This is a genomic window from Pseudomonas sp. EA_15y_Pfl1_P101 (assembly GCF_963970835.1).
Classification (GTDB): Bacteria; Pseudomonadota; Gammaproteobacteria; order Pseudomonadales; family Pseudomonadaceae; genus Aquipseudomonas; species Aquipseudomonas tritici.
This window is the reverse complement of the sequence record NZ_CAXAPA010000007.1, coordinates 172,819-230,489: the sequence shown is the minus strand read 5'-3', so window position 1 is coordinate 230,489 and position 57,671 is coordinate 172,819. Positions and strand designations below refer to the sequence as shown.

Genomic DNA, 57,671 nt, shown 5'->3' with positions numbered 1-57,671 from the left:
CCAGGCGGCGGCATTGCGGCGGGTGGCATTGAGTTTCAGGCGATTGCGCACGATGCCAGGATCCTGCATCAGTACTTCGATCTCGCCATCGCTCAACTGCGCCAACCGTTGCGCATCAAACCCGAACAAGACCTTTCGATAATGCTCGCGTTTGCGTAAAACGGTGATCCAGGACAGGCCCGCCTGGAACCCTTCGAGCAAAAGCAACTCGAACAAACCCTGCGCATCGCGCAGCGGCGTTCCCCACTCCTGATCGTGATAAGCCATGTACAGCGGATCTTCAGAACACCAAAAGCAGCGTGGCATAAGGCTCCAGGGGATGGTGGCGCGGCCGAATCGGGTATACTCCCGCTCTTTAAATCGCAGCCCAAGTAACAGGTGAATTTCGTGAGCCAGCCTACGCCAGCCGTGCGTACCTTCCAAGACTTGATCCTCGCCCTCCAGCAATACTGGGCCGAGCAAGGTTGTGTGGTACTTCAGCCCTACGATATGGAAGTAGGCGCCGGCACTTTCCACACCGCTACATTCCTGCGGGCCATCGGCCCGGAAACCTGGAACGCCGCTTATGTGCAGCCCAGTCGTCGCCCGACTGACGGCCGCTACGGCGAAAACCCGAACCGTCTGCAGCACTACTACCAGTTCCAGGTGGTATTGAAGCCGAACCCGGACAACTTCCAGGAACTGTACCTGGGCTCGCTCAAACACGTCGGCCTGGACCCACTGGTGCACGACATCCGTTTCGTCGAAGACAACTGGGAATCGCCAACCCTGGGCGCCTGGGGCCTGGGTTGGGAAGTCTGGCTCAATGGCATGGAAGTGACGCAGTTCACTTACTTCCAGCAAGCGGGTGGCATCGAGTGCTACCCGGTGACCGGCGAGATCACCTACGGCCTCGAGCGCCTGGCCATGTACCTGCAGGGCGTGGACTCGGTCTACGACCTGGTGTGGGCTGACGGTCCGTTCGGCAAGGTCACCTACGGCGATGTGTTCCACCAGAACGAAGTGGAGCAGTCCACCTACAACTTCGAACACGCCAACGTCGACAAGCTGTTCGAACTGTTCGACTTCTATGAAAGCGAAGCCAAGCGCCTGATCGAGCTCGACCAGCCGCTGCCGTTGCCAAGCTATGAAATGGTGTTGAAGGCGTCCCATACCTTCAACCTGCTGGATGCGCGCCGTGCTATCTCGGTGACCGCACGCCAGCAATACATCCTGCGTGTGCGCACGCTGGCGCGTTCCGTCGCCCAAGCCTACCTGCTGGCTCGCGCCAAGCTGGGCTTCCCGATGGCAACCCCGGACCTGCGTGATGAAGTGTTGGCTAAGCTGGAGGCTGCACAATGAGTGCTCAAGATTTCCTGGTTGAACTGGGCACCGAAGAGCTGCCACCCAAGGCCCTCAACACACTGGCCGACGCGTTCCTGGCCGGTATCGAAAAAGGCCTGCAAAGCGCTGGCTTGAAGTTCGAAGCGAAGAAGGTCTACGCCGCGCCACGTCGCCTGGCGGTACTGCTGACCGCACTGGAAACCCAGCAGCCGGACCGCAGCATCAACATTGACGGCCCGCCACGCCAGGCTGCGTTCGACGCCGAAGGCAACCCGACTCAAGCCGCCCTTGGCTTCGCCAAGAAGTGTGGCGTCGAGCTGAGCGAGATCGACCAGAGCGGCCCGAAACTGCGGTTCAGCCAGGTCATCACTGGCAAACCGACCGCCAGCTTGTTGCCGACCATCGTTGAGGACTCGCTGAACGATTTGCCGATCCCGAAGCGCATGCGCTGGGGTGCGCGCAAAGAAGAGTTCGTACGTCCGACCCAGTGGCTGGTAATGCTGCTCGGTGACCAGGTCATCGACTGCACGATCCTCGCCCAAAAAGCAGGCCGTGATTCGCGTGGTCATCGCTTCCACCACCCGCAAGCCGTGCGCATCACTTCGCCGGCCAACTACGCGACAGACCTGCGTGCTGCCTACGTGCTGGCCGACGCCAATGAGCGTCGCGAATTGATCAGCAAGCGCACCGAGGAGCTGGCCCGCCTGCAGGAAGGTACCGCCATCGTGCCGCCAAGCCTGCTCGACGAAGTAACCGCGCTGGTCGAATGGCCGGTGCCGCTGGTGTGCTCGTTCGAAGAACGTTTCCTCGATGTGCCGCAAGAAGCGCTGATCACTACCATGCAGGACAACCAGAAGTATTTCTGCCTGCTGGACGTGGAGGGTAAGTTGCTGCCGCGCTTTATTACCGTGGCCAACATCGAGAGCAAAGACCCGCAGCAGATCATCGCCGGTAACGAGAAAGTCGTTCGCCCGCGCCTGACCGACGCCGAGTTCTTCTTCAAGCAAGACAAAAAGCAGAAGCTCGAAGACTTCAACCTGCGCCTGCAAAACGTGGTGTTCCAGGAAAAACTCGGCAGTGTCTACGATAAGGCCGTGCGGGTTTCCAAGCTTGCCGCTTATATTGCGCCACGCATTGGCGGCGATGCTACGTGGGCTGCGCGTGCGGGCATGCTGTCCAAGTGCGACCTGGCCACCGAGATGGTCGGCGAGTTCCCGGAGATGCAAGGTGTTGCCGGCTACTACTACGCTCTCAACGACGGCGAGCCGGATGACGTTGCCTTGGCGCTGAACGAGCAGTACATGCCGCGCGGTGCTGGCGCTGAATTGCCAAGCACCCTGACCGGTGCAGCCGTGGCCATCGCTGATAAGCTCGACACGCTCGTTGGCATCTTCGGTATCGGCATGCTGCCCACCGGCAGCAAAGACCCGTATGCCTTGCGCCGTGCGGCCCTGGGCGTGTTGCGCATCCTGATCGACAAGAAGCTGGACCTCGACCTGACCCAGGCCGTGTCGTTTGCGGTCGGCCAGTTCGGTGCCAAGGTCAAGCAAGCGGGCCTCGCCGAGCAAGTGCTGGAATTCGTGTTCGACCGCCTGCGCGCGCGCTATGAAGATGAAGGCGTGGACGTGTCCGTGTACCTGTCGGTGCGTGCCCTGCAACCAGGGTCGGCGTTGGACTTTGACCAGCGCGTACAAGCCGTGCAGGCCTTCCGCAAACTGCCGGAAGCCGACGCATTGGCCGCCGTGAACAAGCGTGTGTCGAACCTGCTGAGCAAGGCCGAAGGCCTGGGCAACGCTGACGTCGACCCTGGCCTGTTCGCCGATGCCAAGGAGTTCTCGCTGAACTCGGCCATCGCCAAGGCTGAAAACGCAGTGAAACCGCTGATCGCTGAGCGTAACTATGCCGAAGCACTGGCGCGCCTGGCGACCTTGCGCGAGCCGGTGGATGCGTTCTTTGAAGCGGTGATGATCAATGCCGAAGATGCAGGCGTGCGGAAAAACCGCTACGCCATGCTCGCGCGTCTGCGTGGATTGTTCGTCAACATCGCTGACATTTCGACGCTGAGTTGACCCTGTTGAAACTTCTGATTCTCGATCGGGACGGGGTGATCAATTACGACTCCGACGCTTACATCAAGTCGGTGGAGGAATGGGTTCCACTGCCCGGCTCGATCGAGGCCATCGCGCAGTTGAGCAAAGCCGGCTGGACGGTGGCCATCGCCACCAACCAGTCCGGCATCGCCCGTGGCTACTACGACATCGCAACCCTGGACGCCATGCACGCGCGCCTGCGCACCATGGTGGCCGAGCAGGGTGGCGAGGTGGGGTTGGTGGTGTATTGCCCCCACGGGCCGGATGAGGGCTGCGATTGCCGCAAACCCAAGCCCGGCATGTTGAAAATCATTGCAGAACATTACAAGGTGCCCTTGGCTGGGATATGGTTCGTCGGGGACAGCCTCGGTGACCTGGAGGCGGCCAAAGCCGTCGACTCTCAGCCAGTTTTGGTTAAGACCGGAAAAGGCGAAAAGACCCAGGCGAAAAACCTGCCGGTAGGCACTTTGATTTTTGACGATCTGGCGGCCGTGGCCGCAGAACTTATCAACAACTAGCCGCCCTCGACTTCCTGACCAAGGATGTTCGGGAGAGCGCTTTTAACAGGCGGGCGTTGTCCCGCAACGGTAAATGCCGCCATGTCGATTTTGCAGGCCATCAGAACCTTTTTCTTTTACCTGCTGCTGGGCACCAGTTCGTTTCTCTGGTGCACCCTGAGCTTTTTTATTGCACCGTTCCTGCCATTCAAAGCGCGTTATCGCTTTATCAATGTCTATTGGTGCCGTTGCGCGTTGTGGTTGACCAAGGTGTTCCTGGGCATTCGCTTCGAGATCAAAGGCGCGGAAAATGTCCCGGATCAGCCCTGCGTGATTCTGTCGAACCACCAGAGCACTTGGGAGACGTTCTTTCTTTCGGCGTACTTCTCGCCGTTGAGCCAGGTGCTCAAGCGTGAGCTGCTGTACGTGCCGTTCTTCGGCTGGGCGATGGCCATGTTGCGTCCGATCGCAATTGACCGTGACAACCCCAAGGCAGCGCTCAAGCATGTGGCCAAGAAGGGCGACGAGCTGCTCAAGGATGGCGTTTGGGTACTGATCTTCCCCGAAGGTACACGTGTGCCCTTCGGCACCGTAGGCAAGTTCTCACGCGGAGGTACGGCTTTGGCGGTCAACGCCAACCTGCCAGTGCTGCCGATTGCCCATAACGCTGGCAAGTTTTGGCCTAAGACTGGCTGGGCCAAACGCGCGGGGACTATCACGGTGGTCATTGGCGAACCGATGTACGCCGAAGGTGAAGGACCACGTGCAATTGCCGCGTTGAATGACCGTGCCCAGGCATGGAATCAAGCGCAGCAACGGGCGATGGGTTCGCTGCCGCCGGAGCCGATTGTGGTCGACACACCCGTGATCTGAGTATCTGTGGATAAGCTGTGCACGGATTGTTGGTGAATTGCCATTTTTTTCTTATAAGAATCTGATTTTATTAGATATTTCCAGAGCTCATAAAATCACCAAAAACGTGCATAAGTTTTTTCAGCATAAAAAAACCGGTCCTTGTGACCGGTTTTTTATGCACAGCGGTAAAGTCGAATTTTTCAGTCTTCCAGCAGCGGCAGTTGCAGGCTGAAAGTGCTGCCTTTACCCACCACGCTTTCGCAACGGATGCGCCCACCATGGCGCTCCACCACGGCTTTGACCATGGTCAGTCCCAATCCTAATCCCTCGCTGCCCTGGGCTGAATCGAAGCGACGGTATTGACTGAACAGTTCCGGCAAGTCCTGTTCGGCAATCCCTGGACCTTGGTCACTGATGCGACATTCCAACCAGCCTTGCGCACTGCTGTGCCTCAACCTCACGGTCGTACCGGAGGACGAATACTTGATGGCGTTCTCAAGCACGTTGAACAACGCACGAGTAAGCAGTGACTGGTCAGCCGAGACCATACCCTCATCGGCTTCATCCAGGTCGTGAACCAGATGGATCCCCTTCAGTTGGGCGCTCACTGCGACCTGATCAAAGGCATCCATTACCAACATGGCGAACAACGTTGGCTGGAACTGGTAACCGTCAGCTTCGGCTTTCGCCAGTTGCACGAAGGATTCGGTGAGGCTCAAGGCGCGACGAACTTGTTGTTCGATCTGAGCGAAAACCGGTGACTCGCCGTTATGCACATCCAGCAGCGCGAGGATTGCCGAATGCGGTGCGCGCAGGTCGTGGGAGAGGAACCGCAACATGGTCTCGCGGTGTTGCTGGGCTTCGCGTTCTTTACTCAAGTCCGTCAGGCTAAGCAGCCATCCAAGTGCAACATCGCCCTCGGCCGGTAGCAACGGCGCAAGCTCCATGCGCAGGCTGCGCTGGTGGATATCCCGGAACTCGACGAGCTCCAGCATTGGGAGGGCAGGGCGGACGCCATTGTGCAGCGGCGGGTAGCCGAGATCTGCCAGTTGCTCCAACAGGTTTTCATTGACCAGAACATTACCGAACACTTCCCGGGCGATGCGGTTGGCCAGCAGGATATTGCCCTTGGGATCGGTAATCAGCGTCGCTACCGGCAAACACTCCAGACCATCGGACATGAAGCGTCGTGTGTCGCGAGTGCGGCTTACGGCTTGTTCCAGGGCAAAGATACGCGCCTGTAATACGTCGCCTTTGCTGGCGGGCGCACGGCGGCGTTCGGGCAATACTTTGGGTTCGTTATCAAGGCGTGTGAATTCCCAGCCGAAGTAGGCGATGATCACGCTGAGACGACGCCAGTTCCAGATGAGGTAGCTGAGCAACAAGCCGATCAAACAGGCAGCGGGCGACCACCAATGGCCGAGGCGCAACAATGCCCAGGAACCCAGCAGTGAGGTGGCCATGCAGCCCAGGGTCATCCAGAGCGCATAGCGCGGTCGGTAGAGCAGCAGGCCTAGCAGCAATGCCACCAGGGCGGTCGCCATCAGCGCCGCGAGCCAGCACGGCAGATCAACGATGCTGCGGCCTTGCAGCAAGCCATTCAGCACGTTGGCCTGGATCTCCACGCCCGCCGTGTTGCCGACCGTGGAGGAGAGTGGCGTGACGAACCGATCGCCCATCCCGGAAGCCGTCGACCCGACAAGGATCAGGCGATTGCGCAACTGCTCAGGAGGTACTTCACCGCGCAGGACACTGACATAGGACACACGGGGAAAACGCGCATGTGACGCGATAAACGGGATACGGATTGCATGTTCACGATGCCAGTGTTGGGTGGTCGAGCGCAGAGGTTCACCCGGCATCTCTGATAACTCGCCGCTCATCTCGTAGGCCAGCCAGGCCAGTTGCGGCGCCGTGGCATCGGGTGGGCCTTCACGCATATACAACCTGCGGACTACGCCATCACTGTCCGCCTCCACATTGATATGGCCCAAGCCCTTGGCACATTTGAGCAACGGCAGCATCTGCGCGCCGGGTTGGCTGTAGCTCGCCGTACCCTCTCGCACCAGCGGCAACAAGACATTGCCGGCGTTGCAGACCGACTCGGCCAGGCGCTTGTCCTGTGTGGGATCGCCGGGTTCACTGAAGATCACATCGAACAGAATACCCATGGGCTGGGCGGCACTCAGGCGGTCGATCAGATCCGCGTGCAGGCTTCGCGGCCAGGGCCATTGGCCAAGCTTTTTCAGGCTGGGATCATTGATGGTCACCAGCAGGATACGCGGGTCGACCGGCAGGGGAGTGAGACGGCGCAGGCTGTCGTACAACGGGTTATTCAGAGCCAGGCCTGGGCTCAATGACAGGTAAGCGGTGAAGGGCAGCAGCAGCAAACCAATCCATAACCACTCACGCACCAAGCCATGGAACAGGCGTTGAGCATGGGTAGGTTGACGTTTCTCGGTCTTGTGCCAGAGCATCATTGGTTATGTGCCTGAGGGGTGGGCGGGTAGTAAAAGATGTCATAGACCCCGGTTTCTCCCTCCAGGCCGTTTTCATCGTATGCCGACAGGCGCACGTGATAAAACGACGCTTTAAGCCCAGTGAAGCTCATTTTCGGCACGCTGGAAAAATTTTCCTGCTTGATGTTCATAAAGGCTTTATCGGTGGCGACCTGGGCACGGTATCGCTGGGCACCGGGCAAAGGCCGAAGGTACAAACTCCAGACGGGAGCCTCGCCTTTCTGACCGTCCTGCCCAACAAGCTTCGGTGCGGCGAGCAGTTCCATGGGTTTCAGTTCACCCTGTGTCTTGAAAAGCAGACCTTGCCGGGCGCCCACTTTTACCTCGTTTTCCACTGTCTTGGTTTTCATCTCGCGCCTGACTGCTACCTGGCCTTCCAACACCTCAAGCACCGATTGCTCCGCATCATTGCGCACCCGAAAGTGCGTACCTCGCACGCCCAGTACACCCACCGGCGTCACGATCTGAAAGCGGTCGTGGTCACTGGCGCGCTTGATCACATAGGCCTCGGCTTGGCCCTGTTCAAGCACGACCTGGGGAATCGACAGCTTTTCATCCAGATGCAATCGCACTTGAGAGCTGGCGGGCAACACCACCCGGGAACCATCGCCGAGCAACAGGCTGACAAACGCCGTCGCCGACGTCTTTACGCCTTCCTGTTCATCAATGGTCATGCCTTCAAGCAAAGGGCTCGCGTTGCCCTTGGAATCGAGCTTCCAGGCGCCCCCGGTGAGGTGCAGCACGACTGCAGGCAACGGCTGGGCGCGGCACAGTTGGTTGTCATCAATGTAAGGCGAGCGAATCTTGGCGGCAGCATCCACAGAACCGACCGCCATGATCAACAATGAGGGGAGGGCGAGGCGCAAGCAGTTGGGGGAAAGAATCATGGTGCTCATCACGCTTGGGATTCCAGAGGGCATCTGACATCAGCACACGCAAGTTTACGACAGCGCATGCGTCGGCTGATCCTTTTCCTTACGGTCGGGAGCCGGTATCTTTCCCCATCGGATTGAAGACGTTCAATGGGTTAATCGCTCATTGATGTCAGCGTACCGAGAGATCCAAGGGGTCGACGAATCTGAGCACAATTATTCAGATTCAAAGACCGGCATCTGCGCTGTATGTGCCTGTAAATAAACTGGCCAACGGCTGCTGTACTCTTCAAGAAGAAAGGACCCACCCATGCGTGTCGCAATACTGGATGACGAGCCCGCGGAATTGCGACGGGTGGAACAGACACTGCGACAGATCCCCAGTACCGCCGAACAGCCCTGGACCCTGCATTGCTTCGAACGCGGTGAAGACCTGTTACGCCAACTGCGTCGGGAAACCTTCGACCTGTTGATACTCGACTGGCAACTGCCGGACATCACCGGTATCGCGCTGCTGCGTTGGACCCGTGAACACATGGAGTCGCCACCAGCGGTAATCATGCTCACCAGCCGTGATGCCGAGAGCGATATCGTAACCGCACTGAACAGTGGCGCCGATGATTACGTCAGCAAACCCTTTCGTCCCAATGAGTTGAAAGCACGGGTCACCGCGGTTCTACGTCGCCACGGCCTGCAGAAGTCAGCAACTCACGAAGTACAGAGCTTTAATGACCTGACCTTTGACGATGCTGAACTGACCGTGACGCGCGCGGGTAAACCGATCACCCTCACCGAACGTGAGTATCGTCTGGCTAGCTGCTTGTTTGCCAACCTGGCGCGGCCACTGTCCCGAGAGTATCTCTACGAGCGGTTCTGGACCCATGAAGAAATGGTCTCGTCGCGGCCGCTCGATACCCATATCTATCGGCTGCGCAACAAGCTGGGGTTGACCGCAGACCGAGGTTGGCAGTTGCTGACGATCTATGGGTATGGGTATCGATTGGAGAGTGTGGCAGCGGCATCTCAAGACTGAAAATGATGATGTTCCACGTGGAGCATTTGGAAAGTCACCAATCTGCACTTAATAAAAAAGGCCAACGCTTAGGGTTGGCCTTTTTTGTGTTTGCGATTATCTGTGTAGGTTCACAGAATAGATGAATCAGAAACCTCAACAAACTCTGATAGAAGATCAGCTTTTTTGTGATTCCGCCTACCGGTATTTACTTAATAAATGAGCAAAACCTACTCGTTTCACACAATAGTTGATCCCACGTAGAGCAGGACATAGCAACGCCTGCTGCGAGAGGACGTACGGCGACTGCCAGTCCAGTTCTGTTAAGCAGGGTCGGGCCCTGTCGTGGATCAACCTCAAGATACTCGCCCCCATCTTTGCCCGCATAACGAATCACTAAGCGGCTGCTCTGCTCATCGTAGGACATGCCATCGACAAAGCATTCCCGGGGGATAGCTGGATAAGCCTTTAGCAGAAGGTAATATCCCGCTTAACTCAAGCGATGAAATCAATATGCAGATCTCGCCAGACCGAGCAATATCCTTCATCCTTTTCGGACGGTTTGAATCCCATGACGTTAAGGCAGTATCCCATCAACCTGACGCTGTCTAGGCCTGGGAATTCCATAACATGGAATCGACCAGCTTTAGGATTTTTCCACGTGCCGAAGTGGCCCCTTTCTCTGGAGGCGGGAGACGGCTCATTATTGCTCTGAACCCAATAACCCTAACCGATAAGCCCACTGAGTCAGATCGGCCGCATTATGCGCACCAAGTTTTTTCATCAGGTTGAGCCTATGGGTTTCGACCGTCTTTAGACTGATACATAGCACTTGTGCAACATCCCTGTTACGAGAGCCCTCAGCAACCAACTTGAGTACTTGCCGCTCGCGATCAGTAAGGGTGATACCGCTCAAAGTCTGGCCGCTGCGCAGAGCCTCGACCTGGGAAGAATCCAGAGCAGGGTCCACAAAAATGCGTCCGGCACGCACCTGAGCAATAGCGTGCAACAGATCATCACGGCTGCTGCGCTTGAGCACATAGCCACAAGCACCGGCCTCCAGTGCCAAGGCGGCGTTGTGTTCAGATACGGTGGAGGTCAGCGCGACGATCAGGATCTCAGGCCAGCGCTGGTGGATCAGTTTCAAGGCAGACACCCCGTCCAGCTGAGGCATATTGAGGTCCATCAGGATCAGACCCGGATTCAATGCACGGCATTGGCTAATGGCTTCCTGACCATTTTCTGCCTCACCGACCACGTCCAGCCCTAGCGCACCGTCCAGCAGGGCACGTAAGCCTTCGCGGATTATTCTGTGGTCGTCTACCAGTAACAAACGGCATTCCGGCATTTTCATGTAATCAAGCCTCAGGAGGGACGATAGGCTGACGCCCAGCCAGGGTCGCGATATGAGTGTCGAGTTGCAGCAATGCGGGGAGCACTTGGGCGGCATTTTCTGCCAGCGCGGCATGCTCGGCCAACGCCGCCGCAGCTTCCAGCGACTGCTCGCCGAATTGCCCGGCACTCCCTTTAAGGCTATGAGCCACACGCGCGGCCTCGACAAAATCGGGCACGGCCATGGCGGCCTTTAAACTCGCCAGCAGCGCTTGGCAATCCTCAAGGAAAAGGCGCTGTAAGCGGGGCGTGTGCAAGGGCGAAAGCGGCGCTGGAATCGACGTAACCGGTTGTGACAATGCCTCTGCGGACGTATTTTTTACGGGGGTATCCAAGTCTTGTTCGGCCGGACGCAATTCCATGTCGCGTTCAAGCTGGCGTTCGATAACCAAATTGAGCGCATCGAAAAGCTGCATTGGCAATACGGGTTTGGCCAAGTAGTCATTGGCCCCAGCCTCAAGAAAGCGCTCACGGTCGCCGCTCATGGCGTTGGCGGTCAGGGCTATCACCCAGACGTCTTCATCCAGTGCCAGGGACTGCCCAGAGCGCAGCTGGCGCACCGCTTCCATGCCGTCCATGCGTGGCATTTGTCCATCCATCAGCACCGCATCGAAGACGTTGTGCGCAAGCATTTCCAAGGCCTGGACGCCATCGCAGGCAAAACTGACACGATGGCCGAAGCGCTCCAGAAACAGCTGAGTAATTTCCCGATTAGTGGCGATATCGTCGACGACCAATACGTCCAAACTGTACGCGTGACGCTCAAGCGCACGTAACGGCGAGGGCACATCGTTGAGGCTTGGTGTTGCACCACTCTGCACTTCGCACAGTGTGCGATAAAAGTGTTGGCGACGCAGTGGACGCACGACGCAAGCCGCCAGCCCGTTGTCTCTGAGCTCATCGACAGACAACAGTGCTTCCCCGTGTGAAGCCATCAATATCAACCGCGCCGCCTTCAGGTCCGGATCACTGCCACACAGCCTGGCAAACTCCAGGCCGCCCACGCAGGGCAAACGCCAGTTGACCAGCACCAAATCAAACGCCACGCCCAACTGCGCCTGCTCGCGCATAATGGTCAGCCCGGCTTGCGCTGAGGCCGCGCCCTGGCAGAGCATCTGCCATTGCCCGAGGACGCCGATAAGCGCTTCACGCTCTTCAGCGTGCTCATCAACCACCAGCGTGCGTAGCCCCCAAAGACGCGGGACGTCTTGCGCACGTGGCGGGCAACTTGGTAATGGCAGCAACATACTAAAGGTTGAACCGACGTTCAGTTCGCTCTGCAAACAGATGGTTCCGCCCATCAGGCCAGCCAGCCGCTGGCTGATCGAAAGACCCAGGCCGGTTCCGCCGTAATGCCGGGTCGTCGACGCATCGGCTTGTAAAAAAGCATCAAATACGGCGGCTTGGGCTTTCGGCGCGATACCGATACCGGTGTCGATCACCTTGAAGCCTACGCGATGCTGTTCGCCGCGCCAGACCACCAGACGAATCGACCCGCTGGTGGTGAACTTGACCGCGTTGCTCAACAGATTCAGCAGGATCTGCCGCAATCGCCATGGATCCCCCATAACATCCGAGGGCACGTCGGTGGCAATCTGGCAGATCATCCGCACGCCCTTCTCGGCAGCGCGTGGGGCCAGCAGTTCGATAACCTCTTCCACCACTTCGGTCAGATCGAACTCGATGCGCTCAACGTTGAGATTACCGGACTCGATCTTGGAAAAGTCCAGAATGTCACTGATCAGGGCCAGCAGCGCCTCGGAGTTCTCGCGAATAGAAAGCACAAAATGCTGTTGCTGAACAGTCAGTGCAGTATCGGCAAGCAAGTGATTCATGCCGATGACCGCATTCATCGGGGTGCGGATTTCGTGGCTCATATTGGCCAGAAACTGGCCCTTGAGCTGGTTGGCCTGGTCGGCTTGCTCGCGCGCCACCTGCAGATCGCGGGTGCGCTCACTGACTTGGCTTTCAAGCCCGGCGTGCTGGGCCTGCATACCATCAAGCAACTCGTTATAGGCCTTGGCGAAACGACCCAGTTCATCCTCGCGCTCCACAGGCAGACGTCGAGTCAAGTCGTCACTGCCCAGCGTACCTTCAATGGCCTGGGCGAAGTCGGCCAGCGGCGTGGCCAACTGACGGCGCAGCACTAGCAGCAAACTCAAGGTCAGCAGAATAAAACCGATAATCGCAAATGGCACTTCATCAAGGATCAGTTGCAAGGCGCCAGCGCGAAGTTGCTTCTGTGGATAAAGCGCCATCAGATACCAGTCAGGTTGTTCGAGACGCGCCACCACCGCCGGCACTCCATTGAACTGCACGATCTGCGGGAAAGGGCGGTTGCTATCCAAACCGTTGATAAATCGCTTTAGTTGCTCCTCGGGTACGTTATCCAGCGCATGCTGCGACAGATCTGCAATCCGCTCGCCGCTGGCGTTGAGCAGCAGGCTGGCATGTGACTCGAGTAATTGCTCGATGCGCGTCAAACGCTCATCCAGTTTCAACTCATAGCCGGAGATGAACAGCGGTTTGCCTTGCGGATCGCGAGACACCGTGACCACGCTAATCAGACGGCGGTCTAGAGTCGACTCATAGTGCGGCCCGTCCCAAACAACTAGTGGACCGTTATTGCCCTGTTGCTCGAACAGTTCACGCAGGTGCGCAGCACGCGCCTCGGCAAACCCCGCAGGAATGCCTGGCTCGCTGGAAAACGCCGCGCCAATGTCTGGAAAATAGAAAAAAGTATCAACTGTCATCGAATGCCCAGCCACACCGAACGCCTCGGCTGCCGCAGCGGCATGGGAGAGAATCTGCACTTTCTTGCGCGCATCCGAGGCGGACTGCCCGCCAGGGTCCAACACCCAGTACATGGTGCTGCGCGCGGTAATCTGGCTACCAAATTCCTTGGCGGCGCCGTTGTTCCAAAGGGTCATCAAACGCCGAGCGCCTTCCTCGGCGTCACGCAGATCCTCGTTATCGACAGTCGAGAGCAGAAGCAGACGCTGGCGAAGGTCCTTCAGCGCCTCGCCCTGCAACTGGTCGTAAGTACGCCAGGCACTCAGTCCGGCCGCCACACACCAGCTCAGCGCTAGGACCAGCGCAAGCACACAGGTGATGCGCAGCGCCAGAGAGCGGCGCAGCCCCTTCATTGCGCGCCGACTTTGTCCGGTACAACCGGCTCAACCCTGGCGGTGATTCCCATTTTTCGTGCGATATCCAGGATCGCCCGATGCGCTGCCGCATTATCACGCAATGACACCACCAGCAATCGCTGCGCGGTGGCGCCATTGTCTTTTTGCACCGGTTCACGCAACGTCGAAAAGCCTAAAATACGCAGTTGCTCTTCGAGATTAATCAGGCGCCTCTCGTTTTCATAGACGCCAAGGTCCAAGCGCAGCCCTCCAGTGGAGAGCAAACCCGGTTCTAGGGATTGACGTGTCCAACACCAGGCAATTTCGCTCGGAGGCTGAATGCTCGCTAACCCTTGCTGAGTTGGTGAACCTTGCTCCGCCAGCAGCACTTCTTGCTCCGCGGCTTGGCTTTCCATGGCGATCAGTTCGTCGCTGATAGCTTGCAGGCGCTCTTGTGTATGGGCGACTTGCGATTTCAACTGGTCAGCCTGCTCATATTTTTCAAGCAGTGCCTGCGCACCCTGCTGGCGGTAAGTCAGTTGAATGCTCGTCAGGTTTTCAGTACCCATCAGGTCCCGCTGATTCGGGAAGTCATCCGCCGTGAAGACATATTGTCCGCCCTTGAACAGCCGCAGGAAGTCGACAAAAGCATGATCACCGGTCCAATGGCGGGTTAACTTGAAGTCGGCAAAGCTGATTTCCAGCGTTACGCCTAAACACGCCTCAGGCGACCAGACAAAACTGGCACTTGTCGGGAAATTAAAATTATCCAGCACCGTTGAGCGGCCATTACATTGCATGGTCAATCGAGTCTGCTGAGGTAACGATCGGGCGCTGAGGTTAACTTGCGACGGGGTTGCTGAAAGCTCCACAACAGCGGCAGTCGCTTGCAGCAGAGTAATTTTCTGCTTCAAGTCGGCTTGCTCTGCAGTCAGGGCCTTTTGCTCGGCATCCAATGTTTGCTTCTTTTGCTGGTCAGAGGCACGTAGCGCCTGACTCTTGTGTTGGGCGCTGGTCAGATCGTTCTGAGCGTGTTGCATGCGACTGACATAAGCATAAAACGCCCCAGTCAATGGAATCCGAAAACCAAGGGCCTCGCGACCGCTATAGCCCTGCGTGTCACGCTGCACAAAATTTTTCACCGGGCCGCTCATGAATGCGGGCAACTGACCGCGCTCTCCATAAAGCAACTCGTTGATCATCACAGGGTCGCGAACGCCTTGGATCGAGCTCAGCAACTGGCCTGCCCAGTCGCTCTGCATACGACAAGCGGCCATTTCACCCGCGTAATGTATCGCAAAGTCCAAATAACCCGTCGCCAGCCCCCAAACCACATCCTCCCGAGGATCAGGGCCCTTGAGCGCCTGGATCAAACTGCTTCGAATGTCAGAAGCCTCCCACAATGGCGCACTCTTGACGGCTGGGTCGGTGCCATAGCCCCATGTATCAAGGGCAACTTGGAAGGCTTGTGCATCACTCTTCTGCAGATTGGCCACCACTCCCTTCATCAAAAGTGAAAGCTTCGCCAGCGCGCGAGCCTGGACAAGCTCATCACGAAGCACATTGACCCCCGCCTTAACCGTGCCTCCGCTTGCCACGTCCTTGAGCACGTCTCCGCCAAGCGCATTGGTAACTTTCAAGTTGCTCAACGCCCCAGGCTCGGGACGTAGGTCATCGTTGCTGGCCAGTTTAAGCAAGCGGTCCATCAGTACCGCACGATTGGCCCAAGGGGCGCGCTGCTGCACCGGGATCACCGCAAAACGTTCGGCGCTGCGATGCAATAATCTGAAGAACGGATCTTTGGGAGTACCAACCACGCTCAGCGTTTGCTGCCAATCAGAACGGGTTTTCAAGCGGGTTTGCGCGCTGAGCAGGCTCCCCTGAATGAAGCGATACCAAGCATCTTGGGTATCATTTTGATACTGCTCCAGAAAGCGCACACGCTGTGCCTGCCAAAGCGTCTGGCCCCGGCTGGCGCGGCCCAGTTCATCAATAAAGCTCAGAATCGCGTTGTGCCCCTCCAAGGTATAGGCACCGGAAAGGCTAAAGTCGGGGTTATCGACATCCACCCAATATTCACTCAGCATCATTGGCGGCAGATTGCCTTGCTGTTCCGCCCACGCAATCAGCCAAGCCAATGGCCGGTTTTCCAAACCCATGCTGTCAAGTTGCACCAGCAACGCGTCACGTTGGTTCTGCAGAGGTGCGGGGTCAGTTTGCCATTTAAGATAGGCGCGATAACTTGTCCCAACGGTCGCCATTTGCGCCGCGCTGATGCTCACTGACGGACCGTATGCCTGATACAGCAGGCTCAGTTCAGGCCCCATTAATGGCAGATTGTCCATCGGCTGACCGTTGAGCCGCGCATCAAGAAGGTTGATACGCCGCACCAGAAACTCGGAATACGCGGCAATCAACGGCGGGCCACCTTGGACCACTGCACTGCGCAGATTTTGCGACAGGATCCCGTCAAATAACGGCGTACGAACTTCGCTATTGAACAGCCTTACGTAATCGGCGCGGTAGTGTGCCTGTACGTGTTCAATATGCCGCGAGAAGGGCAGCAGACTACGCAAACCTCCCTGCTGAGCATTAGAAAGGTTGATGATCGCCTGACGGTATCGGCGAAGTGCATCTAGGTCCGTTTCCAATCCACCCGAAAAAGCCTCAGGGGCGGGGGGTTCGCTCTTGGCTTCGCTTAGAACCGCCTTGGTATGTCGGTCGGCGTAGATCATCAACGCACCAGCACCGACACAAACGCCCAGCCAGCCAATAACAGCCGTATGGACGAGCAGACGCCGCCATTGGCGCAACTTATCGATAGGCTGATAGGCGTGGCGCTGGCCGGGTATCAATTGACCCAGAAGGTCGTGACTGAACCAGCCTTCAGACTGCATCTCATCTTCGTGAGCAGGCATCTGCGCCGTTAAGAACAGACCACCGAGCAGGGGGGGATCGCTATAGGGATTGGCATCAAATGCCGGAAGCAACAGTTTTTCCAGACGCGGGCGTAGCTCACCTATGCGCTCTGGCAGGCTGAAAGCGTGAGCATCAGGCAGACCACGGACACCTAACTCGATGCGTAAGTCCGACAGGCGCTGGCTCAGGCCATTGAACATTTCGTCCAGAAAAGCCATCGCCGCACTCTGGCGATGCGCGCTGATCAAGCCAAATGGCTGCTCGCGCTGTACCGGCGTAAGGGCCGAGCCCCACTGGAAGAAACCAGGCAAGGCCTCTGCGCCCGTGATGATGAAATACACCGGCAATCGTGCACCGAAAACCTTGACCAGGTCGTCCAGACGCCGACGAAGGTTTTGCCCTTGCTCGGCAAGGCTGGTGTCAGAGTCTTCGAGCAGGCGTTTGGCGTCAATGACCAACAGTACGCCATTGAGCGGCTCACGTCGGCGCGAGCGCAATAGCCAGTAGAGCAGGCGCTGCCATTCAGCGCCGGAGTCGCTGGTGCCCTCGGTCATACGCCCGGCAGGGTCAATGATCACGCCATGCTCAAGAAACCACCAATCCAGCGTTCCAGTGGCTTGTACCTGCTTATTGCGTAAATTGGGACGCAATGCGGAAGTCAGGCCGCTATGATTTAACAGATCACTTTTACCGCTACCGGTCTCGCCCAGCATCAGAAACCAAGGCAGCACATATAACGGCGAGCCTAGGCGGCTCAAGCGCGATTCGCGCAACATTCTCAGCCCGGTATTCCAGTCTTGATCCAGACCGGGGGCCTCATTGCGACGGTTTTGTGGAAGCTCTTTTGCCATTCGTGCCCGCAAGCGCCAGGCATACCAACGTCGACCAACCCAACGAGTGGCCAGCGCCATCACGATCACTGCGACAAAAATGATCGGCACATACCAAAATGGCCAACCCACATACAGTGCTACCCCCCAGATCCCTATCGCCAGGACTAGCAGGAGCACCAACCACAGCAACACTGTCCACGCTTTTTTGAACATCAGCGAGACTCCAGTAATAGGCTGACTTCTTGAGCCAAAGACAGGTCAAAGCTGATGTACAGGGCAGTCAGGATGATCAATGGAATACCAATGAGCAGGAGCAGGGAAATTCCGGGTAAGCCACGCCGAACCACTTGGACGCGGTGCGCCAGATGTTCTTCCGGTTGATCGAACAGTTTGCTGTGCGCATCCAGCGGCTTCATTTTTTTATCGAGGATAATCCGCTCCAGGCACAAGCGACGGTACTGCGCCAGCTCACCGCCCGGGCGCGTAGCAAAACGACCCTGAAAACCGCTCAGCAGCACCAGGCCAAACACCTCGCGGGCCTCATCGGCGGCTTCAGGCAAGGCTTCAAGACGCTGAAAAAACTCTACCCCCGCCCGACTGGTAGAAAAGAAATGCCGCTGCAATGGCGCACGACGCCACTGGGTTGCGCCTGACCATTCGAAGGACATGGCGGTCTCGTCGACCCACGCCACCACTGCGAACAACGCCTCACGCACCTGCGCCTCGGCGAACTGTTGCTCGCGAGCTCGCGCGGCGGCGGCATCAAGCATGGCTAACAGCGTCGGCGCGAGGGTGTCGTAAGTCTGCATCGGGTCAACAAAGCCTTTCTTCGCGACATCGAAGACGGGCATCCAGCAGTCAGCAAGCCGGGCGACACTCATGAACGCACTACCACTAGGTCAATGATCAAGTCTGCCGGAGGTTGCGGCAAAAAGAACGCGGCGTGGCGTTCGCGCTGCAAGGTATCCCAGCCATCACTGAGGGTTTCGAGACGGAAATACAGCGCGCCCGCCAAGCGCGGCAGGCCTTGTGGTGGAACCTGTAAATAGATAAGTTCAACGCCCGGCAGCGCACGAGTAACCAGGCTATCCATCACACTCAAAGCGCCCAACTTGCCGTCCAGCGGTAACCCCTCGGCCAACAACACCGGATCTGCCTCGCTGCGCACCACCAGAAAATACCGATGTCGAGGTCCGAAAAAGGCCTCTGGCAGTTCGCCCTGATACAACCCGTCCTGCCATTGCAGACGCACCAATAGTTCAGAGCCTACGCTGACTTCGTTGAGTTGCTGACCGATAAGCCCGACCAGTGAGACGATTGCGGCCCCCGACTCCTCATGCCGGTAAGGCGCAACCAACTGGCGTTGGTCCGAGGTTTCACCGAGCATGTCGCAAACGTCTGAAAAAAGGCTTAACTCGCCAACCAACTGACGCAACGTCCCGTAAAGGTGCCACGGTGCAAGCTGTGGGGTCTCAAGATAGTGGGTCAACAGCGGGCCGTAGCGATTGAGCACAGCAAGGGCCATCAAGTGGTTGACCTGCGAACCATCAATGTCGCCGCGCCGTGACTCGCCCGACTGCTTGAAGACAGACAGTTGACGCGCCCGCCCCACTAATTCATCACGAATCTCGCGCAAGGTTTGCAAGAGCATGGGCGATGCCGAGAGATTGACGCAGGGCGGCACATAGCGCTGAGCGAGTCTGACTCGATCACCGTCTAGCTCCAGACGAGCAATAGGCAGTAATTCGTAGGTGCTCAGGTGTTCAAGCTCGTCCTCCCAAAACAGCCGGAGCACATAAGACATGGCGCGAACGCGAGCTTCCGCTGAATTGCCCAGGCGATCCGCGATGACTTCCGGATCGGCGGCCACAACAAATCGTGCCTCGGCCCGCGAGCCGTCGGCAAGGCTTTCGAAGACTTGTGCGTTGGCGTCGCCCGGCAATAACCGGCGAAGGCCAACATACAACGTACGTCCACTTCCAAACTCGCTCAACTCGAGGTTGCGCGACTCCAGAATCGCGTTACCAGGATATTCAACCAACGTACCCTCGGCAAAGCGCACCGAGAGTTGATTCAACAAACACTGCCTAGCGACCAGCGCCGGCTCGTTGACCGTCAACGAGATCAAGCCCCATGGATGTGCGTTGGTCAAGGCCGTTGTACGGCTTAGGCTTCGCTCAAGACGCGCGTCGTTCTGCTGAAAATGTTGAGGCTGAAGGAACAAACCCTGATGCCAGTAAAGCATTTGATCGATATTCATAAGGCTCGTGTTCGGCGCAAAAAGCTGAAAAAAGCGAGCACTAGACGCTCACCATAAAACAATTATTGCTGCACGCCGGGAAGACGCACTTCACCTTCTTTGGGTTGCACAGGTTTTGGCAGCGCAAGACGACTTGTTTTGCCCCGCAGCAACGTATCAGCGCCCATTAACAAATCAATGGCAATTGGCTGCGGTGTGGCGGTCCAAACCTTACTGAAAAAACCGGTGGATGTGACATCCACTCCGATCTGGTAAAGCTTTGCGCTGCGGGCCGGGTCCAGATGTGCGTAACCGACCGCAATGCCGACCATCTTTGCGCCCTCAAGGCGCGCAAGACTCAGGGTTTTGGTCTGTCCGGGCTCAAGAAATATTCGAGTCAGACCAATCATCCCGGTCGGTGCACTGTTCATCAAAAGCAGGCTACTAAACTGCTGGGAGCTGCCGGTATACGCCGCAAAGGCGTTTATCTGATCGAACTGGGTAATTACTACCAGCAAGTTGTGGGCCTGACCATCGTATTGGTTCAAGTCCTTATCGGCAGTGAGGCTCAGTTCAATAGCGTTTTGAGCGTAACTCCATTTCAGGTCGCCAAGAGCCTTTTGCTCAGGGGTCAACTGCTGGCTGCTACTGCACCCGACCAGCAACGCGCAGAACGCGTACAGCGTAATAAATACCTTGTTCATCCCAGCACCAATACCTGTGTCTGACTTGGAGCAGAGACGACTCCGATCGTATTGGGGGGCGAGCCATTGTGAGTGGTCTGGCAAGTGACACGCACGGCTGGTTTGCCGCCAACCATGACCATCGCACTGCCGTCGATAAATGCCATTTCCCCCATGATTTTGCCGCAGATCACGCCCCCCGCAACACCGGCTTGATCACCGTTAGTCATGGTGACTTTGCTCATCATGTTCATTGCCGGCATGGCTGCCACCAGGACTTCAGGCACCAGTCCGCCGGGATCGGCCATGGAGGTTTCAGCAATATTGGGATAAGGAATCGGCACCGGACCAGCAGGCGGAACGGGTGTTTTACACACGTCAGGTGCGGTGGAGTTGGCCATCGCCCCTCCGTTGTTAAGCATGAACATCAAACTTCTCCCCTATCCCAATTTGATGCGCTCGCCATCCAGCGCGACTGTAACCTGCGCAAATAGATCCAGTGTTTCACCGCGCACACTCCAGTCTTTTTCCACCTGTTGACGCACTGATCCGGCATGCAGGTCTTCATGACCTTGTGTGCGCCGCCTGCTGTCACCGTATTCAGCGCTGTGCGTCACGGCTCGCTCGCTATGGCGCACTGCGGTGTCATTACGTTCGACCCACTGACTCTCGTTACACTCGCCGGTGACCTTGAGTGCCGATACCGCTAGGTTGGCGTCAGTCACTCCAGCAATCAGACTCTTTGCTTGAATGGCAAGCATATCGCCCGCATTGAGAGACACTCCATCACGGGTTTCGATACTCAATACACCGGTCGGAACACTCAAGTGCAGATTCCCTGCAACGCGTAACTCACTGGTCGAAGGCTGGCTACGCTCAAGCACGCTAAGAATATAGCCTGCATCGCCCGCCAGCGAAATCAAAACGCTATCACCCACCGCAGGTTGCAGCAGACATCCCAGCGCAGGCTTCAACCAATAGCGATGACCTTCAGGGCTGACCACACCATAACGCTCGCCATCAAAGGCATTGATGCGCACGTGACGTAATGTCGCCGGCATGTCGAAAGCTTGCACAATATCGTTCATTTGGAGTGACTCCTTATACGACTTATACGGCCGGGGCCCAGCATTGCGCCGCAAGACGCTCGCTGTCCACAGGACGAATGGCATCGCGATTGGCCTGCAGCCAATCACAGTTCAATAACTTTGCATCATGGAAATCTGCACCCGTAAGATCAGCTCCCACAAATGAGCAACCATTGGCAATCAACTGCCTACAACTGGTGTATTGCAGCGAGGCCCTAACGAAAAGGCTGGCCTGGACATCGGCCTGATTGAAGTTGGCCATATCAAGTCGGGCTTCTGTGAAGTCAGCTGAAGGAAAACGCACTTGGCTAAAAATCGCTTTGTTCAAGTGAGCCTGGCGCAATAGCAGATTCTCTCCTTGGCAGCGATAGAAAGACGTCGAGGTAGAGACAATGGCGCTGAAGTCAGCACCGGACAAGTGCGACTCGTCGAACGCACACTGCTGCAAATCAGCACCCGCAAAACGGGCGCTTTCAAGTCGACACCCGATAAAGCGCGACTGCTTGCATTCAACCTGCGTGGCATCCAGATCCTCCAGCGTGCAGTCGGTCCATTGACAGGACTGCATCTGCGCACCCTTTAGGACGGGTTGTTTGAAATGCGCGGCAATCAACTCCAGCCTTTTCAAGCAGGCCTGCGTAAACACCAGACCCTGCCCTGAACAACGCAACCAACGCCCCCCCAGCGTGGCACCCCTAAAGCTGACCTGGTCGAGAATACAATCGGTCATCGCAAAACTCTGGGCAACACAACCTGAGAAGTCCGCACCTTGTAGCTGACACTCGACCCAGGTGGTGCCATTTATATCTGCTTGGGCGAAGAGGGCACCTCGCGCATCCACCCGCTCAAAACGCGCCTGACGTAGATCCATCGCGCGATAGTCGCCACCCGCCAGCAACAGATCACGCAAGGGTTGCCCCGAAGAAATACGCGCCGCTAACTGTTCGGCACTCAACAGATCAGACATTTGCCAGATCCTCCTTTAATCGACAGCGGCTCAACAGGCTGTTTTCTAGGCGAACGTCTGTACCGCTCACCCCTTCAGTGAACGCGCCGTGCAAGTTGCTGTTGCTCAGGTCCGCCTGGTGCAAATTAACCTTGCGCAGCCGCACGTCCATCAGATTGGCGCCCTTCCAACTGGCGCGAGACAGGTCACTGCCCGTGAAATCCGCCGCGCAGGCCGAAAGGTGATAGCCGTTTGAATCACTCAAATTGCAACGCGATACCAGCGCCGCATCCAGCCGTGCCTCGACCAAACTCGCGCGCGGCAGTGCCGAAAACTGTAGGCTGGCACCGCTGAGGTCGGCCCTGTCCAGTCGGATATCGGGCAGCTGGCAGTCCTGGTCGGTTCGCCAGCCTTTTAACTGACATCCATCAAGCACCGCCGACTGTCCGCGGACTTTCGACCAACTGGCACTACGCAGTTCGCTAGCACTTAAGTCGGCCCCATCAATCAGACACTCGTGCCACTGCGATCGGCTCATGTGCGTCGTCTGACACTGCAACCTCGAGAGGTCACAACGCAGCCAGCGCGAGCGATCGAGCTGGGCCTCGTTAAAGTTGGCGCTGGCCATCTGGCAGTCACTGAACTGAGCACCGCTCAAATGGGCACGTTTAACGACAGCCTCAGACCAACTCGACTCCTGCGCCTGCAGGCCTTTGGCGCTGACATCGTTCAATTGCGCAGCATCGAGGCAGCAGCGCTGAAACAGACTATTGATCAGCTTCGCGGCATCCAGTTGCGCGGCGCCAAAATCGCAATCTCTGAAGGTGCAACCCTCGAGGTCGGCACCGTCAAGGCGGCAATTTTTGAGTTTGCACGCATCGAAGGTACACGCCTTAAAGTCACCGGCCCGCAAATCCAAGTCACTGAGATCCAGCCCTTCGAAGTGTTCGCCACTCAAGGACGCCCCCTCGAGATGGGTGGCATGCAGACTTTCACGGGTCCAGACCCGCTTAGGTTTGAGCGTTGGTAGTTTAAGTTCCGACGTCACAGCAGGCTTAATCGCGGCGAGGTCCTTCTGTAAAGCGTCCATGCGGGTCTTAATCTGTGACTCGACATCTTGGGCCTTGGCCAATCCGGCCTGTATCTGCGCGCGATAATCCGCCTTGCGCGCTGCCGATACAGGCATTTGGTCGACCACGGCTAACGGGTCGTAAGGCAAGGGCTTGGTTTTCTCGGCAAGGGCATACAGGCTCTGAGCATCAGTGTTCATGTGCTTGGCCATGCGCTCGACCTCCCGATGCCCGGCCTCTTTGGCCTCGGCAATACTTTTCTCGATACCCGCCTTCAAGGCCGCGCTATCGAACGGCGCTTTTGGCACACGGGGCGCGGCAATAAGAGCCGCCAAATCAGGAGACGGGATTTTGAACAGAGCACTCTGATCAACCGTCTTTCCAAAATGCGCTGCATATTTGTTCGCTGCAGCCAAAACCTCAGCCTGCTGTGCGGCGAAAAGCTGGTGTCTGGTGTCAAAAGAGGCCTGTAGCGCTTTGATCATCGCGCTCCCATCAAACGCAGGCGGCGGGGCCTCTGGCTGCACGAGCTCGGCGGTGGCCGGTTCGGGCCACAGCTCGCACGCACATTGCTCAGTGCTACGGCGCAAATCAGTGGCGTGTTCACAGACCACTCCCACCGCACCGATGTCTTCGCCGTCGATATCCTGGACAGCAATCTCGCAGCGGTAGAGCAACAGCACCCGCTCCACATCAGGAAACAACCAGACCGTGTCCAGATCAAGCGGTGCCTCTTCGGTCACGCTCGGGGTGACAGCGCGACGTAACAGTAGGCGCGGGCGCAAGCCAGGTAAGCGCCCATGTACATCGCCACGCTCGGGGTGCATGCCCGTCGCGCTCCAGGTTTCATCACCCCCCCAGTAATCGTTGAGGCACTGATCCTGGGCCACCTCGTCAAACCAGTGCGGGTCGGTATCGAGCGGCAGGAAGGGCGCACGCAGACGCTGCCAATCCTCATCGCAGGTGCCCATGAAGCGACGACGCTCGGCCGACTGCTCAGGCAGCGGCAAAAAACTGGCCAGCGTTTGCGGCGTATCTGGCCTACGTTCAGCGATTGATCTGTCTTCGATCTGCGCCAGCGGCAAACCTTCGACTGGGCCGCTGTCACCAACATGTCCCAAGCCTTCGGGGTTGTCAGCGCATTGCGGGCCGCCATAGGCGTGCTTTAGATCCAGAGCCACCGACCTCAGTGATTCGCCGGGCAGCGCCGTCCAACCCAGAACGTTGTGATGCCAATAACGGGGTGGGTAGACATATAGAGTCTTGCGCAAAGAACCGAGACTGACCTGCACCGGCATGCCCTGGCGCTGCGCATCCTGCAGGGCATAGGCACTGCCGTGAATCGCAAAAGTGCCGCGGCTTTTTTTCAGATATCGGTCAAACGGTTGCTTGTCAAAACGCTCTGCCAGCCAGGGTTGCGCCTGTTCCGGGGCCAACACCTGGTTAGCTGCGTCATACAGCAGCCCGACCGTAATCACCAGACGCGGCCCTTGGGCATCGCGCTGGCGAGCCAGTGTCAGCAGGCTGGCGCGCTTGTAGTTAAGCTTCACGGAGCGGGGACCACTGCGGCGAACAATGCATTCTGAATTCGCTGCGACTCGATAAGCGCCTGCTGGGCAGTCGCCACAACTCCCGCATTGGTCTCGAACGCCGCCAGCGTTACAGGAACTCTTAAAAGTTGCGGGTCGGGAAGCGGCGCAACACAAAGCGTAGCAAGATTTGACGTTGAGGCCTTGAGTTCTAAGCACTCAATCTGGCCAGCTTTGACCGCTTCAATCCCCTCGATAGACGCGCCTGAGACCTTGCCTGCAGTACTGATACCTCCTGTCACGAGCAGACTGCCAGTAACTTCAACATCGCCCTGCAAGATAATCGATACTCCGGACTTGATTCGTACCCCAGAGGTATTGATCTCGATCGATGAGCCCCCCACGCTCAAACCGATCGAAAGGGCAGCATCGATCCGATACATTTTGGTTTCGAGGTCTCGGAGCTCGGTCTGCAATTTGGATATACCCGTCTTGACCTCTTCGTTTAAGGTCTCGACCAGCGTAGCCGGACGAACTTCTTTCTCGAAGTTGCGATATGAGTACTGCCACTTGTTCAAGCACAGTTCGACGCTTGGCCCAGCGATTTTGGTGGCCGCCGAAAAAAGTTGAATACCCAGCTCAACCTTAAGCGCACCAGCGCTCATCTCCGCCTGAGCTAACGCCAGTTTAGCTTCGGCGCTGAAGGTTTGGGCGCTGGCTTCGGCAACAGCCAACTTGCCCGGTTTCCAGCTAGCCTCGCCAGAGCCCCATTTTTCGGTGCCCTCATCAGAACTCTCTGCGGCATGCCCCCCCTTCTCAGTTTTATCTTTTTCAGGCTCGCTCGGTGAATCACTCACTGGCGGGGCTCCAGAGCCGACTTTCAAGGAGTAGATGCCTGGAACCTCCTGCTTAAGTGAACTGGACGACAACTGCATGTGCGCATTAGTGCGCAGGTGCGCGCCCGTCACATCACCATGGCCCATGGTGAACGTGGTATTACCGCCCGGCGCCCTCATCTTCATCAGCGGACTGCTCTGGCTGTCTTCAATCGCCAGATAATGCCCGCCCGGGCTTGAGATGCCGCTCTGGGTAGCGTTTGTAGCGTTGACCTTATTCGGGTTTTCAGAATTTGGCACACTGCCGACAATGATCGGTCTGTCAGGATCGCCCCCCAGAAACGACACCAGTACCTCGCTGCCTTTGAGCAAAGGGAAATGCATGCCATGGTTGGTGCCACTGGACATCGTCGCCATACGCAACCAGGCAGAGCCACGCGTTTGCTTTTTTTCGCCGCGGATGAACGGGAAACTCACTTTGTAGCAGCCGTGTTCATTGAGCAGTGGGCGGGAGGTATCGTCATCGCCATCCACAACCGCGCTCAGAAGCCCTTGCACATGCGGTTTGCGAGTCAGACAGGGCGCACGAAACTGGACATTTTCAGGCAACGCAATGAAGCGTGTGCTGAGATCTTGAGCCATGTTATCGCCTTCCTGCCCCAGACCCGGCAGAGGTTGATAACCTTCGTGGTGTACCTGGATAACTTGGTACGCGGCGTTGAACGGCAACCGCGGATGGCCGACCAACAGCAGGGGGTAACCTGCACGCAGACCGGCGGCACGACCGCTGCCATGAAACTCACGGAACCGACAACCGATGGCCTGGGCACGACGCTCAGCCAGCCATTGGCCCTGAGCCTGTGAGCCGAAGTGCTCGCCATACACGCCTTGTTCACCGACAAAGGCAGGCGACGCAGAAATGGCTGCGAACTGATCCGGCGTCGCACCAGTGGCCAGGCTAGCAGCTGACACTGCGCCTTCCGCCTGCAACCGAACCTGCGCATTGCTGGCAGAGAAGTCCTGCAGGGTTACCGTCGCCGCCTGTCGAGTCAGCTTGCGCTCGAAGCTGCGCGCAACCGCAAGGCCATGGCCAACATCAAGGTCCGAATCGTGCCGGCGATACGTCAGGAGGCTTGGAGTTTTCGGTTGATAACGCTGATCTCCACACAACACCAACGCTTCCCCGTCGGGGCCTTGCTCGAAAAAATAGTACACACCAAAGTATTCAAGCAAGCGCGACAGGAACGCAAAACTCGACTCCTCGAACTGGCAGGTAAAGGTCGCTTGGGTCAATGCGACGTCTTCACTGGGCAAACGGATATCGAAGTCATATGCAGAACTCGGTACACCATCGATGCCAGGGCCCTCGACCGTCAGGTCGACCAGTTTAAGCACTTCGCGAATCAACTCCGGAAGGCTTTTGTCCAGCCAGATTTCCGAAAACCTGAAGTGACGCAACTGCGCAAAGCGCGGCTCCAACACCACTCGGTAGTAGTGATAAAAGGAGTCAGCATCCAGATAGTCCACGGCCGAGACGATGCCGTGATAAGGATGAGGGATTCCCTTTTCATCACTGAGCGTCAGTACTGCCTTGTTGCCCAGCAGCGCTTCGTCATCGAATAAAGGGTTGAGGGTCGCCAGTCGTATTTCGAAGCGGTACGGTTGTGATAAGCCCTCTTCACCCTGCCACTGCTGAACCAACAATGTTTCAAGCAACAACGAAGGTGCAAGGCTGGTAAAGGTACATAGCGCCGAGTCAATAAGGGCCATCAGCAATCCTTAATGTGAAATATCTAAAAAAGGGCCTGTAACGTCAGGCCCCGTAACAATTGACTCGTTACTCTAAGAGTTCGGCCACGGCATCACCCTCGGGTGAAGACCTGATCGCGTCGACTTCCACCTTGGTGATGACCCATTCGCCATTGGCGTCAACAGCCACGTGCAATTCAGCCAGCGGACGCTGATCGGCGATGGCCCCCAGCAGCACGTCGGACAAACGTGGAGTGAGGCTTTTGCGCAGGATGAAATCGATGTTGCGCGCACCGCTTTCTACTTCGGTGCAGCGTGCGGCGATGGCGTCGGCCACTTCCGGGGCGAAGCTCAGGCGCACTTTCGACGAGGCCAGCAGGCGCTCGCTGAGGCGGCCCAGCTTGAGGCGCACGATACCTGCCAATTGTTCGCCACCGAGGGTGAAGAACGGCACGATGGTCATGCGCGCCAGGAGCGCCGGTTTAAAGTGGCGGGACAGGATAGGACGGATTTTTTCCGCTAGGGTGTCCGGGTCCGGACGGCCATCCACGCACAGGTTCTGGATTTCATCGGTGGCCAGGTTGCTGGTCAGCAACACCACGGTGTTGCTGAAGTCGATCTGTCGACCTTCGCCGTCCGACAGGCTGCCTTTGTCGAACACTTGATAGAAGATGTTCACCACGTCGAGGTGAGCCTTCTCCACCTCGTCGAGCAGCACCACCGAGTATGGCCGCTTGCGCACTGCCTCAGTCAACATGCCGCCCTCACCGAAGCCAACATAGCCAGCAGGCGAACCCACCAGACGGCTGACGGTATGCTTCTCTTGGTACTCGCTCATGTTGACCGAGATCAGTGCCTGCTCGCCGCCGAACAGATGCTCGGCCACGGACAGGGCGGTTTCAGTCTTGCCTACGCCGGACGGGCCGACCAGCAGGAATACACCCAGTGGCTGCTGCGGATCACGCAGGCCAGATTGGGCGGCCTTGAGGATCTCCGCGATCTGCTCGACCGCTGTGTCTTGGCCACGAATGCGGGTCTTGATGTTGTCCGCTAGGGCCAGCACGCCACCAGCGGCATCGCGCAACACCTTGCCCAGCGGTACGCCGGTCCAGTCAGAAACAACCTTGGCAATGGCATCCGGGTTGACTTCAGTGAACAGTAACGGCTCATCACCTTGCAGTTCAGCCAATGCCGCGCGTGCCTGATCAAGTTCAGCCTGACGCTCGCTCAAGCCAGCCAGGGTCACGGCTTCTACACCTTCGGCCGGGGCCGGAATGTCTTGCTCCTTGAGGGCCAACTGCTTGCGTGCCTCAAGCACACGTACGGCAGCGTCACGCTCTTCGGTCCAGCGACTTTCAAGCGCGGCGCGAGTGGCTTCGATGCTGTCCTGTTCCTCGGCGATAGCCGCCAAGCGTTCATCCTCCACAGGGAAGCCGTTGGCGCGGTCACGTTGCAAGGCGGTCAGTTCACGCTCAAGGCCGGACAACTGGCGTTCCATACGCTCAAGTTCAGCAGGCTTGATGCCTAGGCCGATGCGCACACGGGCGCTGGCGGTGTCCAGCAGGTCAACGGCCTTGTCCGGCAGCAGGCGGCCTGTGATGTAGCGGTCGGACAGTTCAGCAGCAGCGACAATTGCATCGTCGCGCACACTGACCCCGTGGACTTTTTCGTAATGCCCTTTGAGACCGCGCAGGATCAGCACGGCAGTTTTTACCGTCGGCTCGTCCAGTTTGACCAATTGGAAACGACGCGCCAAAGCAGGGTCTTTTTCAAAGTACTTCTTGTACTCCGACCAAGTGGTCGCGGCGATGGTGCGCAACTCACCACGGGCCAAGGCAGGCTTGAGCAGGTTGGCTGCATCAGAACCACCAGCAGCGCCACCGGCACCGATCAGCATATGCGCTTCGTCGATGAACAGAATCACCGGTGTGGTTGAGGCCTTGATCTCTTCGATCACCCCGCGCAAGCGGTTTTCAAATTCGCCTTTGACGCTGGCACCGGCTTCTAGGGCACCCAGGTCCAGGCTCAACAGGCGGGTGTTCTTAAGGAAGTCCGGAACTTCGTTTTGGCTGATCAGCAACGCCAGGCCTTCGACCACGGCGGACTTGCCGACACCAGGCTCGCCCACGGCGATGGGGTTGTTCTTGCGCCGACGGGCAAGAATATCGATCATCTGGCGGATTTCATCATCACGGCCAAAGATCGGGTCAATACGCCCTGCAGCAGCCTTTGCGGTCAGGTCTTCGCAGAAACGGGCGATATTGTCTTCGGCTGCGGGAGCCAAACCTGCGGTGCCAGCTACCGATGAAGAGGCCGTACCAGCCTGCAAGCTGTCCAACGGACCTTCGCTGGACCCCCCCAGCAATGCGGCGAATTCGGCGGTCAGTGCATCGGTGGAAATCGGCTTGAGCATCTCGCCATAGCGAGTGCCGGCGGTGTAGTAGCCCAGACGCGAAACCAGCGCCAGCAGCAGCGAGCCGCCACGAATGCGGCCGGTGCCCACTACTAGAGAGGCGATCAACCAAGCGTCCTGAATCCACTCGGTCAGCAAACTGGCGAAGACAGGGCGACCCGGGTTGCCATTTTTCAGCTGTGCCAGGCCGTCGTCGAGCATGGCACGCAAGCGCATCGGATCAATCTCAAAGCGAGTCAGGATGCGCGTCACATCGGCATTGGGGTCTTCCAGTAACTGACGCAGCATGTGTTCAAGAGAAATTTCGTAGTGCGTGCGCGCCAGTGTCAGCCCGGCAGCGTTCTCCAAGGCCTTAGTACTGAAGACATTGAGCCGTGCGAATAGCGGTTTAAGTTCAACCTGAATCATTAGTTAGCCCTCTCTTCGAGCGTTAGTCCGTGTTCAGCCGTTAGCATGAATATCACTTCATCTTGCGCGGCGCCGTCGCCGAGCCAAGTGTCTAGACCTAGTCGTTGCCAGCCTTGACCCAGAGTTGCACATTGTTGTTCATCAACTTCTAGGCGCATGACCAAGCGGCAGCGCAGTGGCGTTTGCAAATACAACTTCACCAGCCGCTCAAGGTTTTGATAAACCGGTTGTCCGGGCAGCAACGAATGGAAGCGCTCCGCGCTCAATGGCCCGACACGAAGATCCAGTGAGCCGCTGCGGTCAATGACGTCACGACCCAATAGGCTGTCTTCTCCCAGCACGCCACACTGCGTGCCCAGATAGGTCCGAGCCGAACGATCAATACGCAAGCGTGTTGCAACGCACGGCACCACTTCGACCGACCGATCATCGAGCACCGACTGCACCAGTTGTTGCAGACCCAGCGCCGAACGAGGGTACTGGTTGAACAGGCCGGCGTACCGCAACAGGTCGGTGGAGCGCTCGCGGTCTTCTGGCCGCGCATCAGCCATCCCGATGAGGGCCTGCAGATGGCGCAGGCTTTTGACTTCCCGGCGTTCGGTGATATCGATCCAAATGCGGTGCTTTTCCCAGGCCCGAAATAGCAACGGGTAGAGCGAAGCATGCAAAATGTCGAGAAAGTCACGGCCCGCCGAATGCCCCTGTAATTGTTCGTCGATCAGGTCTTCGGTGTAGAACGTGGGCAGCGGCGAAGTAACGCCATACAAACCGAAAAAGTTCGCTTCAATGCGGTAACGACCGTCGGCATCAAGCTCGATGCGACCGATATCACGCTGCGGAAAACCCAACCCCAGCCGCGGCCGGATTCGCACGTTTTCGACGAACTCTTTCTCGCTGGGAAAACGCAGACGCAACAGGCGCAGTGCCTGGAAAAATGCGTAATCGCCGCCATTGTCGAGCAGCGGATCGACTACAGCAGGCGTTGTTGCCCGATCTTCGCTGGCCATTTCAAGGTCTCGTGGTTAACGCTGTCGAACAGCGTGAAGGCCGTAAAGCTATTGATTGCCGTACAGCCGGCGAAGAACTCATCGAGTACACAGCCGAACATGTAGAAGTTGCCAGGACTCAGAAAGTGATCACCGCGACAGTCCACGCGCACCACGCTGCCTTCAATAGGCAAGCCACGAATAAAGCGCCGCTCCGAGGTGACGGTGACTTTTTCAATTGCATCCACGCGCCGCTGATTGGCGTCCTGTGCGCCCTCGCCGAGGCTGGGCAGGTACAAGGAGAGCAAGCCGCGCAAATAATCGCGGTCAGCCAGACGGAAGTGGTTGGCATTGAGTTGTGAGAGCATGCGCCACAGCAATTTGTCATCGAACTTGGGCGGCTGGCACGCGGTAATGCCCCGAATGTTCTTGAACTCCACCCTTGGCGGCGTGTTATCCGTGGGCTGGTTCAAATCACCCAGGCGCAGACTTTCCGGAAGTTTGCCATTGGTGCACAGCAGGCCAATGGATAAGGTCATTTCGCTGGGAACCTTGCCCTCGCTGTACGGCAGGCTCAGGTAATGATCATAGCCATGTGCATCAATGCTCGATGAACGAATACGCAGGTTATAAGTGTCGCGCTGCGAAAAGGTATTGAACGGCTCCAGAACCCGCTCACCGCCCGCCGCCGAGTAAGCGCTGACCTTAAGTACCGAGTGAATGCGCATGCTCATGCGCTGGCCATGGTCAGCCGGCTGGATGCGGTAATCGGGCTGCTTGTGGTCGATACGCAAGGGATGTGCGTCTTGTGCAAACAGGTTAATGGCTGGGGTAACGCCCAGCATGAAGCTATTGCTCGACAGGTTAGGCGTCCACTCAGGCAGGCTGTCAAACATCAGCCTTACGCTGAAACGCCCATCGTTGCCCCGTGTGCGCCATTGTTTGAAGCCTGAAAGCGCAACAAACAAAAACTTCTCAGGCAGTGCAAAGTATTCCTGTAGACAGCGGTAAGCAGGGTGCGCGTTGTTAGGGAACGGCAGCAGCAGGTTATCGGCATCAAAGCCCAAGCCTCGCAGGTTCTTCGCCGGCAACATCGTCACTGGCTGGCCGGGCGCCGAGATGCGGATCTCGCGCAGATTAAGCTGCAAAAGGCGCAACAATTTACAGGCGTCAGCCAGACCATCTCCCAGATAAAAACGCAGGCTGTCTGCTTCCCAGTCGTCGGCCCGGGAAGCGGTGAAGGCAAAATCCAGAACCAGACTGCGTTCTTCGCCCGTGCCGCCCTCCCAGCGCGTATCGAGCAGTTGCAACGGTTCAAGATCCACGGCAACGGTGCTGCGAAAACTCACGCGCTGGCCATCAACCGGCACCGAGGTCACCTCACACCCAGCGTCTATACGGGTGGCTTCCTGCAAGGCTGCTCGTGGCTGGAACTGCAACATGGTCAGGCAAGGCAACGGTTGCAGGTAATGCGGATAAAGCAGTTGTGCCAGCTCCTGAATGAACTCCGGAAACTCATCGTCGAGCCGTTGGCGAACCATGCCGGTAAGAAACGCCACGCCTTCAAGCAGTCGCTCGACATCCGGGTCACTTGCAGAGTCCACGCCCAGCAAAGGTGCCAGCGCCGGGTTGCTGCGGGCAAACTCGTCAGCCAGCCGACGCAGATGGTTGAGTTCACTCTGGTAATGGCTATTGAGCATAATTTAGTGCATCGCCAAAGAAACACGGCCGTCCGAAGACACTCGCGTTGCCAGATGAATGGGGATGTCTCGATCGTCGACTTCCACCAGGCCATCCAGCGTGAAACTCAGCGACAGCACCTCTTGGGAACCTTCGGCGACCAGAATGCGCGGTGATTTCAGACGAGGTTCGTAACGAGCAATCATGCGGGTCATATTTTCGATGATCTGCGTGGTCTCGCCGGTCGCAAAAGAACCGGCCAGATTAGTAAAATCGGGAACGCCAAACTCAGCGTCGATCGGCACACTGCCGCGACGGGTATTGAGGATGCGTTGCAGGTGAAGAACAATCGACTGCGTCAGCACCTCGGCCTGGGTCAGGTGTGTGCGGCCAGTATCGGCTTGCAACATCGTGATGCGCTCAAGCAATCGTTTTTCTTTCAACGCCGTTCACCTTCTGAAAACTCAAGAGCGCCGCTCTGTTACAGAGCGGCGCTTTAACGATGCTGCGTTGCTTAAGCCTTCGGAGCCAACCAGGAATCTTCGGCTTCGATGCCGTCCGGCACCCAGGTCCATACGATTTTTTCGTAGGTGATGCCGATGTCTTCCATGTGGCCCAGTTGCTTGAACTCAGGGTCCAAGGTGTTCGGCACCCAAGTGCGAGCCGAAACCAGAACCGCGTTGCTCAGGGTGATGGTGTAGTACTTTTCCTCGGTACCTTTTGGCGAGATCCGGTAGAACTCCAGCACTACGGTTTTGAGCTGCTCGCCCGAAGTCAGTGCCTGAAAAAGTTTTGGCGAGGATTTGTCCACTTCTTTGGTCAGGGTCATGCCCTGATGAACGCGCTTGCCTGCAGGCAAACCGGTTTGTGGATTCTTTGGAATGTCGACCAGGTGTTCAACCGCTTGGACCAGGATCATCCCTGCGTGGCCGGTGACAGCGCAAGAGCCTTCGATTTTACCTTGGTTCTGGCCTTCGATACTCAGGTAGCATGGCATTGGCATAGTGTGTACCCCGAACTAATGATTGAGTGATTACGCAGCGAGGGAACGGTTGTCCGTGTCTCGTTGTGTTGAGTCCATCTTAGGTAGATAACGAGAGCATGACCCTCGGGTGAAGACCTGAATGAGCGAGATAAATCCCGCCCATCAGCCTTGCATCAATTAGCTTTTATCGAGCTTGCCCACCAGCGACAGCGTGAAAGATGCACCCATGTACTTGAAGTGCGGGCGCACTTTCAGGCCGACCCGGTACCAGCCTGGATCACCCTCAACATCACTCACGGTGATCTCGGCCTGACGCAACGGACGACGACTGCGCACACCGGCGGCAGGGTTATCCATATCGGCCACATATTGGCGAATCCAGGTGTTGAGTTCGGTTTCCAGGTCTCCACGCTCTTTCCAGGTACCGATGTTTTCGCGCTGAATCACTTTGATGTAATGCGCTAGGCGGCTGACCACAAAAATGTAGGGCAGCTGGGTGCCGAGTTTGTAGTTCAGCTCAGCTTCCTTGCCTTCCTTGTCATTGCCGAAGTACTTGGGCTTCTGGCACGAGTTGGCCGAGAAAAACGCAGCGTTGTCGGTGTTCTTGCGCATGGTCAGCGCAATAAAACCCTGCTCGGCCAGCTCGAACTCGCGACGCTCGGAGATGAGCACTTCGGTTGGGATCTTGGTCTGGGTTTCACCCATCGCTTCGTAGTTGTAGATCGGCAAATCACCGACCGTACCACCACCCTGTGGGCCGATGACGTTGGCACACCAACGGTACTGGGCAAAACTGTCAGAAAGTCGGCTGGCAAAGGCGAAGGCTGCATTGCCCCACAGGAAGTCCTTGTTGCCGCCACTGACGCTTTCGTTGTAACGGAAGGTCTTGGCTGGCACGGTGTCTTCGCCATAAGGCGTACGCAGCAGAAAGTGCGGCAAGGTCAGACCAACAAACCGTGCATCGTCGCTTTCACGGAAGGCGTTCCACTTGGTGAACTGCGGACCTTCAAAAACGGCTTGCAGGTCTTTGAGGTTCGGCAAATCAGCAAAACTGTCGATCCCGAAAAACTGTGGGCCTGCCGATGCAATAAACGGCGTGTGAGACATGGCCGAGATCGCAGCGACCGATTGCAGGAGTTTCATATCCTGCGTGCCGGGGTTGAACTCGTAGTTACCGATGATCGAGCCAAACGGCTGGCCACCGAACTGGCCGAACTCGGCGGTGTAGACCGCCTTGTAAAGACCTGAACGGGTGATTTCCGGCGCGTCTTCAAAGTCTTCAAGTAGCTTTTGCTTGGAAACACTGAGGATTTCCAGCTTGTTGTTCTCGCGAAAATCAGTACGGTCGACGAGGAATTTCAACGAGCGCCACGAGGATTCCAGTTTTTGGAATTGATCATCATGGATAATCGCATCGACCTGACGGCAGAGCTTAGCGTCAAGAGTGGCGATCATATCGTCAATCAGACCAGCGCTGACCTTTTCAGTCTGGCGCGCCGGCTCAAGCAGTTCGGTGACGAACGCTTCGAGTCCCTGGCGGGTAACCGAATAGGCTTCATCGCCTGGCTTGACCCGAGTGGCCTCGACCAGTTGATCCAGCAGAGAGACGCCTTCTAAGGCCTGGGGTGCGCCTTCAGCGGCTTGGCTTTTTTCTTCACTCATGGGTTACTCCTTGTCCTTTACGCCAAGTTCGGCGAGCAGACGCTCACGTGCACCGTCATCGTTCATCAGGGCCTGCAATTGCTTGCGAAATTCCGGCAGATTGCCCATCGGGCCTTTCAGCGCCTTGAGCGAATCGCGCAGGGCGATCAGTTGCTGCAGCTCAGGAACCTGACCCACGATGGCATCAGGCTCAAAGTCTCGGATCGACTGAAACTTCAACGAGACGGGAAGTTGCTCGTCTTCCGGCGCGCTCTCGGACAGCCGATTGGGCACGGCCAGTTGCAGGCTTAGGTTCTGGCCCTTAAGCACATCGGTAAAGTTGTCCTTATCGACACGGATCGGCTTAATGTCCTCGACCGGGGTCTCATCTTCACGCAAGGTGAAGTCACCAATTACCAGTTGCTTGAGAGGCAGTTCGACCTGCTCTTGAGCGCCACCGGTGTCAGAACTGTAAACAATATTGACGCGCTCTTTCGGCGCGACGGAACCATCACTAGCCATTTCACTCACTCCTGGATACCGGGCTCACTCAAGGCAGCCATTAAAAACTTAAGGCACGGGTGCATCTGTTTTGCTTTCGGGTATTGCTGAACTCAACCGGCCTGTGGGCTGGCAAAATGCCAGAAGGCCGACATATCCATCGCGGCCAGTTGCTCTGCCCACAATGACCTTGAACCGCTCTCGTCATAGCTTTGGGCGAGTTCCAATAAAGGCTGCACCAGCTCGGGCTCCCAGCGGTCGAGACGTTGCTCCTTGGCTTCCTGTAACAACACATCCAGGGCCACACGCAACTGCAGCGAAGGATCGAAACGGTGCAATAACTCGTACTGGGCCTTGCGCAGGCGAAAGCGATCACGGCCACTGGCAACGTCGCGCAAACTATCCTGCAGGCGAGTCATGGCGTCTTTGAGTTGCCCGGTTGCAGCGCTCTGCCGAGCTTCATCAATGAGCGTTTGAATAGCGTCAACGGCTCCACCACGGGACACTGGGGCAAGGCCCTCAAGCCAGCTGCGAGTTGCACCATCAGCGAAAGGTTGGCCGTCCGCGAAAGTCAATTCGGCCAGCGCAGGCAGGCGTGCCAATAGCTGTTGCGTCTCCAGTGTCAGACTGACAGCAGCGCTTACTGCAGCAGATCCCAGACGCGACAGCGCAGCATGGCAGACACGGTTAAGATCCAACCAAAGTGGATATACCCCCAAATGGCCTTCACAAAAACGCACGATGTCCAACGGTTCGCCGACACTTTGCAAGCGGGCGAAGCTTTCCAACTGGTTTTGTGGTGGCGCTGGCAGGCGAGTCATATTGGACTGCGAGGGTGGAGCCTGCTCCAGTGTCATCCAGGCCATTTGTCGATTCAGGCGAAAAAGCAGAGGCAGGGTGGTGCGTGATTCAAGACAAAAATCCACTAACGGAGAGAACGAGGCAAACACGCCGGTGATTGCGTTTTCGACGGACTCGTCACTGTCCAGGGTGCCAATAGGCTGTACCGTACCTAGCGCTGGCGGTGTTCCGCTGGGCATGGCACTGGATTGAGAAACAGGCTGTGCGACTGACACCGGAGTGGGGACGGGACGCACCTGCTGACTATCCCCAGGTACATCGGCGCTTACGGGTTCGAGCTCCGGTTCGGCAATGGCCTCGACCGGTAACTGCGACAGGCGACGGCGCATACGAAAAAAAGCCGGGCCTTCAGCGTCATACTCACGCCAGACCGTATCGAGGGCGTCCCAGTCTTTGAGCAAGCTTTCGAGTTGAGATACCTCCAAGGCAGGGAAACTTTCCTCAATCTTGGCAGTCAACCATTCCAGCATCCACTCAGCCTGATTGCGTCGAGCACGTAAACGCGAAGGAGGGGGCGTCAAATTATCCCAGTAAAGCTCAAGCATTTGGTGAAGAACATGAACACCAGTCGCCAAACCAGGCAGCCCACGGGTCTGCGTCCATGCGCACAGCAACCAGATGGCAGCGTTCAAATCCTTGCCTTCTTCGCTCAATACTTTCGCACAGGCGGCGCCAACCTTATGCCAATCGACGCCTGACTCGGCATAGATGTTGGTCAGCTTTTCAATTTCTGTCTGCGCCAGTGTGAATGCAGCACCCTCGCGCGGATTCACGCCCGCTGGGTTTGCCTCACTGATTGCAAACGAACCTAATGCGTCATCAGAACAACTCATCCACGCTTCCCGCTATTAAGACAAGCCACGTCACACCTGGCATCGTCGCCCCGTATTAAGGGGGCGCATTCAAAGTCACGGATTACCACATCGCAATAAGACGTAGTCGGTCAATGCCAGAGTTATTTTACTGAAAAACCGTCAAGAAATAATGTCACTTTGATATCTCGATAGAAAATACTAAGCGAAGCTTGCCGCTGCTGTCATCCTCTTAAACCGACGAAGAGAGAGAGGTTTTTCTGGCGCCAACAAAACAACTCTAGCGCCGCTTCACTCACTCCACGTTAGTACAAACAAATATAGTCACACTGCCAACAGAAGTTATTTAGTTAAAAATACTTTTAAAATCAGCCGCTTTGGCTTTCACGTATCGCTAGCGAACGTTCACTCGTGTAGCTTCATGCTATCGACACCATTCGTGCAATACTTGAGCGAACCGATATGATAAAAAGCCCCATTTAACATGTCCGAACCTGCTCAGATAAAGATAGTACGGCGACTCCAAAGGCCTTCCTATCAGGTAAAGACCTGAGTTCCCTCTGTTTCGGTTATTTCACTGACCGAATGTGACTCCTCGCGAATCGTTGTATTTGCTGGTTTTTTACAGCGTTGGAGATGGGTCAGTCTTCCTTCACCCCACGGGTCAATGAGGCGCTGGCGCCAATATCTCGATAGATAGACAGATTTCCTCCAGACGATGGGGTTTGGGCTGAGCGTAGTCCAAGATCCGCTACGCATACAATGAGATGTTGCGCTGAACGCTCTGCCCATCCTTCTACGTCGTCTTTTCACTGCGCAAAAAAACCTGCTTATGAGCGTAATGAGAGTTTGCTGGCGACAGCCAAATTGAACGGTATTGATGTGCCAAATCGATAATTGCACTCGTTTCGGAGGCGAAAAAAAGCCCGCTTTATAAGCGGGCCTTCTTTGCAATGGCTTCCTAATCCACAGGTTAGGTGAACCATCTATTTGTGAAAATGAGCAACTATTCTGGGATCCTACATCTGAATCAGAAGTCCAGGTTAGAAACCGCCAACGCGTTGCTCTCGATGAAGTCACGACGAGGTTCGACCGCATCACCCATCAGGGTGTTGAAGATCTGGTCTGCGCCAATCGCGTCTTCGATGGTCACACGCAGCATACGACGCTGGGCGGGATCCATGGTGGTTTCCCACAGCTGATCGGGGTTCATCTCGCCCAAACCTTTGTATCGCTGGATGGTGTGGCGCTTGGTGCTTTCAGCCATCAGCCAGTCAAGGGCTTCCTTGAATTCCTTGACCTGCTTCTTGCGTTCGCCACGCTGAATATAAGCGCCGTCATCCAGCAGAGTGCTCAACTGCGCGCCCAGAGTAACCACTGTCTTGTAGTCATTGCTGCCGAAGAAGTCGCGGTTGAAAGTGACGTAGTTGGAAAGGCCGTGGGAGATCAACTCGACCTCCGGCAGCCACACGTTACGTTCACGGTCTTCACGCAGGCTGGCTTTGTACACCAGGCCAGACTTCTCGACGGTGCGCAGGCGCACTTCGTACTGGGCCAGCCAATCCTGCATGTGCGCATGGTCGCCCAACTGTTCCAAGCTCACGGCTGGCAGGTAGATGAAGTGCTCGGTCAGCTCCTGAGGGTACAGGCGCGACAAACGCTTGAGGGTCTTCATCACCATGCGGAAGTCGTTAACCAGACGCTCCAACCCCTCACCGGAGATGCCCGGCGCTTCGTCGTTCAAGTGCAAGCTGGCATCTTCCAGAGCCGACTGCGTCATGTACTCTTCCATGGCGTCGTCGTCTTTAATGTATTGCTCTTGCTTGCCCTTTTTCACTTTGTACAACGGCGGTTGGGCGATGTAGATATAGCCACGCTCGATCAACTCCGGCAACTGACGGAAGAAGAAGGTCAGTAGCAAGGTACGGATGTGCGAACCGTCGACGTCAGCATCGGTCATGATGATGATGTTGTGATAGCGCAGTTTGTCGATGTTGTACTCGTCACGGCCAATACCGCAGCCCAACGCCGTGATCAAGGTGCCGACTTCCTGAGAGGAAATCATCTTGTCGAAGCGAGCCTTCTCGACGTTGAGGATCTTACCCTTCAACGGCAGGATGGCCTGGGTACGGCGGTTACGACCCTGCTTGGCGGAGCCGCCAGCAGAGTCACCTTCCACTAGATACAGTTCGGAGAGGGCAGGGTCTTTCTCCTGGCAGTCAGCCAGTTTGCCCGGCAGGCCGGCGATATCCAGCGCACCTTTACGACGGGTCATCTCACGGGCTTTACGCGCGGCTTCACGGGCGCGTGCAGCATCGATCATCTTGCCGACAACCAGCTTGGCTTCGTTCGGGTTTTCCAGCAGGAAGTCGGAAAAGTACTTACCCATCTCCTGTTCCACTGCGGTCTTCACTTCGGAAGACACCAGCTTGTCTTTAGTCTGGGAACTGAACTTAGGATCTGGCACTTTCACCGAAATGATCGCCGTCAGGCCTTCGCGAGCATCGTCACCGGTAGTGGCGACTTTATGCTTCTTGGCCAAACCTTCGGCTTCGATATAGGTGTTGAGGTTACGCGTCAGTGCGGACCGGAAACCCACCAGGTGAGTACCACCGTCGCGCTGAGGAATGTTATTGGTGAAGCACAACAGGTTCTCGTTGAAGCTGTCGTTCCACTGCAGGGCGATTTCCACGCCGATGCCGTCTTCACGCTGGATGTTGAAGTGGAACACCTGGTTGACCGCAGTCTTGTTGGTGTTCAGGTATTCAACGAACGCACGCAGACCGCCTTCGTATTTGAATAGCTCTTCCTTGCCGCTGCGCTCGTCCTTGAGGACGATACCCACACCCGAGTTAAGGAAGGACAGTTCGCGAATACGCTTGGCCAGGATGTCCCAGCTGAAGTGGATATTCTTGAAGGTTTCGTCAGACGGTTTGAAGTGAATCTGCGTACCGGTAGTTTCGCTGTCACCGACAATTTTCATCGGTTCTTTTGGAACACCGTGCACGTAGGTCTGTTCCCAGATCTTGCCGCTACGGCGAACAGTCAGGATCAGCTCTTCGGACAGCGCGTTCACGACTGACACACCTACACCGTGCAAACCACCGGAGACTTTATAGGAGTTATCGTCAAACTTACCGCCGGCGTGGAGCACAGTCATGATGACCTCTGCCGCCGAAACGCCTTCTTCTTTGTGCACATCTACCGGAATGCCGCGACCGTTGTCGCGCACGGTAATAGACTCATCCGGGTGGATAATGATGCTGATGTCGTCGCAGTGACCGGCCAGAGCTTCGTCGATGGAGTTGTCGACCACCTCGAACACCATGTGGTGCAGACCGCTACCGTCATCAGTGTCGCCAATGTACATACCGGGACGTTTGCGTACGGCATCCAAACCTTTCAGCACTTTAATGCTGGTCGAGTCGTACGTGTTTTCTTCGCTCATGCCTTCACTCCCGATGGTCGTGGGTCTGGGTGATACGGCCTTGTTCCACGTGGAACAAAGCGACTGGCGTTTCCGTCTGCCAGCCTTCCCTCAATAATTCGTGGTCTACACAGGTGATAAACACCTGGCAGCGTAATTCTTCCAACAAGCGGCATAACGCGCGGCGATGTTGCTCGTCGAGTTCGGACGGCAAGTCATCCACCAGATAAATACACTGACCGCGCCGGGCTTGGCTAACCAAATGGCCCTGGGCGATCCGCAGTGCACACACCACCAACTTTTGCTGACCACGGGACAAAATGTCCGCAGCATTGTGAGCGCCTAATCTAAGACGCAAGTCAGCCCGTTGGGGTCCAGCCTGGGTATGCCCAATTTGCTGATCCCGCTGCAAGAACGTCGCGAGCACAGCACTCAGCTCACGCTCTTTGTCCCAACCACGGTAGTAACTCAACGTCAGGCCATCGAGTTCCAACAACTCACTCAAGGTCTGCTCAAAGACTGGTTTCAAGGCTTTGATATAGGCACGGCGGTATTCATCTATTTCGTCGCTGGCCAGGCACAGTTCCCGGTCCCAGGCCGCTTGCGAAGCGGCGTCAAGTGTACCATGCCGCAGCCATGAGTTCCGCTGCCGCAGGGCCTTCTGCAGGCGCTGCCAAGTGGCCATGAAACGCGGTTCCACGTGGAACACTCCCCAATCGAGGAATTGCCTACGGATTTTCGGCGCGCCTTCCAACAGACGAAAGCTGTCAGGGTTGATCAGTTGCAGTGGCAGGATTTCCGCCAACTGAGCAGCACTGCGAGCATTTTGCCCATCAATGCGAATCTGGAACTCTCCGCCGCGATCACGGGATATCCCAAGACTGCTGTGCCCACCCTCAGCCAGTTCGACCTGGCCAAACACCGTGCACGCCAATTGTTCATACTGGATGACCGGTAATAGGCGGGCACTGCGAAAGGAACGGGCAAGCCCCAACAAGTGAATGGCTTCCAGCACGCTGGTTTTGCCACTGCCATTGGCGCCGTGGAGGATATTGATGCGGGGAGAAGGGGAGAAGGTCACCGGGTGCAGATTGCGCACCGCGGTGACCGAGACGCGACTGAGGGACATCTAGCTTCTGCTGAGCATGATTACAGGCGCATCGGCATGACAACGTAAGCAGAGTCGTCGTTATCGGATTCCTGCACCAGGGCGCTGCTGTTGGAGTCCGACAAGATCAGGCGAACCTGTTCAGTGGTCATCACACCCAGCACATCCAACAGGTAGCTCACGTTGAAGCCAATTTCCAGCGAACCGCCGTTGTAGTCGACGCCCACTTCTTCTTCCGCTTCTTCCTGCTCTGGGTTGTTGGCCTGGATTTTCAGCTGACCATTGGCCAGTTGCAGACGAATACCACGGTACTTTTCGTTGGAAAGAATCGCGGTGCGGCTGAAGGCTTCACGCAGGGCCTGACGGTCACCGATCACCAGCTTGTCGCCACCTTTGGGCAGCACACGCTCGTAGTCCGGGAATTTGCCGTCGACCAGTTTGGAAGTGAAGGTGAACTCGCCGGTGGTCGCACGAATATGGTGCTGGCCCAGCACGATGCTGACATTACCTTCTGGCTCAGTGAGCAGGCGCGCCAGTTCGAGGATACCTTTACGCGGCACGATCACCTGGTGACGGTCTGGCTGACCGATATCGGCGCGCATCGAGCACATCGCCAGGCGGTGACCGTCGGTCGCTACGGCGCGGATGATGCCTTCAGACACTTCCAGCAGCATGCCGTTGAGGTAGTAACGCACATCCTGCTGCGCCATGGCGAAACTGGTGCGCTCGATCAAGCGACGCAGTTTGCTCTGCTCCAGGCTGCAGGTCAGCGAACCAGGGCCTTCTTCTACGGTCGGGAAATCATTGGCTGGCAAAGTAGAGAGGGTGAAACGGCTACGACCCGCTTTGACCACCAACTTCGCGTCATCAACCTTGATGTCGATCAGCGCATCGTTCGGCAGGCTTTTGCAGATATCCATCAGTTTGCGCGCAGGCACAGTGATCTCGCCAGGTTCGGCAGGCTCTTCCAGCTGCACACGACCGACCAGCTCGACTTCCAGGTCGGTACCGGTCAGGGACAACTGCTGGCCTTCGACGACCAACAATACGTTGGAAAGCACCGGCAAGGTCTGTCGGCGCTCGACGACGCCTGCGACCAGTTGCAGGGGTTTCAACAGGGCTTCGCGTTGAATGGTGAAATGCATGGTCTAGTCCCTTGCCTTAATAAGCTGCGCTGGTGTCATCAAGTTGTCAGTGTACGCAGCAGGTTCTTGTAGTCCTCGCGAATATCCGCGTCGGATTCCTTAAGTTCATTGATCTTGCGGCATGCGTGCAAGACCGTCGTGTGGTCACGCCCGCCAAACACATCACCGATTTCCGGCAGGCTGTGGTTGGTCAGCTCCTTGGAGAGCGCCATGGCCACCTGACGGGGACGTGCTACCGAACGCGAACGGCGCTTGGACAGCAGGTCGGAAATCTTGATCTTGTAGTACTCGGCCACAGTGCGCTGGATGTTATCCACACTCACCAGTTTGTCCTGCAATGCCAACAAGTCTTTGAGGGATTCGCGAATCAGCTCGATGGTGATGTCGCGGCCCATGAAGTGCGAGTGCGCGATAACCCGCTTGAGCGCGCCTTCCAGCTCACGTACGTTGGAACGAATGCGTTGGGCGATGAAGAACGCCGCGTCGTGGGGCAAGTCGACCTTGGCCTGGTCGGCCTTTTTCATCAGGATCGCGACACGGGTTTCCAGTTCCGGCGGCTCTACAGCTACGGTCAGGCCCCAGCCAAAGCGCGACTTCAAGCGTTCTTCCAGGCCTTCGATTTCTTTCGGATAACGGTCACTGGTCAAGATGACCTGTTGGCCGCCTTCTAGCAGGGCGTTGAAGGTGTGGAAAAACTCTTCCTGGGAACGTTCCTTGCGGGCGAAGAACTGAATGTCATCGATCAGCAAGGCATCAACCGACCGGTAGAACCGCTTGAATTCGTTGATGGCATTTAGCTGCAAGGCCTTGACCATGTCAGCCACGAAGCGCTCCGAGTGCAGGTACACGACCTTGGCATTCGGGTTCTTCTTTAATAGGTGGTTACCCACAGCGTGCATCAAGTGAGTCTTACCCAAGCCAACGCCGCCATAAAGGAAGAGCGGGTTGTAGCCGTGCTTGGGGTTATCGGCTACCTGCCAGGCAGCTGCACGAGCCAATTGGTTGGATTTACCCTCAACGAAGTTCTCGAAGGTAAATGTGCGGTTCAGGTAACTCGTATGCTTGAGCGCACCTTCGACCTGCACGGTGCGCTGCTCAGCGCGAACCGGTGCTTGCTGAGAGGCGGCACCGGCCATAGGGTCAAAACTGTCACGGGACGGCTCTTCATGCTGTGCTGCATTCTTTTGCGCAGAGGACTTGGAGGCTGTCGGCGCAGGTGCACTGGGGGCCGGTGCAGCAGCGGCCTGAGCGTGCGACGCAGCAGCGGCCAACGGCGCATTCGGCGCAGCACGAGGTGCGGAGCTACGTTTGCTGCCTATTAATAAGGAAAGCACAGGCGCAACGCCATTACCCTGTTCGTCGAGCAATTCGAGAACGCGGCTCAGGTACTTCTCGTTGACCCAGTCGAGGACAAAACGATTGGGCGCGTAGACACGCAACTCGTCGCCTTCGGCTTCGACCTGTAGCGGACGGATCCAGGTGTTGAATTGCTGGGCAGGCAGCTCATCGCGCAAAAGCTCCACGCACTGCTGCCAAAGTTCCACTGACACGGATATCCCCTAAGTTGAAAGCCGGTGAGGCAAAAACAGCCGCCATTGTAGCGGCGAGCCGCCCACTTATCCACATGTAGGTTGATCAGAGGCCAGCCAAAATCAACGTCTTAACGGTAAAAAAGTCGACCAATGGTCTGTGCATAAGCTCTGTGGATAAGCGTACCTAAGGTCGTTGTACAAGTGGGGGCTAAAGTCTGTGGGTAACTGCCCTGTGGATAACAAGCCATTCCACACACAGCTTATCCGACAGCGCAGCACAGGCAGAGCACCGTTTCTCCCCCGTGTTGTCATTCTCTGTACATCACGTGGAATGTGGGCTAAAGGTACTTATCCACAGAGGATTGCCTGCCTAGCTTTTATAAGCTTTACAGAAAAGCTTTAAATAACTTCCTTCTTTATTTTTATATCTATGCCACTGCCCTTGAAGGCCAAGCAGACAGAAAAGGCCAAATGGCGCCTAGAGATCTAATTGAAGGAAAAGCTGGTTGGAAATTGACCTAGAGGCTTGCTTTCTCTAGAATCGCCGGTCTCTTAAAACGGGGGCCATTCCGGCCCGTTGTGGACGAACCAGGTAACAACGCCATGAAACGTACTTTCCAACCAAGCACCATCAAACGCGCCCGCACTCACGGCTTCCGTGCTCGCATGGCTACCAAGAACGGCCGTGCTGTCCTGTCGCGTCGTCGCGCCAAAGGTCGTGCGCGTCTGGCAGTTTGATAATCCGGTACTGGTGGTGAGTCAGGACTTCAGTCGGGAAAAGCGTTTGCTGACCCCCCGGCATTTCAAGGCAGTCTTTGACTCCCCCACCGGCAAGGTTCCGGGGAAAAATCTCCTGCTCCTTGCGCGTAACAACGATCTTGATCACCCCCGTCTTGGGTTGGTGATCGGCAAGAAGAGCGTAAAGCTCTCCGTTGAGCGCAATCGCCTCAAGCGTCTGATGCGCGAATCGTTTCGCCTCCACCAGGACACTCTGGTTGGTTGGGATATTGTTATCGTCGCGCGCAAAGGCTTGGGGGACGTAGAAAACCCCGAATTGATTCAGCATTTCGGCAAGCTATGGAAACGTTTGACGCGTACCCACAAGCCAGCACCAGAAGTCAGCACCGAAACTGTAGGGGTAGACAGCCTTGATGCGTAAACTGGCAATCGTTCCGATCCAGTTTTATCGCTATGCCATTAGTCCTCTGATGGCCAGCCACTGTCGTTTCTACCCCAGTTGTTCCTGCTACGCGTTAGAGGCCATAGAAAATCATGGTCTTCTGCGCGGTGGCTGGCTGACCTTTCGTCGTTTAGGTCGCTGTCATCCGTGGAATCCCGGTGGTTATGACCCGGTTCCATCTATCCCTACCTCCCGTTCTTCTTCGATGGCCGAGTAATCATGGATATTAAACGCACGATCCTGATCGTCGCCCTGGCAATCGTGTCCTACGTCATGGTTCTTAAGTGGAACCAGGACTACGGCCAAGCTGCCCTGCCGACTCAGAATGTTGCTGCCAATGCTGTTCCTGCGGGGCTTCCCGACACAGTAAGTGGCAACAAAACTGCCGCCAGTGACGACATTCCACGTGCACCGGGCGAGACAAACGCACCTGCCGAAGTTCCAGTTGCCGCCAGCACGGACCTCATCCAGATCAAGACGGATGTATTGGACCTGGCTATCGACCCGCAAGGTGGCGATGTTGCCAAGCTGACGCTTCCGCTGTATCCGCGCCGTCAGGATCACCCGGAAATTCCATTCCAGCTGTTCGATAACGGTGGCGAGCGTGTTTACCTGGCTCAAAGTGGCCTGATCGGCACCAACGGTCCCGATGCAAGCGCTACCGGTCGTCCGGTTTTCTCTTCGGAGAAGAAGAGTTACCAACTGGCCGACGGCCAGGACCAACTGGTTGTTGACTTGAAGTTCAGCAAGGACGGTGTCAACTACATCAAGCGGTTCACCCTCAAACGTGGACTGTACGACGTTGTCGTCACCTATTTGATCGACAATCAGAGCGCTCAGCCATGGACCGGCGCGATGTTTGCGCAGCTCAAGCGTGATGCCAGCTCCGATCCGTCTTCCAGCACCGCCACTGGCACCGCCACTTACCTGGGCGCTGCCCTGTGGACGAGTTCGGAGCCGTACAAAAAAGTGTCGATGAAAGATATCGACAAGGTCAACGAAGACAAACAAAAGGCGCCGATCACCTATAACGTGAATGGCGGCTGGGTTGCTTGGTTGCAACACTACTTTGTGACCGCTTGGATTCCTCAGCCTGGCCAGAACAATGTGGTTGCGGCTCGCAAGGACACCAAAGGTAATTACATCATTGGCTACACTGGCCCGGCATTGACCGTTGCTCCAGGTGCCAAGGCAGAAACCAGCGCTACCCTGTACGCGGGTCCTAAAAGTCAGGCTGTACTGAAAGAGTTGTCCCCAGGTCTCGAACTGACTGTGGATTACGGCTTCCTGTGGTTCATTGCCCAGCCGATTTTCTGGCTGCTGCAACATATCCACAGCATCGTCGGTAACTGGGGCTGGTCGATTATCTTCCTGACCATGCTGATCAAAGGGATCTTCTTCCCTCTGTCGGCAGCCAGCTACAAGTCGATGGCGCGCATGCGTGCCGTGGCTCCGAAACTGGCGGCACTTAAAGAGCAACATGGCGATGACCGGCAGAAAATGTCGCAGGCCATGATGGAGCTGTACAAGAAAGAGAAGATCAACCCGCTGGGTGGATGCTTGCCGATTCTGGTACAGATGCCGGTATTCCTGTCGCTTTACTGGGTACTCCTAGAAAGCGTGGAAATGCGCCAAGCACCGTTCATGCTGTGGATAACCGACCTGTCGATCAAAGACCCGTTCTTTATCCTGCCGATCATCATGGGCGCAACCATGTTTATCCAGCAGCGTCTGAACCCGACTCCGCCGGACCCGATGCAGGCCAAGGTAATGAAAATGATGCCAATCATCTTCACCTTCTTCTTCCTGTGGTTCCCAGCGGGTCTGGTGCTGTACTGGGTAGTCAACAACGTGTTGTCGATCTCTCAACAGTGGTACATCACACGTAAAATCGAAGCGGCTACCAAAAAAGCTGAGGCGTAATTTACTCTGTGGATAACCACTCAAGACGCCCCCTAGTGGGGCGTTTTGCTTTCCGTCACTTTTGTTCTGGAACCTGCTGATGAGCGCTCCTCGTGAAACCATCGCTGCTGTCGCTACCGCTCAAGGTCGCGGCGGTGTCGGTATCGTTCGAATTTCCGGGCCGCTCGCGGGCTTGGCAGCGAAGGCCATCAGCGGTCGTGAGTTGAAGCCGCGCTATGCGCATTACGGCGCGTTCCTGGATGCTGACGAAAGCGTATTGGACGAAGGCCTGGCAATTTATTTCCCGGGCCCAAATTCCTTCACCGGCGAAGACGTCCTCGAGTTGCAGGGCCATGGCGGCCCCGTCGTGTTGGATATGTTGTTGCAGCGCTGCCTGCAATTGGGCTGCCGATTGGCCCGCCCAGGAGAATTCAGCGAACGCGCGTTTTTGAACGACAAGCTCGACCTGGCTCAGGCCGAAGCGATCGCTGACTTAATCGAAGCCAGTTCTGCACAAGCGGCGCGCAATGCATTGCGCTCGCTGCAGGGAGCGTTTTCCCTGCGTGTGCATCACTTGACCGAGCAATTGATCAGCCTGCGTATCTACGTCGAGGCGGCGATTGATTTTCCCGAGGAAGAAATTGACTTTCTTGCCGATGGCCACGTATTGGCGATGCTGGATAAGGTTCGCGACGAGTTATCCACAGTGCTGCGCGAAGCCGGGCAGGGCGCTTTGTTGCGTGATGGAATGACGGTAGTGATCGCTGGACGGCCCAATGCGGGCAAATCCAGCCTGCTCAACGCACTGGCGGGACGTGAAGCAGCCATCGTCACTGAGATCGCCGGCACGACCCGGGATATCCTGCGCGAACATATCCACATCGACGGCATGCCACTGCACGTGGTTGACACTGCGGGTTTGCGCGATACCGAGGACCAGGTCGAAAAGATCGGTGTGGAACGCGCCCTTAAGGCCATCAGCGAAGCGGATCGGGTGTTGCTGGTGGTGGATGCGACGGCGCCCGAAGCTGTGGACCCTTTCGCCCTATGGCCGGAATTCCTCGAGCAACGCCCAGACCCAGCCAAGGTCACGTTGATTCGCAACAAAGCCGATTTGACGGGTGAAGCCATAGCGATGGAAACCAGCGCGGATGGCCATGTCACTATCAGCCTCAGCGCAAAGTCAGCAGGTGATGGCTTGGAATTGCTGCGTGATCACCTCAAGGCCTGCATGGGCTACGAGCAGACCTCGGAAAGCAGCTTCAGTGCGCGCCGCAGGCACCTGGAGGCGTTGCGCCACGCGAGCGCAGCCTTGGAACACGGTCGGGCACAATTAACCCTGGCGGGCGCAGGGGAGTTGCTGGCTGAGGATTTACGTCAGGCGCAGCAGCTGTTGGGGCAAATCACCGGCGCATTCAGTTCCGATGATTTGTTGGGCCGGATCTTCTCCAGTTTCTGCATCGGTAAATAACCGAGTTATCCACAACCTTACCAAGTGTAAGACACCGTACCGAGCAAGGTACGGCTGTCCCCCCAATAGCAACGCCCTGCATCGTTGCAACCAGACACATATTCCTTGTCGAACAGGTTCTTGGCGTTTAAATCGACTGACCAGTTTTTGTCGATTTGATAGCCAACTGCAGCGTCTACGAGCGTCACGCTGCCGGCATCCAGTTTTCCGTAAAGGCTGGGTGCCGTGTAGGAAAACGTACTGTCGAAGTAGCGCACACCACCCCCCAGGGACAGACCTTTGAGTTGATTGTCGAGGAATCGATACTTGCCCCAAATCGACGCTTGGTTACGTGGCACGCCAGTCATCTGGCGCCCCTCAACCAGAGAGGTGGCCGAATCCTTGGTAATCCGCGCGTCAGTGTAAGTGTAGGCAGCAGTCACATTCAGGTTAGGCGTGATGGCGCTGTTCACTTCAACTTCCACGCCCTTGGCCTGGCTTTCGCCGACTTGGCGATAGCTGTTGGTGGTGGCATCGAGGTAAGTGTCGTCCTGCTTGCGCAAGTCATACACCGAAACCGTCATCGCCGTATCCCATCCGATCGGCTCGTATTTCACGCCCACTTCGTATTGGCTGCTGGTGATCGGTTTTAACGGTGAACCCGCGTTGGAAATCTGCTGCACCGGGACGAACGCAGTGGAGTAGCTGACATAGGGCGTCAGCCCATTGTCGAACTGGTACATCACCCCACCCTGGTAGGTGAACTTGCGGTCCTCGGAGCCTGTGTTGCTTGCCTTGTTCACCTTGTCGCGAAAATCGCTGTCGACCCAGTCCTGACGGCCGCCGAGCAAGAATAACCAGTGGTCATACTTGCTCTGGATCTGTGCATAAACCCCTTTCATCTGTTGTTCGAGCAAGGTGTTTTGCACAGCCACAGGGGTCAGCGGGTCTCGCAGGTACACCGGGTTATACACATTGATGGTCCCGGCAAAGCCCGCGTCCCAGTCCTGGTTGAACGAGGTGCGGTCATAGCTCGCGCCGAACAGCACGGTATTTTCCAGCCCGCCGACCTGGAATTTGCCTTCCAGTTGGTTATCCAGGGAGTAGACCATCGACTTGTTGTAGCGGTCGTAGGCGGTCATGTTCAGTTGAGTGCCGAAGCCACGGTTATTCAACGCACCAGGCCAGGTTTCATGACGGTTTATGCGCGACTGCATATAACGCGAATTCTGGCGGAACTGCCAATCGTTGTTGAAGCTGTGGCTGAATTCGTAGCCAGTACTCCAGGATTCGCGTTCAAAGGTGTTCCAGTCCGTGTTACCGAGCATGGTGTGCTTGGACAGCTTGCCATTGGGGTTTGTAAGCAAGGTACCTGCGGCTGGTAGGCCAAGTTCGAGGTTGGTGTGGTCCTTCTGGTAATTCGCCAACAGGGTGAGGGTGTTGTAGTCGTCGAAATTAAGGGTCAGTGAAGGCGCAATGTAGAGTCGATCGTCCGGGACGTGATCGGTCTGTGTATCGGACTTGCGGCCAAGCATCACCACCCGTCCAAGAATGTTGTCGCTGTCATTGAGAGGGCCAGAGATATCCACACCCACTTGGCGTCGGTTATTTGAGCCGTAACCCAGTTGCACCTCACCTTGCGGCGTGGCGGTCGGGTGTTTACTGACCAGGTTCACCAAGCCACCTGGTGCGTTTTCACCGTAGAGCAGAGAAGAAGGGCCGCGGAATACTTCGACTCGTTCTAGGCCGTAAGGCTCGCTAGTGGTGTCGTACCGGTTGCCTTGTACGCGTAGGCCGTCTCGCAGTAGGCCGTAGCCGTAATCCGTGGCGTTGAAACCGCGGATGAAGAACAGGTCACCTGCCAAGCCATCGCCGGCCGCAAAAGGGGGGGCGAAGATGCCAGGCACATAGCCCAATACTTCAGTCAGCGTCTGCGACTTCTGGTCCTTGATGCGTTGGCCGGTGACAACCGAAACCGAACGCGGTGTTTCTGACAAAGGCGTGCTGGTCTTGGTGCCGATACGACTGTTTTGCGCCTTGTAGCCCACGTCACCGGCGTTCTCCTGATTGAAACCAGCCTGTTGATAAGTGCTTACCGTGGTGGGCGCCAGTGTGAGTTCACCAGCAGGTATGGCCTGCAGAACATAACTGCCTGGCGCCTGGACTACCGCCTGCAATCCTGAGTTTTGCAGCAGCAGCGCAAAGCCTTGATCCACCGAATAGTCACCTTCCAACCCCGGCGTGTTCAAACGTATGGTTTGCTGGGGCGAAAAAGACAGAATCACATTCGCCCTGGCTGCAAATTGGCTCAAGGCATTATCCAGCGGGCCTGCCGCAATAGCGTAGTGTTGCACCGCGCTGGCGGCCATGGCGCCGGTTGATAGCAAAACACCGGCCGTGGCTGCAGTACTCAGCAGTAGGCTGCCGGTCAAACTGTGGTAGGAGAGCCGCTGGCGAAACTTGGTAGGGAGGCGCATAGGTGGGTTAGCCCTGAAGGTTGCGTCGTGATTACCTGAAGGGCCGCGCCAGGCAAAAAAAAGATAACCCCCTTACGGATAATTTTTCCCGTCAGCCGATTCGCTTCACCGAAACCCAATAGCGAGTGAAATACTTCACTTTGATCGGCAAGGTCGCTTGCAGATTGGCCAGTACCGCTTCCGTTGAATCCAGGCGAAAAGTACCGGAAACGCGCAGACGTGCCGAAGCCAGGTCGCATTGCAATACGCCGGGTCGATAACGCGCGAGCTCGTCGAGTACATCCCCGAGCCGAGCATCCAATACGATCAACTGGCCATCCACCCAGGCAGCCTGGGAGCCGCGATACGCACTGTTTGGCCCTACGTTTTGGCGATCAAAGTCAGCGCTTTCACCTGCTCCGAGCAATCGGCCGTGATTGGGCTGGTCACCTGGCGACACGCTCACGCGATCCTCTAGAACTCCGACACGTGTGGTGTCCGACAGCTGGCGCACGGTAAATCGGGTACCTAATGCCTGGACTCGCCCTTGGCGGGTTTCGACATAAAAGGGCGTGTGCCCGCCGAATTTTCCCGTGTGGATAAGTACTTCACCTTCGCGCAGGCGGATCAAACGCTGACGCCCGTCGAACACCACATCAATCGCCGTGCCGGTGTTGAGATCAAGCCGCGTGCCATCGGCCAATTCGATACGCCGGCGTTCACCCACGGAGGTCCTGTAGTCGGCCAATACATCGCCCAGAGACGTGTGTGGCTGAACATTCCAGCCCAAGTACCCGGTACCGCCCAACACCAACATCCACTTCAGTACCTGGCGACGTTGCTGCGTGGTCGACAATGCACGGCGGGTTAAATCCTGGGGCAGGGCGCCAAGACTGCGCTGTAACTGTTCTATCTGGTTCCAGGCCGCCTGATGGGCCGGATCATCGTTAAGCCATTGCTGCCAGGCCTGGCGTTCTGCGGGTGTAGCCGGTTGGGATTGAAATTGCACATACCAACTGGCTGCGGACTCGAAGGTCTTGCGATCGGGAATAGCCATTACAAGCTGGCCATGATCAGCGAACACTCAGTCAATGCCCGGATCATGTGCTTCTTCACTGTCGTCAGTGACACCTGCAGTTGATTGGCGATCTGTTGATAAGTCAGCCCCTCGATCTGCGACAACATGAAAATCCGCCGCGCCCGCTCGCCGAGTCTGGACAGGGCTTTATCCACAGCCACCAGCGTCTCGATGATGATGGCCTTGTCTTCTTCACTGATGGCGGTGGCTTCAGGCCGTTCAGCCAGTGTTTGTCTGTAGGCCTGTTCGATGGCGTGCCGGCGATAACGATCAATCACTAGGCCCCTGGCGATGGTCGCCAGATAGTCCCGTGGTTCAACGATCTGCGACGCATGCCGTCCGCCTAGTATCCGCACGAACGTATCGTGCGCCACATCGGCGGCATCGCACGCGTTATGCAACTTCCCTTTGAGCCACCCGTGCAACCAGGAATGGTGCTGCTCATAGACGTGCTGGACTGCAACCGTGTGTGAAGAAGGGGACATAGGGCATGACGAAGTAGGTTAATGATAATCGCTATTATTAACTGCTCTGCGGTGTTCTCACAATAGATCTCTACTTTCTGCGCTTACCAACGAATTTGAGGATTGGGTTGGCCTCCGTATGGGCGAAATTCAAACTGTTGCTCCGATTTCTGTGGATTAAGCCCTGTGAATAACCGCCCTTGTGCCCAGTTGATAACCAGGCCTGAAACCTGAGTAAAAACTTGCCTGTGGATAACCACCTGTTTAATCCACAGGCTTAAGCCGCTTATCCAAGGGCCTCACTGGCACATGACCACAGACTTTTGAATCTCTGTACACACTGTAAATAAAGGCTTATAGAGATCTATCCACAGAAAAGGTGCTCAGTAGAAATAAACATAAAAACAAAGATTTAATAAATCTCTCTCTTTTAATTTCTATTGTCTGTGATTCATCCACAGCTGGTTAAATTTTGTGCAAAGGGTTCTTTAGCAAGGGCTAAGTCCCTATACTTGCCGGCATTGCTCCAATCTCTTTCAACAGACAATTCCTGATTACCTACATAAGCAGGCACGAGGTGCGTGGTGGATTTCCCTTCCCGTTTTGAAGTGATCGTCATCGGCGGCGGTCATGCCGGTACCGAGGCAGCACTGGCGTCAGCACGCATGGGTGTCAAAACCCTGTTGTTGACGCATAACGTGGAAACCCTCGGCGCCATGAGCTGTAACCCCGCCATTGGTGGGATCGGTAAAAGCCATCTGGTCAAGGAAATCGACGCCCTTGGGGGCGTGATGGCCATGGCTACTGACAAAGGTGGCATTCAATTTCGCGTGCTCAACAGCCGCAAAGGCCCGGCCGTACGCGCTACCCGGGCTCAAGCCGACCGCATCCTGTACAAGGCGGCCGTACGCGAAACCCTGGAAAACCAGCCGAACCTGTGGATATTTCAGCAGGCAGCGGATGACCTGATCGTCGAGCAAGACCAGGTACGCGGTGTTGTCACGCAGATGGGCCTGCGTTTTCACGCAGAATCCGTGGTGTTGACCACCGGTACGTTCCTCGGCGGACTTATCCACATCGGTATGCAGAACTATTCCGGCGGTCGTGCGGGTGACCCACCCTCGATCGCACTGGCTAAACGCCTGCGTGAATTGCCGCTGCGCGTCGGCCGTTTGAAAACCGGGACACCGCCGCGTATCGACGGGCGTTCGGTGGATTTCTCGGTGATGACCGAGCAAGCCGGCGATACACCGATCCCTGTCATGTCGTTCATGGGCTCTAAAGAACAGCACCCCAAACAGGTCAGCTGCTGGATCACCCACACCAATGCGCGCACCCACGAAATCATCGCGGCGAACCTCGACCGTTCGCCGATGTATTCCGGGGTGATCGAAGGCATCGGCCCGCGTTATTGCCCGTCTATTGAAGACAAGATCCACCGCTTTGCCGACAAGGAAAGCCACCAGGTCTTCATCGAGCCCGAAGGCTTGACCACTCACGAGCTTTACCCGAACGGGATTTCCACCTCACTGCCATTCGACGTACAGATCCAGATAGTGCAGTCGATTCGCGGTATGGAAAACGCACACATCGTGCGTCCGGGCTACGCCATCGAGTACGACTACTTCGACCCGCGTGACCTGAAGTACAGCCTGGAAACCAAAGTCATCGGCGGTTTGTTTTTCGCCGGGCAAATCAACGGCACCACCGGTTACGAAGAAGCCGGCGCCCAAGGTTTGCTGGCCGGGACAAACGCGGCACTGCGCGCGCAAGGCAAAGACAGCTGGTGCCCGCGCCGCGATGAGGCGTACATCGGCGTATTGGTCGACGACCTGATTACCCTGGGTACCCAGGAACCGTACCGAATGTTCACTTCCCGGGCGGAATACCGATTGATCCTGCGCGAAGACAACGCCGACCTGCGCCTGACCGAAAAAGGCCGTGAGCTGGGCCTGGTCGATGATGCACGCTGGGAGTCTTTCTGCAAAAAACGCGAAAGCATTACGCTTGAAGAGCAGCGCTTGAAAAGCACTTGGGTTCGCCCGGGCACCGAGCAGGGCGACGCGATCGCCGAAAAATTCGGCACGCCGCTGACCCACGAATACAACTTGCTGAACCTGCTATCGCGCCCGGAAATCGACTACGCAGGCTTGGTCGAAGTGACTGGCCAAGGCGCGCAAGACCCGCAGGTTGCCGAGCAGGTCGAAATCAAGACCAAATACGCCGGTTACATTGACCGCCAGCAGGACGAGATCGCTCGGCTGCGCGCCAGTGAAAACACCAAGCTACCTGTGGATATCGACTACACCGGGATTTCCGGGCTGTCGAAAGAAATTCAAAGCAAGCTGGGGATAACTCGGCCAGAAACCTTGGGGCAGGCGTCACGTATCCCCGGTGTCACCCCGGCAGCCATTTCGCTGTTGATGATTCATTTGAAAAAACGCGGCGCGGGCCGTCAGTTGGAGCAAAGCGCTTGAGTTCGTCTGTTACCTCGCAACACGCCGAAGAGTTATCCACAGGTGCGCTCCAGTTGAGCATCGACCTGACCCCGGCCCAGCACGAATTGCTGCTGGGCTACCTGGCCCTGTTGATCAAGTGGAACAAGGCTTACAACCTGACTGCCGTGCGTGATCCTGATGAAATGGTTTCGCGTCACTTGCTCGATAGCTTGAGCGTGATGCCATTCATCGAAAACGGTCGCTGGTTGGACGTGGGCAGTGGCGGCGGCATGCCTGGCATCCCGCTAGCCATCCTGTTTCCAGAGTCGCAAGTGACCTGCCTTGACAGCAACGGCAAGAAAACCCGCTTCCTGACCCAGGTCAAACTTGAACTCAAACTGGACAACCTGCAGGTTATCCACAGCCGCGTCGAAGACTTCACGCCTGAGCAGCCCTTCAACGGAATTGTTTCCAGGGCGTTCAGCAGCATGGAGAACTTCAGTAACTGGACCCGCCACCTTGGCGACCGTGACACGCGCTGGTTGGCAATGAAGGGCGTTCATCCCAGCGACGAGCTGTTAGCATTGCCGGCAGACTTCCACCTCGATGGCGAACACGCCTTGGCCGTACCCGGTTGCCAAGGCCAACGCCATCTGCTGATACTGCGCCGCACGGCATGATTGGGAACACAAGCAAGAATGGCTAAGGTATTCGCGATAGCGAACCAGAAAGGTGGCGTGGGTAAAACCACCACCTGTATCAACCTCGCAGCATCCCTGGTCGCAACCAAGCGCCGGGTGCTGTTGATCGATCTCGATCCACAGGGCAACGCCACAATGGGTAGCGGTGTGGATAAACACGGCCTGGAGAACTCAGTCTACGACTTGCTGATTGGCGAGTGCGACCTGGGCCAGGCCATGCACTACTCCGAACACGGCGGTTATCAACTGCTGCCGGCGAACCGCGATTTGACCGCGGCGGAAGTGGTGCTGCTTGAAATGCAGATGAAAGAAAGCCGTCTGCGCAGCGCCTTGGCGCCGATCCGCGATAACTACGACTACATTTTGATTGACTGCCCACCGTCGCTTTCGATGCTCACGCTCAACGCGTTGGTGGCCGCCGATGGGGTGATTATCCCCATGCAGTGCGAATACTTCGCACTGGAAGGTTTGAGCGACCTTGTGGATAACATCAAGCGTATCGCCGAGTTGCTCAACCCGAACCTGCAGATCGAAGGCTTGCTGCGCACGATGTACGATCCGCGCCTGAGCCTCATGAACGATGTGTCCGCGCAGCTCAAGGAACACTTCGGCGAGCAGTTGTACGACACCGTGATTCCACGCAACATCCGCCTGGCCGAAGCGCCAAGCTATGGCATGCCCGCGTTGGCCTATGACAAAACGTCGCGCGGTGCCATTGCTTACCTGGCACTGGCCGGCGAGATGGTTCGTCGCCAACGCCGCAACTCACGCACAGCTGCAGCCCAGCCAACTTAAGGAATCCCCATGGCCGTCAAGAAACGAGGTCTCGGACGTGGACTGGATGCACTGCTGAGTGGTCCGACCGTCACATCGCTTGAAGAACAAGCGGTGCAGGCCGACGAGCGCGAGCTGCAACACCTGCC

43 protein-coding genes (2 of these 43 only partly in view) are annotated in these 57,671 nt (G+C 56.7%); 14 read left to right on the top strand and 29 right to left on the bottom strand.

Annotated elements, in window-relative coordinates; genetic code table 11:
• A protein-coding gene (locus AACY36_RS13410; protein ID WP_339419281.1) for a DNA-3-methyladenine glycosylase I crosses the window boundary here: on the bottom strand, nt 1–306 show its 5' portion. Its footprint begins 252 nt before the window's first position; only the first 306 of its 558 coding nucleotides appear in the window; its start codon is at nt 304–306; the stop codon falls past the left edge of the window.
• A gap of 81 nt (nt 307–387) precedes the next feature.
• Here AACY36_RS13410 and glyQ point away from each other — a divergent pair, with 81 nt between their 5' ends.
• The 4 genes from glyQ (at nt 388) to AACY36_RS13390 (ending at nt 4,783) form a co-directional block, all read left to right on the top strand.
• Nucleotides 388–1,341 (top strand): glycine--tRNA ligase subunit alpha, encoded by a 954-nt coding sequence (gene glyQ / locus AACY36_RS13405; RefSeq protein WP_003187265.1) that lies wholly within the window; start codon nt 388–390, stop codon nt 1,339–1,341.
• On the top strand, nt 1,338–3,392 hold the full coding sequence (gene glyS, locus AACY36_RS13400) for a glycine--tRNA ligase subunit beta (RefSeq protein WP_339419283.1): 2,055 nt from the start codon (nt 1,338–1,340) through the stop codon (nt 3,390–3,392). The genes glyQ and glyS overlap by 4 nt, the downstream gene beginning before the upstream one ends.
• A gap of 5 nt (nt 3,393–3,397) precedes the next feature.
• Entirely contained in the window at nt 3,398–3,931 is a 534-nt protein-coding gene (gene gmhB, locus AACY36_RS13395; RefSeq protein WP_339419284.1) for a D-glycero-beta-D-manno-heptose 1,7-bisphosphate 7-phosphatase, read from the top strand.
• 81 nt (nt 3,932–4,012) lie between these two features.
• Nucleotides 4,013–4,783, top strand: a complete 771-nt coding sequence (locus tag AACY36_RS13390) for a lysophospholipid acyltransferase family protein (RefSeq protein ID WP_049710804.1) — start codon at nt 4,013–4,015, stop codon at nt 4,781–4,783.
• Nucleotides 4,784–4,965: 182 nt separating this feature from the next.
• Here AACY36_RS13390 and AACY36_RS13385 read toward each other — a convergent pair whose 3' ends face one another.
• Both AACY36_RS13385 and AACY36_RS13380 read right to left on the bottom strand, forming a co-directional pair.
• Nucleotides 4,966–7,245 carry a CHASE2 domain-containing protein gene (locus AACY36_RS13385; RefSeq protein WP_339419287.1) on the bottom strand — a complete coding sequence of 760 codons (2,280 nt, stop codon included), beginning with the start codon at nt 7,243–7,245 and terminating at the stop codon, nt 4,966–4,968.
• Nucleotides 7,242–8,120 carry a FecR family protein gene (locus AACY36_RS13380; RefSeq protein ID WP_339419323.1) on the bottom strand — a complete coding sequence of 293 codons (879 nt, stop codon included), beginning with the start codon at nt 8,118–8,120 and terminating at the stop codon, nt 7,242–7,244. The genes AACY36_RS13385 and AACY36_RS13380 overlap by 4 nt, the downstream gene beginning before the upstream one ends.
• Before the next feature lie 346 nt (nt 8,121–8,466).
• Between AACY36_RS13380 and AACY36_RS13375 the strand changes: the two genes are divergently transcribed.
• A complete protein-coding gene (locus AACY36_RS13375; protein ID WP_339419289.1) occupies nt 8,467–9,189 on the top strand; it encodes a response regulator transcription factor in 723 nt (240 codons plus the stop codon).
• A gap of 682 nt (nt 9,190–9,871) precedes the next feature.
• On the opposite strand, the gene AACY36_RS13370 is transcribed toward AACY36_RS13375, so the two are convergent.
• From AACY36_RS13370 to dnaA, 23 genes are all read right to left on the bottom strand, one after another.
• Nucleotides 9,872–10,522, bottom strand: a complete 651-nt coding sequence (locus AACY36_RS13370; RefSeq protein WP_339419291.1) for a two component system response regulator — start codon at nt 10,520–10,522, stop codon at nt 9,872–9,874.
• 4 nt (nt 10,523–10,526) lie between these two features.
• A complete protein-coding gene (locus AACY36_RS13365) occupies nt 10,527–13,706 on the bottom strand; it encodes a response regulator (RefSeq protein WP_339419293.1) in 3,180 nt (1,059 codons plus the stop codon).
• Nucleotides 13,703–17,653: a type VI secretion protein IcmF/TssM N-terminal domain-containing protein gene (locus tag AACY36_RS13360; RefSeq protein WP_339419295.1), complete on the bottom strand. Its 3,951-nt coding sequence runs from the start codon at nt 17,651–17,653 to the stop codon at nt 13,703–13,705. The genes AACY36_RS13365 and AACY36_RS13360 overlap by 4 nt, the downstream gene beginning before the upstream one ends.
• On the bottom strand, nt 17,653–18,321 hold the full coding sequence (locus AACY36_RS13355; RefSeq protein ID WP_339419297.1) for a DotU family type IV/VI secretion system protein: 669 nt from the start codon (nt 18,319–18,321) through the stop codon (nt 17,653–17,655). The genes AACY36_RS13360 and AACY36_RS13355 overlap by 1 nt, the downstream gene beginning before the upstream one ends.
• The gene (gene tssK / locus AACY36_RS13350) at nt 18,318–19,700 is read right to left on the bottom strand and encodes a type VI secretion system baseplate subunit TssK (protein ID WP_339419299.1); all 1,383 of its coding nucleotides are present in this window, start codon (nt 19,698–19,700) and stop codon (nt 18,318–18,320) included. Before tssK ends, AACY36_RS13355 begins: the two co-directional genes overlap by 4 nt.
• A gap of 62 nt (nt 19,701–19,762) precedes the next feature.
• Nucleotides 19,763–20,383: a type VI secretion system lipoprotein TssJ gene (gene tssJ / locus AACY36_RS13345; RefSeq protein WP_339419301.1), complete on the bottom strand. Its 621-nt coding sequence runs from the start codon at nt 20,381–20,383 to the stop codon at nt 19,763–19,765.
• The gene (locus AACY36_RS13340) at nt 20,380–20,763 is read right to left on the bottom strand and encodes a DUF4150 domain-containing protein (protein ID WP_339419303.1); all 384 of its coding nucleotides are present in this window, start codon (nt 20,761–20,763) and stop codon (nt 20,380–20,382) included. Before AACY36_RS13340 ends, tssJ begins: the two co-directional genes overlap by 4 nt.
• A 39-nt stretch (nt 20,764–20,802) precedes the next feature.
• Nucleotides 20,803–21,450: a DUF3540 domain-containing protein gene (locus AACY36_RS13335; RefSeq protein WP_339419304.1), complete on the bottom strand. Its 648-nt coding sequence runs from the start codon at nt 21,448–21,450 to the stop codon at nt 20,803–20,805.
• A gap of 22 nt (nt 21,451–21,472) precedes the next feature.
• Nucleotides 21,473–22,417 carry a pentapeptide repeat-containing protein gene (locus tag AACY36_RS13330; protein WP_339419305.1) on the bottom strand — a complete coding sequence of 315 codons (945 nt, stop codon included), beginning with the start codon at nt 22,415–22,417 and terminating at the stop codon, nt 21,473–21,475.
• Nucleotides 22,410–25,016: a DUF2169 domain-containing protein gene (locus AACY36_RS13325; protein ID WP_339427731.1), complete on the bottom strand. Its 2,607-nt coding sequence runs from the start codon at nt 25,014–25,016 to the stop codon at nt 22,410–22,412. Before AACY36_RS13325 ends, AACY36_RS13330 begins: the two co-directional genes overlap by 8 nt.
• Nucleotides 25,013–27,601, bottom strand: a complete 2,589-nt coding sequence (locus AACY36_RS13320; RefSeq protein ID WP_339427730.1) for a type VI secretion system Vgr family protein — start codon at nt 27,599–27,601, stop codon at nt 25,013–25,015. The genes AACY36_RS13325 and AACY36_RS13320 overlap by 4 nt, the downstream gene beginning before the upstream one ends.
• A 67-nt stretch (nt 27,602–27,668) precedes the next feature.
• Nucleotides 27,669–30,401, bottom strand: coding sequence for a type VI secretion system ATPase TssH (tssH, locus tag AACY36_RS13315; protein WP_339419311.1), 2,733 nt, complete (start codon nt 30,399–30,401; stop codon nt 27,669–27,671).
• Nucleotides 30,401–31,408, bottom strand: coding sequence for a type VI secretion system baseplate subunit TssG (gene tssG / locus AACY36_RS13310; protein WP_339419312.1), 1,008 nt, complete (start codon nt 31,406–31,408; stop codon nt 30,401–30,403). The genes tssH and tssG overlap by 1 nt, the downstream gene beginning before the upstream one ends.
• A complete protein-coding gene (gene tssF, locus AACY36_RS13305; protein ID WP_339419313.1) occupies nt 31,372–33,087 on the bottom strand; it encodes a type VI secretion system baseplate subunit TssF in 1,716 nt (571 codons plus the stop codon). The genes tssG and tssF overlap by 37 nt, the downstream gene beginning before the upstream one ends.
• 3 nt (nt 33,088–33,090) lie before the next feature.
• Nucleotides 33,091–33,510, bottom strand: a complete 420-nt coding sequence (gene tssE / locus AACY36_RS13300; protein ID WP_339419314.1) for a type VI secretion system baseplate subunit TssE — start codon at nt 33,508–33,510, stop codon at nt 33,091–33,093.
• Between the two features lie 71 nt (nt 33,511–33,581).
• Entirely contained in the window at nt 33,582–34,070 is a 489-nt protein-coding gene (locus tag AACY36_RS13295; protein ID WP_339419315.1) for an Hcp family type VI secretion system effector, read from the bottom strand.
• Between the two features lie 159 nt (nt 34,071–34,229).
• Nucleotides 34,230–35,714 carry a type VI secretion system contractile sheath large subunit gene (tssC, locus tag AACY36_RS13290; RefSeq protein ID WP_339419316.1) on the bottom strand — a complete coding sequence of 495 codons (1,485 nt, stop codon included), beginning with the start codon at nt 35,712–35,714 and terminating at the stop codon, nt 34,230–34,232.
• A 3-nt stretch (nt 35,715–35,717) separates the two neighbouring features.
• A complete protein-coding gene (tssB, locus tag AACY36_RS13285) occupies nt 35,718–36,215 on the bottom strand; it encodes a type VI secretion system contractile sheath small subunit (RefSeq protein WP_339419318.1) in 498 nt (165 codons plus the stop codon).
• A gap of 92 nt (nt 36,216–36,307) precedes the next feature.
• Complete coding sequence (tssA, locus tag AACY36_RS13280; RefSeq protein ID WP_339419320.1) at nt 36,308–37,888, bottom strand: type VI secretion system protein TssA; 1,581 nt, start codon at nt 37,886–37,888, stop codon at nt 36,308–36,310.
• A 1,009-nt stretch (nt 37,889–38,897) separates the two neighbouring features.
• The gene (gene gyrB, locus AACY36_RS13275) at nt 38,898–41,315 is read right to left on the bottom strand and encodes a DNA topoisomerase (ATP-hydrolyzing) subunit B (RefSeq protein WP_339418515.1); all 2,418 of its coding nucleotides are present in this window, start codon (nt 41,313–41,315) and stop codon (nt 38,898–38,900) included.
• A gap of 4 nt (nt 41,316–41,319) precedes the next feature.
• Nucleotides 41,320–42,423 (bottom strand): DNA replication/repair protein RecF, encoded by a 1,104-nt coding sequence (gene recF / locus AACY36_RS13270; RefSeq protein WP_339497226.1) that lies wholly within the window; start codon nt 42,421–42,423, stop codon nt 41,320–41,322.
• 20 nt (nt 42,424–42,443) lie between these two features.
• Nucleotides 42,444–43,547 carry a DNA polymerase III subunit beta gene (gene dnaN, locus AACY36_RS13265; RefSeq protein ID WP_049710809.1) on the bottom strand — a complete coding sequence of 368 codons (1,104 nt, stop codon included), beginning with the start codon at nt 43,545–43,547 and terminating at the stop codon, nt 42,444–42,446.
• Nucleotides 43,548–43,585: 38 nt separating this feature from the next.
• Nucleotides 43,586–45,097 carry a chromosomal replication initiator protein DnaA gene (gene dnaA / locus AACY36_RS13260; protein WP_339418519.1) on the bottom strand — a complete coding sequence of 504 codons (1,512 nt, stop codon included), beginning with the start codon at nt 45,095–45,097 and terminating at the stop codon, nt 43,586–43,588.
• 585 nt (nt 45,098–45,682) lie between these two features.
• On the opposite strand from dnaA, the gene rpmH reads away from it, so the two are divergent.
• From rpmH to mnmE, 5 genes are all read left to right on the top strand, one after another.
• Nucleotides 45,683–45,817 (top strand): 50S ribosomal protein L34, encoded by a 135-nt coding sequence (gene rpmH, locus AACY36_RS13255; RefSeq protein WP_003213577.1) that lies wholly within the window; start codon nt 45,683–45,685, stop codon nt 45,815–45,817.
• Between the two features lie 16 nt (nt 45,818–45,833).
• Nucleotides 45,834–46,238, top strand: coding sequence for a ribonuclease P protein component (rnpA, locus tag AACY36_RS13250; RefSeq protein ID WP_339497243.1), 405 nt, complete (start codon nt 45,834–45,836; stop codon nt 46,236–46,238).
• Nucleotides 46,231–46,476 carry a membrane protein insertion efficiency factor YidD gene (gene yidD, locus AACY36_RS13245; protein ID WP_083207160.1) on the top strand — a complete coding sequence of 82 codons (246 nt, stop codon included), beginning with the start codon at nt 46,231–46,233 and terminating at the stop codon, nt 46,474–46,476. Before rnpA ends, yidD begins: the two co-directional genes overlap by 8 nt.
• A gap of 2 nt (nt 46,477–46,478) precedes the next feature.
• Nucleotides 46,479–48,182 (top strand): membrane protein insertase YidC, encoded by a 1,704-nt coding sequence (yidC, locus tag AACY36_RS13240; RefSeq protein WP_339418520.1) that lies wholly within the window; start codon nt 46,479–46,481, stop codon nt 48,180–48,182.
• Nucleotides 48,183–48,261: 79 nt separating this feature from the next.
• Nucleotides 48,262–49,632: a tRNA uridine-5-carboxymethylaminomethyl(34) synthesis GTPase MnmE gene (gene mnmE, locus AACY36_RS13235; RefSeq protein ID WP_339418521.1), complete on the top strand. Its 1,371-nt coding sequence runs from the start codon at nt 48,262–48,264 to the stop codon at nt 49,630–49,632.
• A 17-nt stretch (nt 49,633–49,649) separates the two neighbouring features.
• Here the strand turns inward: mnmE and AACY36_RS13230 are convergent, their stop codons facing one another.
• The 3 genes from AACY36_RS13230 to AACY36_RS13220 all read right to left on the bottom strand — a co-directional run bounded on the left by AACY36_RS13230 (nt 49,650) and on the right by AACY36_RS13220 (nt 53,630).
• Nucleotides 49,650–52,088, bottom strand: coding sequence for a TonB-dependent siderophore receptor (locus AACY36_RS13230; RefSeq protein WP_339437532.1), 2,439 nt, complete (start codon nt 52,086–52,088; stop codon nt 49,650–49,652).
• 91 nt (nt 52,089–52,179) lie between these two features.
• Entirely contained in the window at nt 52,180–53,124 is a 945-nt protein-coding gene (locus tag AACY36_RS13225; RefSeq protein ID WP_339418524.1) for a FecR domain-containing protein, read from the bottom strand.
• Nucleotides 53,124–53,630 carry a sigma-70 family RNA polymerase sigma factor gene (locus AACY36_RS13220; protein ID WP_339497225.1) on the bottom strand — a complete coding sequence of 169 codons (507 nt, stop codon included), beginning with the start codon at nt 53,628–53,630 and terminating at the stop codon, nt 53,124–53,126. Before AACY36_RS13220 ends, AACY36_RS13225 begins: the two co-directional genes overlap by 1 nt.
• Nucleotides 53,631–54,193: 563 nt before the next feature.
• On the opposite strand from AACY36_RS13220, the gene mnmG reads away from it, so the two are divergent.
• The 4 genes in view from mnmG to AACY36_RS13200 are tightly spaced (at most 18 nt apart) and all read left to right on the top strand, a layout consistent with a single transcriptional unit that may run on beyond the window.
• The gene (mnmG, locus tag AACY36_RS13215) at nt 54,194–56,086 is read left to right on the top strand and encodes a tRNA uridine-5-carboxymethylaminomethyl(34) synthesis enzyme MnmG (protein ID WP_339418526.1); all 1,893 of its coding nucleotides are present in this window, start codon (nt 54,194–54,196) and stop codon (nt 56,084–56,086) included.
• Nucleotides 56,083–56,727 (top strand): 16S rRNA (guanine(527)-N(7))-methyltransferase RsmG, encoded by a 645-nt coding sequence (gene rsmG, locus AACY36_RS13210; RefSeq protein WP_339418528.1) that lies wholly within the window; start codon nt 56,083–56,085, stop codon nt 56,725–56,727. Before mnmG ends, rsmG begins: the two co-directional genes overlap by 4 nt.
• An 18-nt stretch (nt 56,728–56,745) precedes the next feature.
• Nucleotides 56,746–57,543 carry a ParA family protein gene (locus tag AACY36_RS13205; RefSeq protein ID WP_339418530.1) on the top strand — a complete coding sequence of 266 codons (798 nt, stop codon included), beginning with the start codon at nt 56,746–56,748 and terminating at the stop codon, nt 57,541–57,543.
• A gap of 9 nt (nt 57,544–57,552) precedes the next feature.
• Nucleotides 57,553–57,671, top strand: partial view of a ParB/RepB/Spo0J family partition protein gene (locus tag AACY36_RS13200; protein WP_339418531.1) — the beginning only. Its footprint extends 754 nt past the window's final position; the window shows 119 of its 873 coding nt (coding positions 1–119); its start codon is at nt 57,553–57,555; the stop codon falls past the right edge of the window.

Bases quoted from the DNA above. Each gene is read 5' to 3' on its own strand.
- glyS (WP_339419283.1), top strand. From the start codon at position 1,338: ATGAGTGCTCAAGATTTCCTGGTTGAACTGGGCACCGAAGAGCTGCCA.
- AACY36_RS13390 (WP_049710804.1), top strand. From the start codon at position 4,013: ATGTCGATTTTGCAGGCCATCAGAACCTTTTTCTTTTACCTGCTGCTG.
- AACY36_RS13385 (WP_339419287.1), bottom strand. From the start codon at position 7,245: ATGATGCTCTGGCACAAGACCGAGAAACGTCAACCTACCCATGCTCAA.
- AACY36_RS13380 (WP_339419323.1), bottom strand. From the start codon at position 8,120: ATGGCGGTCGGTTCTGTGGATGCTGCCGCCAAGATTCGCTCGCCTTAC.
- AACY36_RS13375 (WP_339419289.1), top strand. From the start codon at position 8,467: ATGCGTGTCGCAATACTGGATGACGAGCCCGCGGAATTGCGACGGGTG.
- AACY36_RS13370 (WP_339419291.1), bottom strand. From the start codon at position 10,522: ATGAAAATGCCGGAATGCCGTTTGTTACTGGTAGACGACCACAGAATA.
- AACY36_RS13365 (WP_339419293.1), bottom strand. From the start codon at position 13,706: ATGAAGGGGCTGCGCCGCTCTCTGGCGCTGCGCATCACCTGTGTGCTT.
- AACY36_RS13360 (WP_339419295.1), bottom strand. From the start codon at position 17,653: ATGTTCAAAAAAGCGTGGACAGTGTTGCTGTGGTTGGTGCTCCTGCTA.
- AACY36_RS13355 (WP_339419297.1), bottom strand. From the start codon at position 18,321: ATGAGTGTCGCCCGGCTTGCTGACTGCTGGATGCCCGTCTTCGATGTC.
- tssK (WP_339419299.1), bottom strand. From the start codon at position 19,700: ATGAATATCGATCAAATGCTTTACTGGCATCAGGGTTTGTTCCTTCAG.
- tssJ (WP_339419301.1), bottom strand. From the start codon at position 20,383: ATGAACAAGGTATTTATTACGCTGTACGCGTTCTGCGCGTTGCTGGTC.
- AACY36_RS13340 (WP_339419303.1), bottom strand. From the start codon at position 20,763: ATGGCCAACTCCACCGCACCTGACGTGTGTAAAACACCCGTTCCGCCT.
- AACY36_RS13335 (WP_339419304.1), bottom strand. From the start codon at position 21,450: ATGAACGATATTGTGCAAGCTTTCGACATGCCGGCGACATTACGTCAC.
- AACY36_RS13330 (WP_339419305.1), bottom strand. From the start codon at position 22,417: ATGTCTGATCTGTTGAGTGCCGAACAGTTAGCGGCGCGTATTTCTTCG.
- AACY36_RS13320 (WP_339427730.1), bottom strand. From the start codon at position 27,601: ATGGCCCTTATTGACTCGGCGCTATGTACCTTTACCAGCCTTGCACCT.
- tssH (WP_339419311.1), bottom strand. From the start codon at position 30,401: ATGATTCAGGTTGAACTTAAACCGCTATTCGCACGGCTCAATGTCTTC.
- tssG (WP_339419312.1), bottom strand. From the start codon at position 31,408: ATGGCCAGCGAAGATCGGGCAACAACGCCTGCTGTAGTCGATCCGCTG.
- tssF (WP_339419313.1), bottom strand. From the start codon at position 33,087: ATGCTCAATAGCCATTACCAGAGTGAACTCAACCATCTGCGTCGGCTG.
- AACY36_RS13295 (WP_339419315.1), bottom strand. From the start codon at position 34,070: ATGCCAATGCCATGCTACCTGAGTATCGAAGGCCAGAACCAAGGTAAA.
- tssC (WP_339419316.1), bottom strand. From the start codon at position 35,714: ATGAGTGAAGAAAAAAGCCAAGCCGCTGAAGGCGCACCCCAGGCCTTA.
- tssB (WP_339419318.1), bottom strand. From the start codon at position 36,215: ATGGCTAGTGATGGTTCCGTCGCGCCGAAAGAGCGCGTCAATATTGTT.
- tssA (WP_339419320.1), bottom strand. From the start codon at position 37,888: ATGAGTTGTTCTGATGACGCATTAGGTTCGTTTGCAATCAGTGAGGCA.
- gyrB (WP_339418515.1), bottom strand. From the start codon at position 41,315: ATGAGCGAAGAAAACACGTACGACTCGACCAGCATTAAAGTGCTGAAA.
- recF (WP_339497226.1), bottom strand. From the start codon at position 42,423: ATGTCCCTCAGTCGCGTCTCGGTCACCGCGGTGCGCAATCTGCACCCG.
- dnaN (WP_049710809.1), bottom strand. From the start codon at position 43,547: ATGCATTTCACCATTCAACGCGAAGCCCTGTTGAAACCCCTGCAACTG.
- rpmH (WP_003213577.1), top strand. From the start codon at position 45,683: ATGAAACGTACTTTCCAACCAAGCACCATCAAACGCGCCCGCACTCAC.
- yidD (WP_083207160.1), top strand. From the start codon at position 46,231: ATGCGTAAACTGGCAATCGTTCCGATCCAGTTTTATCGCTATGCCATT.
- yidC (WP_339418520.1), top strand. From the start codon at position 46,479: ATGGATATTAAACGCACGATCCTGATCGTCGCCCTGGCAATCGTGTCC.
- mnmE (WP_339418521.1), top strand. From the start codon at position 48,262: ATGAGCGCTCCTCGTGAAACCATCGCTGCTGTCGCTACCGCTCAAGGT.
- AACY36_RS13230 (WP_339437532.1), bottom strand. From the start codon at position 52,088: ATGCGCCTCCCTACCAAGTTTCGCCAGCGGCTCTCCTACCACAGTTTG.
- AACY36_RS13225 (WP_339418524.1), bottom strand. From the start codon at position 53,124: ATGGCTATTCCCGATCGCAAGACCTTCGAGTCCGCAGCCAGTTGGTAT.
- AACY36_RS13220 (WP_339497225.1), bottom strand. From the start codon at position 53,630: ATGTCCCCTTCTTCACACACGGTTGCAGTCCAGCACGTCTATGAGCAG.
- AACY36_RS13205 (WP_339418530.1), top strand. From the start codon at position 56,746: ATGGCTAAGGTATTCGCGATAGCGAACCAGAAAGGTGGCGTGGGTAAA.